Source organism: Petroclostridium xylanilyticum, assembly GCF_002252565.1.
GTDB lineage: Bacteria > Bacillota > Clostridia > SK-Y3 > SK-Y3 > Petroclostridium > Petroclostridium xylanilyticum.
The window spans coordinates 173,015-230,685 of sequence record NZ_NPML01000007.1 but is presented as its reverse complement, the minus strand read 5'-3'; the positions used below and the strand labels follow the sequence as shown (position 1 = coordinate 230,685).

57 protein-coding genes, 1 other RNA gene and 2 other annotated features (2 of these 60 running past the window's edge) are annotated in these 57,671 nt (G+C 37.9%); of the genes, 52 read left to right on the top strand and 6 right to left on the bottom strand.

Annotation, left to right across the window (positions count from 1 at the left end; all coding sequences use genetic code 11):
* From CIB29_RS04370 to CIB29_RS04325, 10 genes are all read left to right on the top strand, one after another.
* A protein-coding gene (locus CIB29_RS04370) for a sensor histidine kinase (RefSeq protein ID WP_094547165.1) crosses the window boundary here: on the top strand, positions 1-587 show its end. 610 nt of this gene lie to the left of the window's left edge; 587 of the gene's 1,197 nt are visible here — the last part of the coding sequence; its start codon lies off the left edge, out of view; its stop codon occupies positions 585-587.
* Positions 559-1,212 (top strand): response regulator, encoded by a 654-nt coding sequence (locus CIB29_RS04365; protein ID WP_094547163.1) that lies wholly within the window; start codon positions 559-561, stop codon positions 1,210-1,212. The genes CIB29_RS04370 and CIB29_RS04365 overlap by 29 nt, the downstream gene beginning before the upstream one ends.
* Positions 1,213-1,316: 104 nt before the next feature.
* Entirely contained in the window at positions 1,317-3,128 is a 1,812-nt protein-coding gene (typA, locus tag CIB29_RS04360; RefSeq protein ID WP_094547161.1) for a translational GTPase TypA, read from the top strand.
* Between the two features lie 12 nt (positions 3,129-3,140).
* Positions 3,141-4,235 (top strand): endolytic transglycosylase MltG, encoded by a 1,095-nt coding sequence (gene mltG, locus CIB29_RS04355; protein WP_094547160.1) that lies wholly within the window; start codon positions 3,141-3,143, stop codon positions 4,233-4,235.
* Between the two features lie 209 nt (positions 4,236-4,444).
* Positions 4,445-5,107: an O-methyltransferase gene (locus CIB29_RS04350; protein ID WP_094547158.1), complete on the top strand. Its 663-nt coding sequence runs from the start codon at positions 4,445-4,447 to the stop codon at positions 5,105-5,107.
* 123 nt (positions 5,108-5,230) lie between these two features.
* Positions 5,231-6,481 carry a peptidase U32 family protein gene (locus tag CIB29_RS04345; RefSeq protein ID WP_094547156.1) on the top strand — a complete coding sequence of 417 codons (1,251 nt, stop codon included), beginning with the start codon at positions 5,231-5,233 and terminating at the stop codon, positions 6,479-6,481.
* A 70-nt stretch (positions 6,482-6,551) separates the two neighbouring features.
* Positions 6,552-8,210 carry a peptidoglycan D,D-transpeptidase FtsI family protein gene (locus CIB29_RS04340; protein ID WP_094547154.1) on the top strand — a complete coding sequence of 553 codons (1,659 nt, stop codon included), beginning with the start codon at positions 6,552-6,554 and terminating at the stop codon, positions 8,208-8,210.
* A 291-nt stretch (positions 8,211-8,501) separates the two neighbouring features.
* Complete coding sequence (gene proB / locus CIB29_RS04335) at positions 8,502-9,335, top strand: glutamate 5-kinase (RefSeq protein ID WP_094547152.1); 834 nt, start codon at positions 8,502-8,504, stop codon at positions 9,333-9,335.
* A 14-nt stretch (positions 9,336-9,349) separates the two neighbouring features.
* On the top strand, positions 9,350-10,594 hold the full coding sequence (locus CIB29_RS04330; protein WP_094547150.1) for a glutamate-5-semialdehyde dehydrogenase: 1,245 nt from the start codon (positions 9,350-9,352) through the stop codon (positions 10,592-10,594).
* Positions 10,595-10,693: 99 nt separating this feature from the next.
* A complete protein-coding gene (locus tag CIB29_RS04325; protein WP_094547148.1) occupies positions 10,694-11,269 on the top strand; it encodes a Uma2 family endonuclease in 576 nt (191 codons plus the stop codon).
* Positions 11,270-11,337: 68 nt separating this feature from the next.
* Here CIB29_RS04325 and CIB29_RS04320 read toward each other — a convergent pair whose 3' ends face one another.
* From CIB29_RS04320 to CIB29_RS04305, 4 genes are all read right to left on the bottom strand, one after another.
* Entirely contained in the window at positions 11,338-11,520 is a 183-nt protein-coding gene (locus CIB29_RS04320) for a hypothetical protein (RefSeq protein WP_094547146.1), read from the bottom strand.
* A gap of 162 nt (positions 11,521-11,682) precedes the next feature.
* Positions 11,683-12,066: an adenine nucleotide alpha hydrolase family protein gene (locus tag CIB29_RS04315; RefSeq protein WP_242965051.1), complete on the bottom strand. Its 384-nt coding sequence runs from the start codon at positions 12,064-12,066 to the stop codon at positions 11,683-11,685.
* A 150-nt stretch (positions 12,067-12,216) separates the two neighbouring features.
* Entirely contained in the window at positions 12,217-13,605 is a 1,389-nt protein-coding gene (argH, locus tag CIB29_RS04310; RefSeq protein WP_094547142.1) for an argininosuccinate lyase, read from the bottom strand.
* An 86-nt stretch (positions 13,606-13,691) separates the two neighbouring features.
* On the bottom strand, positions 13,692-14,903 hold the full coding sequence (locus CIB29_RS04305; RefSeq protein ID WP_094547140.1) for an argininosuccinate synthase: 1,212 nt from the start codon (positions 14,901-14,903) through the stop codon (positions 13,692-13,694).
* A 253-nt stretch (positions 14,904-15,156) separates the two neighbouring features.
* Here CIB29_RS04305 and ruvC point away from each other — a divergent pair, with 253 nt between their 5' ends.
* The 22 genes from ruvC to CIB29_RS04195 all read left to right on the top strand — a co-directional run bounded on the left by ruvC (position 15,157) and on the right by CIB29_RS04195 (position 36,112).
* The gene (ruvC, locus tag CIB29_RS04300) at positions 15,157-15,657 is read left to right on the top strand and encodes a crossover junction endodeoxyribonuclease RuvC (RefSeq protein WP_094547138.1); all 501 of its coding nucleotides are present in this window, start codon (positions 15,157-15,159) and stop codon (positions 15,655-15,657) included.
* Between the two features lie 150 nt (positions 15,658-15,807).
* Positions 15,808-16,404 (top strand): Holliday junction branch migration protein RuvA, encoded by a 597-nt coding sequence (ruvA, locus tag CIB29_RS04295; protein WP_094547136.1) that lies wholly within the window; start codon positions 15,808-15,810, stop codon positions 16,402-16,404.
* A 63-nt stretch (positions 16,405-16,467) separates the two neighbouring features.
* Complete coding sequence (ruvB, locus tag CIB29_RS04290) at positions 16,468-17,472, top strand: Holliday junction branch migration DNA helicase RuvB (RefSeq protein WP_423241284.1); 1,005 nt, start codon at positions 16,468-16,470, stop codon at positions 17,470-17,472.
* Between the two features lie 40 nt (positions 17,473-17,512).
* Positions 17,513-17,740, top strand: coding sequence for a DUF2905 domain-containing protein (locus tag CIB29_RS04285; RefSeq protein ID WP_094547134.1), 228 nt, complete (start codon positions 17,513-17,515; stop codon positions 17,738-17,740).
* Between the two features lie 59 nt (positions 17,741-17,799).
* The gene (locus tag CIB29_RS04280; protein ID WP_198543747.1) at positions 17,800-18,126 is read left to right on the top strand and encodes a hypothetical protein; all 327 of its coding nucleotides are present in this window, start codon (positions 17,800-17,802) and stop codon (positions 18,124-18,126) included.
* Positions 18,127-18,292: 166 nt separating this feature from the next.
* A complete protein-coding gene (locus tag CIB29_RS04275) occupies positions 18,293-20,410 on the top strand; it encodes an N-acetylmuramoyl-L-alanine amidase family protein (RefSeq protein WP_094547097.1) in 2,118 nt (705 codons plus the stop codon).
* A gap of 59 nt (positions 20,411-20,469) precedes the next feature.
* Positions 20,470-20,714, top strand: a binding site (T-box leader).
* Between the two features lie 65 nt (positions 20,715-20,779).
* Positions 20,780-21,799 (top strand): phenylalanine--tRNA ligase subunit alpha, encoded by a 1,020-nt coding sequence (pheS, locus tag CIB29_RS04270; protein WP_094547095.1) that lies wholly within the window; start codon positions 20,780-20,782, stop codon positions 21,797-21,799.
* 21 nt (positions 21,800-21,820) lie between these two features.
* Positions 21,821-24,208 (top strand): phenylalanine--tRNA ligase subunit beta, encoded by a 2,388-nt coding sequence (pheT, locus tag CIB29_RS04265; RefSeq protein WP_094547093.1) that lies wholly within the window; start codon positions 21,821-21,823, stop codon positions 24,206-24,208.
* Between the two features lie 141 nt (positions 24,209-24,349).
* Positions 24,350-24,607 (top strand): IreB family regulatory phosphoprotein, encoded by a 258-nt coding sequence (locus CIB29_RS04260; protein WP_094547091.1) that lies wholly within the window; start codon positions 24,350-24,352, stop codon positions 24,605-24,607.
* On the top strand, positions 24,555-26,708 hold the full coding sequence (locus CIB29_RS04255) for an alkaline phosphatase family protein (protein WP_198543746.1): 2,154 nt from the start codon (positions 24,555-24,557) through the stop codon (positions 26,706-26,708). Before CIB29_RS04260 ends, CIB29_RS04255 begins: the two co-directional genes overlap by 53 nt.
* Positions 26,674-27,621, top strand: a complete 948-nt coding sequence (locus CIB29_RS04250; RefSeq protein WP_094547087.1) for an aldo/keto reductase — start codon at positions 26,674-26,676, stop codon at positions 27,619-27,621. The genes CIB29_RS04255 and CIB29_RS04250 overlap by 35 nt, the downstream gene beginning before the upstream one ends.
* A gap of 41 nt (positions 27,622-27,662) precedes the next feature.
* Entirely contained in the window at positions 27,663-28,085 is a 423-nt protein-coding gene (gene ruvX, locus CIB29_RS04245) for a Holliday junction resolvase RuvX (RefSeq protein ID WP_094547085.1), read from the top strand.
* A gap of 113 nt (positions 28,086-28,198) precedes the next feature.
* Positions 28,199-28,504: a DUF1292 domain-containing protein gene (locus tag CIB29_RS04240; protein ID WP_094547083.1), complete on the top strand. Its 306-nt coding sequence runs from the start codon at positions 28,199-28,201 to the stop codon at positions 28,502-28,504.
* 128 nt (positions 28,505-28,632) lie between these two features.
* A complete protein-coding gene (locus CIB29_RS04235; protein WP_094547081.1) occupies positions 28,633-29,619 on the top strand; it encodes an acyl-CoA dehydratase activase-related protein in 987 nt (328 codons plus the stop codon).
* The gene (locus tag CIB29_RS04230) at positions 29,591-30,706 is read left to right on the top strand and encodes a 2-hydroxyacyl-CoA dehydratase (RefSeq protein WP_094547079.1); all 1,116 of its coding nucleotides are present in this window, start codon (positions 29,591-29,593) and stop codon (positions 30,704-30,706) included. Before CIB29_RS04235 ends, CIB29_RS04230 begins: the two co-directional genes overlap by 29 nt.
* Entirely contained in the window at positions 30,681-31,664 is a 984-nt protein-coding gene (locus CIB29_RS04225) for an acyl-CoA dehydratase activase (RefSeq protein WP_094547077.1), read from the top strand. The genes CIB29_RS04230 and CIB29_RS04225 overlap by 26 nt, the downstream gene beginning before the upstream one ends.
* A gap of 66 nt (positions 31,665-31,730) precedes the next feature.
* A non-coding RNA gene (gene ssrS, locus CIB29_RS04220) (6S RNA) lies at positions 31,731-31,916 on the top strand.
* Positions 31,917-32,029: 113 nt separating this feature from the next.
* Positions 32,030-32,779, top strand: coding sequence for a tRNA threonylcarbamoyladenosine dehydratase (locus CIB29_RS04215; RefSeq protein ID WP_094547075.1), 750 nt, complete (start codon positions 32,030-32,032; stop codon positions 32,777-32,779).
* 217 nt (positions 32,780-32,996) lie between these two features.
* Complete coding sequence (locus CIB29_RS04210) at positions 32,997-33,359, top strand: sulfite exporter TauE/SafE family protein (protein ID WP_242965050.1); 363 nt, start codon at positions 32,997-32,999, stop codon at positions 33,357-33,359.
* 1 nt (position 33,360) lies between these two features.
* The gene (locus CIB29_RS04205) at positions 33,361-33,729 is read left to right on the top strand and encodes a sulfite exporter TauE/SafE family protein (RefSeq protein WP_463208503.1); all 369 of its coding nucleotides are present in this window, start codon (positions 33,361-33,363) and stop codon (positions 33,727-33,729) included.
* 120 nt (positions 33,730-33,849) lie between these two features.
* Complete coding sequence (serC, locus tag CIB29_RS04200; RefSeq protein WP_094547071.1) at positions 33,850-34,932, top strand: 3-phosphoserine/phosphohydroxythreonine transaminase; 1,083 nt, start codon at positions 33,850-33,852, stop codon at positions 34,930-34,932.
* 16 nt (positions 34,933-34,948) lie between these two features.
* Positions 34,949-36,112: a phosphoglycerate dehydrogenase gene (locus CIB29_RS04195; protein WP_094547069.1), complete on the top strand. Its 1,164-nt coding sequence runs from the start codon at positions 34,949-34,951 to the stop codon at positions 36,110-36,112.
* 50 nt (positions 36,113-36,162) lie between these two features.
* Here the strand turns inward: CIB29_RS04195 and CIB29_RS04190 are convergent, their stop codons facing one another.
* Entirely contained in the window at positions 36,163-37,485 is a 1,323-nt protein-coding gene (locus tag CIB29_RS04190) for a DUF1015 domain-containing protein (protein ID WP_094547067.1), read from the bottom strand.
* 498 nt (positions 37,486-37,983) lie between these two features.
* On the opposite strand from CIB29_RS04190, the gene CIB29_RS04185 reads away from it, so the two are divergent.
* The 7 genes from CIB29_RS04185 (at position 37,984) to CIB29_RS04160 (ending at position 44,769) form a co-directional block, all read left to right on the top strand.
* Positions 37,984-38,541: a PRC-barrel domain-containing protein gene (locus CIB29_RS04185; RefSeq protein ID WP_094547065.1), complete on the top strand. Its 558-nt coding sequence runs from the start codon at positions 37,984-37,986 to the stop codon at positions 38,539-38,541.
* The gene (locus CIB29_RS18360) at positions 38,528-38,704 is read left to right on the top strand and encodes a YtxH domain-containing protein (RefSeq protein ID WP_117434597.1); all 177 of its coding nucleotides are present in this window, start codon (positions 38,528-38,530) and stop codon (positions 38,702-38,704) included. Before CIB29_RS04185 ends, CIB29_RS18360 begins: the two co-directional genes overlap by 14 nt.
* A 432-nt stretch (positions 38,705-39,136) precedes the next feature.
* Positions 39,137-40,180, top strand: coding sequence for an AI-2E family transporter (locus CIB29_RS04180; protein ID WP_094547063.1), 1,044 nt, complete (start codon positions 39,137-39,139; stop codon positions 40,178-40,180).
* 276 nt (positions 40,181-40,456) lie between these two features.
* Positions 40,457-40,683 (top strand) — a binding site (T-box leader).
* Between the two features lie 112 nt (positions 40,684-40,795).
* Complete coding sequence (alaS, locus tag CIB29_RS04175; protein WP_094547061.1) at positions 40,796-43,435, top strand: alanine--tRNA ligase; 2,640 nt, start codon at positions 40,796-40,798, stop codon at positions 43,433-43,435.
* Positions 43,436-43,581: 146 nt separating this feature from the next.
* Positions 43,582-43,926, top strand: coding sequence for a histidine triad nucleotide-binding protein (locus tag CIB29_RS04170; RefSeq protein WP_094547059.1), 345 nt, complete (start codon positions 43,582-43,584; stop codon positions 43,924-43,926).
* 178 nt (positions 43,927-44,104) lie between these two features.
* The gene (gene rpsU / locus CIB29_RS04165) at positions 44,105-44,281 is read left to right on the top strand and encodes a 30S ribosomal protein S21 (RefSeq protein ID WP_094547057.1); all 177 of its coding nucleotides are present in this window, start codon (positions 44,105-44,107) and stop codon (positions 44,279-44,281) included.
* Between the two features lie 44 nt (positions 44,282-44,325).
* A complete protein-coding gene (locus CIB29_RS04160; protein WP_094547055.1) occupies positions 44,326-44,769 on the top strand; it encodes a GatB/YqeY domain-containing protein in 444 nt (147 codons plus the stop codon).
* Positions 44,770-44,806: 37 nt separating this feature from the next.
* Here CIB29_RS04160 and CIB29_RS04155 read toward each other — a convergent pair whose 3' ends face one another.
* On the bottom strand, positions 44,807-46,093 hold the full coding sequence (locus tag CIB29_RS04155; protein ID WP_094547053.1) for a glycoside hydrolase family 18 protein: 1,287 nt from the start codon (positions 46,091-46,093) through the stop codon (positions 44,807-44,809).
* Between the two features lie 377 nt (positions 46,094-46,470).
* Between CIB29_RS04155 and CIB29_RS04150 the strand changes: the two genes are divergently transcribed.
* The 13 genes from CIB29_RS04150 to CIB29_RS04090 all read left to right on the top strand — a co-directional run.
* Positions 46,471-46,989, top strand: a complete 519-nt coding sequence (locus CIB29_RS04150) for a YqeG family HAD IIIA-type phosphatase (RefSeq protein WP_094547051.1) — start codon at positions 46,471-46,473, stop codon at positions 46,987-46,989.
* A gap of 46 nt (positions 46,990-47,035) precedes the next feature.
* A complete protein-coding gene (gene aroE / locus CIB29_RS04145) occupies positions 47,036-47,899 on the top strand; it encodes a shikimate dehydrogenase (protein ID WP_094547049.1) in 864 nt (287 codons plus the stop codon).
* Between the two features lie 198 nt (positions 47,900-48,097).
* A complete protein-coding gene (locus CIB29_RS04140) occupies positions 48,098-49,789 on the top strand; it encodes a GspE/PulE family protein (protein ID WP_094547047.1) in 1,692 nt (563 codons plus the stop codon).
* Between the two features lie 21 nt (positions 49,790-49,810).
* Complete coding sequence (locus tag CIB29_RS04135) at positions 49,811-50,866, top strand: type IV pilus twitching motility protein PilT (protein WP_094547045.1); 1,056 nt, start codon at positions 49,811-49,813, stop codon at positions 50,864-50,866.
* 43 nt (positions 50,867-50,909) lie between these two features.
* Positions 50,910-52,121: a type II secretion system F family protein gene (locus CIB29_RS04130; protein WP_094547043.1), complete on the top strand. Its 1,212-nt coding sequence runs from the start codon at positions 50,910-50,912 to the stop codon at positions 52,119-52,121.
* 114 nt (positions 52,122-52,235) lie between these two features.
* The gene (locus CIB29_RS04125; RefSeq protein ID WP_094547041.1) at positions 52,236-52,697 is read left to right on the top strand and encodes a type II secretion system protein; all 462 of its coding nucleotides are present in this window, start codon (positions 52,236-52,238) and stop codon (positions 52,695-52,697) included.
* Between the two features lie 107 nt (positions 52,698-52,804).
* The gene (locus CIB29_RS04120) at positions 52,805-53,557 is read left to right on the top strand and encodes a prepilin peptidase (RefSeq protein ID WP_198543744.1); all 753 of its coding nucleotides are present in this window, start codon (positions 52,805-52,807) and stop codon (positions 53,555-53,557) included.
* A gap of 145 nt (positions 53,558-53,702) precedes the next feature.
* Entirely contained in the window at positions 53,703-54,155 is a 453-nt protein-coding gene (locus CIB29_RS04115) for a pilus assembly FimT family protein (RefSeq protein WP_094547037.1), read from the top strand.
* 33 nt (positions 54,156-54,188) lie between these two features.
* Positions 54,189-54,716 (top strand): PilW family protein, encoded by a 528-nt coding sequence (locus CIB29_RS04110; protein WP_157910202.1) that lies wholly within the window; start codon positions 54,189-54,191, stop codon positions 54,714-54,716.
* A gap of 14 nt (positions 54,717-54,730) precedes the next feature.
* Entirely contained in the window at positions 54,731-55,840 is a 1,110-nt protein-coding gene (gene pilM / locus CIB29_RS04105) for a type IV pilus assembly protein PilM (RefSeq protein ID WP_094547033.1), read from the top strand.
* 19 nt (positions 55,841-55,859) lie between these two features.
* Positions 55,860-56,426, top strand: coding sequence for a PilN domain-containing protein (locus tag CIB29_RS04100; protein WP_157910201.1), 567 nt, complete (start codon positions 55,860-55,862; stop codon positions 56,424-56,426).
* Between the two features lie 147 nt (positions 56,427-56,573).
* Positions 56,574-57,629, top strand: a complete 1,056-nt coding sequence (locus CIB29_RS04095) for a hypothetical protein (RefSeq protein WP_198543743.1) — start codon at positions 56,574-56,576, stop codon at positions 57,627-57,629.
* Positions 57,630-57,642: 13 nt separating this feature from the next.
* Positions 57,643-57,671, top strand: the start of a protein-coding gene (locus tag CIB29_RS04090) for a type IV pilus modification PilV family protein (protein WP_198543742.1). It continues 715 nt past the right edge of the window; 29 of the gene's 744 nt are visible here — the first part of the coding sequence; the start codon lies at positions 57,643-57,645; its stop codon lies off the right edge, out of view.

The window sequence follows — 57,671 nt, the reverse complement described above, 5'->3', positions numbered from 1 at the left end:
AAATATGTGAAAAATTAATAGATGTAGATGTACAAAAAGCAAAAAATGAATTAAGAGAACTGAAAATGGTGGTAAGGGGCTGCCTGCAGGATGTGCGGAGAATCATTTATGACTTAAGACCCATGTCCCTTGATGATTTAGGGCTGATACCCACCATCCAAAGATATGTGTCGAATTATCAGGCGGAAACGAATATTGAGACCAGGTTTAGAACGAATGGTAATTGTGAGGATATTAGTCCGGTTATTTCTCTCACTACTTTCAGGATTATACAAGAAGCTTTAAATAATGTTAAAAAGCACGCTCAGGCACAAAGTGTAACCGTTAATATATCTTTTACTGAAAGTATTTTGTCTTTACATATATTTGATGATGGTAAAGGTTTTAATTTAGATGAAGTTGCTAAAAAAAGCTGCGACCAAAGTGGAGGATTTGGGCTTTACAGCATGAAAGAGAGAGTAGAGTTGTTAAATGGGACTTTTGAAATTCAATCAGAGATTGGCAAAGGCACAAAGTTGAACATAGAAATACCGCTAAAATCAAAAGAGGGGGTTCAAGATGAGAAAAATAAGAATACTAATAGCTGATGACCACTCCATGGTAAGACAGGGGTTAAAGCAGATTGTTGAATTGGAAGAAGATATGGAAGTAGTAGCTCAAGCGTCTAATGGAGAAGAAGCAGTAAATTTAGCAATGGAGGTTCAGCCTGACGTAATATTAATGGATATCAATATGCCCAAGGTGAACGGCATTCAGGCGATAGCCCAATTAAAAGAGAAAGGATGCTCCTCTAAAATTATTATGTTGACTATTCATGCTGACCGTGAGTATCTTGTAAAAACAGTTCAGCTTGGAGCTGCCGGATACGTGTTGAAAGATGCTGATTCGGATGTCTTAATCAAAGCGATTCAAAGTGTATATAAAGGTCAATCCTATATTCAACCTACAATGACTACTGAACTTATTAAAGAATTTACCAAAGGTGTATCCGAGGAGCACAGTAATAAAAATCAAAATCTGCTTACACAAAGAGAAATTGAAGTTTTGGAACTTATTGCAGAAGGAATGTTGAATAAAGAAATTGCGGCAAAACTATATATTAGTGAAAAGACAGTTAAAAATCATGTATCCAACATATTTAAAAAGTTAAATGTGTCCGATAGGACGCAGGCTGCAATTTACGCGTTTAAACATAATATAAAGAAAGATTGATGCCCTCTAAGCAAGGGCTTTTTATTTTAATTGACACTTTCTTTTGGTTAGGCTAAAATGGAAGAGTTAATATATACTAATCATTTAAGGGTGAAAAGTAATCAATGCAAATAAGAGAAGATGTAAGAAATATAGCCATTATTGCACATGTTGACCATGGAAAAACTACTTTAGTGGATGGATTATTAAAGCAAAGCGGTATTTTCAGGGCAAATGAACAGGTACAGGAAAGAGTTATGGACTCCAATGATTTGGAAAGGGAAAGGGGAATTACCATACTTTCCAAAAACACTTCGGTGATGTATAAAGGAATAAAAATCAACATTGTAGACACTCCGGGGCACGCTGACTTTGGAGGCGAAGTAGAACGTGTCCTTAAAATGGTGGACGGAGTACTCTTATTGGTAGATGCCTTTGAAGGATGCATGCCGCAAACCAGATTTGTTCTTAGAAAGGCGTTAAGCCTCAACCTTAAGCCAATTGTAGTAGTAAACAAGATCGACCGTCCCGGGGCAAGACCTTACGAAGTAGTGGATGAAATACTTGAGCTTTTCATTGAATTGGGTGCGGATGAAGATCAGTTGGAATTTCCGGTGGTGTATGCATCTGCCCGTGATGGCTATGCTGTGGTGGAACCGGAGGCAAAAGGGGAAAACCTGCTGCCTCTATTTGAAATGATTGTTAACCATGTTCCAGCTCCTAAAGGTGAAATGGAACAGCCTCTGCAGATACTTGTTTCCAATATTGAATATGATGAATATATCGGCAGGATAGCGGTAGGAAGAGTAGAACGGGGAAGTGCACAATATGGCCAACAAGCTGTATTATGCAAAAAAGATGGAAGCAATGTCAATGTGAAAATAACCAGGTTGTACCAGTTTGAAGGGTTAAAAAGAGTAGAAGTAGAAAGTGCAAAACTGGGGGATATTATTGCTGTATCGGGGATTAGTGACATTAATATTGGAGAGACCATTTGTGATGCAGGTCATCCGGAACCCCTGCCATTTGTTCAAATTGATGAGCCAACCATATCTATGACATTTAGTGTCAACAATAGTCCCTTTGCAGGCAAAGAAGGAATTTTTGTAACATCAAGACATTTAAGGGAAAGGTTGTTTAAAGAGACTGAAACCAATGTGAGCTTGAAAGTAGAAGAAACCGATTCTGCGGATTCTTTTAAGGTTTCGGGGAGAGGTGAACTTCATCTCTCAATTTTGATTGAAACGATGAGAAGGCAGGGTTATGAATTCCAAGTATCAAAGCCGGTAGTAATCAATAAGGAAGTCAATGGTGAAATTCATGAGCCAATTGAATTGTTAATCATAGATGTGCCCGAAGAATATATGGGAGTAGTTATGGAAAAAATAGGGATGAGAAAAGCTGAGATGATTAATATGACATCCGCTAATTCGGGGTATATGCGATTGGAATTTAAAATTCCTGCAAGAGGATTAATTGGTTACAGGTCTGAGTTTATGACGGATACAAAAGGTAATGGGATAATGAATCATATTTTTTATGGCTATGAACCCTATAAGGGTGATATACAGGGAAGACAGCGGGGTTCACTCATTGCTTTTGAAACAGGAGAAGCTACCACCTATGGATTATATAATGCTCAAGAAAGAGGGACATTATTTATTACCCCCGGTACTAAAGTATATGAGGGGATGGTAGTAGGGGAAAATTCCCGTCTGGAGGATATTACGGTCAATGTATGCAAGAAAAAGCACGTTACCAATATGAGAGCGGCCGGTTCTGAAGAGGCACTCAGGTTAACGCCGGCGACAGTTTTAAGTTTGGAACAGTCATTGGAGTTTATTGCTGATGATGAATTGGTTGAAGTTACTCCTAAGAATATCAGACTGAGGAAAAAAATTCTCAACCATGAAATGAGAGCTAAAAGCAAAAGATAAGGAGGTGTGGTGATGGACTTATCTCCTGAACCAACAAGGAAGACCGGAAATGTAAACAAGTTTTTCAGCTTTTTCATCAAATTCACCTTAATGTGCATTATTATCGTTTCATGTGTAATTGCAGGGAAGTATGCCTTCAAAATAGGCTACCAGTATGTTAAAGACCCTGATAGCTTTAACCAAAAGAGAGATGTGGAAAACAGGACAGTAGAGGTAGAAATTCCTAAAGGTGCTACTACTCAGGATATTGCAATGATTTTAAAAGAGAAGGGTCTAATTAAATATCCAATCCTTTTTAGAGTGGTATCTAGAGTAAAACGTTATGATGGTAAGTATCAGCAGGGGATTCATCGTTTGAACACATCAATGGACTATGAGGCTATTATGTCAGAGCTGCAAAAAAATGTGGCAAAAAAAGAAACTAAAAAGTTTACCATTCCGGAAGGTTATGAGTTTAAGCAAATTGTAGAAAAGCTAGCTAACGAGAAGTTGATCGATAAGGAAAAATTTATACAATTAGCGGAAAATGGCGAATTTGACTATCCTTTCTTAAAAGATTTGCCTGAAAGAAAAAATAGATTGGAAGGGTATCTTTTTCCCGATACTTATGAGGTATATGCTGATGCCACTGAAGAAGATATAATAAGAAAAATGCTTGAACAGTTCGAAAAAGAATTTAAACAGCAGTATTATGAAAGAGCAAAAGAGCTGGGGATGACAGTGGACCAGGTGGTGATACTGGCTTCAATGATAGAAAGAGAAGCAAAATTGGATAAGGAAAGACCTCTCGTATCCGCAGTTTTTCATAACCGTTTAAAAAGTAAGGACTATCCATTCCTTCAATCTTGTGCAACAGTCCAGTATATTTTAGGGGAACGAAAAGAAATACTATCGGTAGAAGATACAAAAATACCGTCACCATATAATACCTATATCAATCCCGGGTTGCCGCCGGGACCAATTGCTTCCCCCGGCAGGGAGTCCATACGTGCTGCATTGTATCCGGCAGATGTTGACTATATGTTTTTTGTAGCAAATAGTGATGGAAGCCATATTTACTCAAAAACTTACAACGAGCATTTAAAAGCGATGAAAAGGGTAAAATAACGTTCTTTCCATCATATTTAAACTATATAGTTCACAGTTAACAGTTCTCAGTTAACAGTTCTCAGGCCACAGTAGTAAACGATTTAATAGCTTTTACCGTGAACTGTGAACCGTGAACCGTGAACCGTGAACTTATTAACCTTTTATCTGTCATGTAAAATCATTAGCAGTAAATATATAGTATAGCATATTAAAATAGGAGCGGTTTAATGATAGAAGACAATATAAATTACGATTATATTACACGATATATACGGGAAACCATCCCGCAAAATCAGGGGATACTTAAAGAGATGGAAGAATATGCCCATGAGAATCATGTGCCTATTGTCCATCCTGAAGTTGCAAGATTAATCTTTGTGATAGCAAAGATAATAAATCCGGTTAATATTCTTGAAATTGGTACGGCAATAGGATACTCTGCCATCCTTCTCTCAAAGGCATTAAAACCGGGCGGCAAAATAGTAACAATTGAACGGTATGAAAAAATGATAAAAGTTGCCCGGGAAAATATTAAAAAAGCTGATTTGGAGAATACTATAACTGTTTTGGAAGGAGATGCAGAACAAATACTCCCCGGGCTGGCAGGACAATACGATTATATTTTCATTGATGCAGCCAAAGGGCAATACCTAGAATTTTTACCCCATTGTATGAGACTGTTAAAATCAAGTGGCGTACTTGTGTCTGATAATGTACTCTATAAGGGTATGATTGCTACAGACAAACTGGTGGTAAGGAGAAAAAAAACCATCGTAAAAAGATTAAGAAACTATCTTACGACTATTTGTAATCATCCGCAATTAGAAAGTACAATTATTCCTATAGGAGATGGAGTGGCAATATCTTATAAAGTGGGGTGTGGGGAGTGAAAAGCTGGGAGAATTTTTAATAACAATGAAAATAGCCTGTATAGTGGTTTTACTCTACACTATCCACTCTCCACTGACCACTATGTTTATATAATAAAAAAGAGGAAACATCGAGGTGATGTTATGAAAAAACCTGAGTTATTGGCCCCAGCAGGCAATTTAGAAAAATTAAAGATGGCAGTTATCTACGGTGCCGATGCAGTTTATCTTGGAGGAGAAGAATTTGGGCTAAGGGCAGCAGCGGATAACTTTAATACGGAGGAAATGAAAGAGGGCGTTGAATTTGCCCATAGCAGGGGAAAAAAAGTATATGTTACAGCCAATATTATTCCTCACAATGAAGATTTGCAAGGGCTTCCGGAATATATACGGGAGGTATCGGAAATAGGTGTTGATGCACTGATTGTCTCAGATCTTGGCGTATTTGCAATAGCAAAAGAAGTAGCGCCAGACCTTGAGATTCACATTAGTACTCAAGCAAATAATACCAACTGGAAGAGTGCGGAATTTTGGCACAAGCTTGGGGCAAAAAGAATCATTCTTGCGAGGGAACTTTCGTTACAGGAAATCAAGGAGATAAGAGAAAAAGTTCCTGCTGATGTTGAATTGGAATGTTTTGTGCATGGCGCCATGTGTATATCCTATTCCGGACGCTGCCTGTTAAGCAACTATATGGCAAACAGGGATGCAAACCGTGGTGCTTGCGCACACCCATGCCGGTGGAAATATTATTTGATGGAGGAAAAAAGACCGGGAGAATACATGCCGGTTGTTGAAAATGAAAGGGGCACGTTTATTTATAACTCTAAAGACCTGTGTATGATTGGACATATTCCTGAACTGTTGAAGAGTGGGATATCAAGTTTGAAAATAGAAGGTCGTGTAAAGAGTGCTTACTATGTAGCAACTGTAGTAAAAGCCTATAGGCAGGCAATAGATGCATATATGGATAATCCGGGAAAATATGTATTTGATCCGGCATTACTTGATGAATTAAAGAAAGTCAGCCATAGAGAGTACACAACAGGGTTTTATTTTGGGAAACCCTCTGGAAAGGAGCAAATTTATCATACCAGTTCCTATATAAGAGAATATGATATTGTAGGACTGGTAAAGGAGTATGATCCGGTTACTGGGATTGCAATCATTGAACAAAAAAACAGGTTTTTTGTTGGAGATGAGGTTGAAGTTGTGCAGCCGGATAAGCCTTTTTTCTTCACGCAGATTATAGAAGAAATGAGAAATGAGGAAGGCCAGGCAATCAATGTTGCCCCCCATCCTCAGATGGTTTTGAAAATACCAATGAAAGTTCCTGTTGTACCCTATTCCATGCTGCGTAAGAAGGGCGAAGAAAAAGATCTAAGTGGCCGGTAGTATTGTATAGTGCACCCTATGTCTGGGAAAAATGTAGTATGAACTATTTTCCTGACTTGGAGGTGCACTTTTGATTTATCACAACAGATTAAGGTTTATCACAGTTTTTTTTACAATATTATTCTTATGCATGTTTGTGAGACTTTTATATTTCCAGGTAATACAGAAAGATTTTTTAACCCAACAAGCAGCCCGGCAAAGAGCTATCGATACGACATTGAAAGTTGCCAGGGGTAATATTTATGATAGAAATATGATACCTTTCACCGATAGGGAAGATAAATATTATGTGGTCGTTATTCCCAACCTTTTTAAAGATTTTGTCCAGGTATCCCAGGACCTGTCAAAATATACGGGATATAGTACACAACAAATAAAAGAGATATTAGGTGAAAAAAAACCCGTAACTTTTATCATAGATAATTATTCTGAGGAAGAGATTACTGAAAAATTAAATTATCCCGGAGTTAAAATTATAAGCTTAAGCAAGAGATATGGCAATTCTTCATTGGCAAGACATGTTATAGGATATATAAATGACGTTGACCAGTCGGGATATTCCGGAATTGAAAAGGCATTCAATCAATACCTCGCCACTCAAAAATCTCAGAGCATAGGGATGGTTGGAGATGCTTTCAAACGTTCCATACCCGGCCTGGGCTACAGGGTTGTAAATTGTTTTGGCAGTAACGACAATACCGGAGTGCGTCTTACTTTGGATTATCATATACAAAGCATAGTGGAGAAAGTAGCGGACTCACAAATGAAAAGCGGCGCCGTTGTTGTGACCGACGTACAAACGGGTGATATTCTGGCGTTAGCCAGCAGGCCTAATTATTTGCAGGATGATATTAAGCAGTATATAGAGAGCCAGGAAAGTGAGCTGGTTAATAAAGCATTTTCCGCATATGATGCAGGTTCTATATTTAAAATTGTTGTTGCTGCAGCTGCCCTGGAACAGCAGACTATTGAGATGGAGACGCCTTTTACATGCACTGGACGTATCGATGTGGATGGAAAAGAATTTAAGTGCTATAAAGAAGATGGTCATGGTGAAATTAATTTTATAAAGGGGTTTGCCTATTCCTGCAATCCTCTATTTATAGACACAGGATTAAAGTTAGGGTATAAATCCATTATAGATATGGCAAAGAGATTTGGATTTGGAAGCCCTATACATCTTTTTGACGGACTGGAGCAGCAGTCAGGAAATGTTCCAGATAAGAAGTATGTTTCTCCTAGAGAGATTGCCAATATCTCTATAGGACAGGGAGAAATACTTGTAACGCCCATCCAGGTGGCGGATATGGTAACAACTATAGCGAATAATGGGATAAGAAAGAAATTAAATATTGTAGATGCGATTGTAACAGATGATGGAAATGTAGTAAAACAGTTACGACGTGAAGATGATACACCAGTTATCAGCGCTGACATTGCCAAAAAGATTCAGAAGATGATGGAAGAAGTAACAGCTTCAGGAACAGGAACAAATGCCAGGATTGAAGAATACGGAGGTGCAGCAGGAAAAACCGGCAGTGCCGAAACAGGGTGGAAAACAGAAGACGGACAAACAAAAGTCCATGCCTGGTTCACAGGATATTTTCCTATTACCAAGCCCAAGTATGCAATGGTAGTATTTGTAGAAAACGGAAGGCAGGGGGGAAAGGCCGCAGCACCAATTTTTAAAGAAATTGCAGAAGAAATTTTAAAGTTGAATTATAAGTAGTGCGACAGGGGACGGTTCTCGCTTGTCGCATTTTGCATTTTAAGGGATAATAGTGCGACAGGGGACGGTTCTCGCTTGTCGCATTTTGCATTTTAAGGGATAATAGTGCGACAGGGGACGGTTCTCGCTTGTCGCATTTTGCATTTTAAGGGATAATGAGTTAGCCTTGTAGATTAGTGATTACAATAATATTCATTAACTAAAAAATATATCCCTTATAGAAATTTTTACTTGAAATAAATAATATTGTTGGTAAAATATAATTATTAATAACATGAAAGAAGGATAAAAATGGACCAGATATTAAAAGAAATTCAGACTTCTCAACGAATAATTGTAAAAGTGGGTACATCCACTTTAACGTATGATACAGGAAAATTAAATTTAAAAAGAATTGAATGCCTTGTAAGGGTATTGTCAGACTTGAAAAATGAGGGCAGGCAGATCATACTTGTCACCTCCGGTGCAATTGGTGTGGGTGTTGGAAAGCTTGGACTCCGGCAAAGGCCAAAAACAACCCAGGAAAAGCAAGCTGTTGCCGCTGTAGGACAATGTGAGCTTATGCATCTTTATGATAAACTGTTTTCTGAATATGGTCATATTGTAGCACAAGTTCTGTTAACAAAAGATGTTGTAGAAGAAGCACACCGTAAAAGAAATGCCATAAACACTTTTAACACTTTGTTGGAATTAGGAATTATTCCTATAGTGAATGAAAATGATACGGTTGCAGTTGAAGAAATTGAATTTGGGGATAATGATACTTTATCGGCAGTGGTGGGTGCGCTGGTAAATGCTGACCTTTTAGTGATTCTTTCTGATATAGACGGCTTATACAATGCAGACCCCAGAATTGATTCAAGTGCAAAAATTATTCCTGTTGTAGAAGAAATTACCGAGGAAATTAAGAAATTGGCGGGTGGTGCCGGAAGTAACAGAGGGACCGGAGGCATGGCTACCAAAATTTCTGCAGCTGAAATTGCATGCAAAGCCGGAGTTAATATGATTATTGCCAACGGAGAAGATCCTAGAATATTATATGAGATTTTTGAAGGTAAACAGGTAGGTACTTTATTTTTGAAAGAAGGCCAGCATATTGTGCGGCAGTTAAAAGAGATTGTATAAGGGGGTTTCACAAAATGAGCGAATTGATTTTAAAAGGTGAAAAAGCTAAAAAAGCATCTTATCAATTATCAAACATTTCAACCATCATTAAAGACAATGCATTACAGGCAATTGCTGATGAGTTAATAAAAAATGAAGATAAAATCCTTGAAGCCAACAACAAGGATTTAACAAATGCAAAAGAAAAAGGGATTTCAGGAGCCCTGCTGGATAGATTAACTTTAAATAATAAAAGGATTTTATCAATGGCAGAAGGTGTTTTGCAGATTAAGAGCCTGCCGGACCCCATAGGTGAAGTAATCTCCATGTGGAAACGTCCAAACAATCTTACTATCGGACAGAAGAGAGTCCCCCTTGGGGTTATAGGAATCATATATGAAGCCCGGCCCAATGTAACAGTTGATGCCGCAGCCCTGTGCTTAAAGGCAGGAAATGCAGTTATACTGCGTGGCGGCAGTGAAGCAATCCACTCCAATAGGACAATCGTTGAAATCATGAATGAAGCTATAATAAAAGCAGGTTTACCGGAAGGAAGCATACAGCTTATTGAAGATACCCGCAGGGAAACTGCTGTAGAAATGATGAAGCTGAATAAATACATCGATGTACTTATTCCGCGCGGAGGGGCAGGGCTTATTCAGACAGTGGTAAATAATTCTACCGTTCCCGTTATTGAGACCGGTGTCGGCAACTGCCATGTGTATGTGGATGACGAATGTGACCAGGAAATGGCTGAAAAGATCGTCATCAATGCAAAGACCAGCCGCCCGGGAGTGTGCAATGCCGCAGAAACTCTTCTTGTCAGCAGAAAAATAGCACAGGAATTCCTGCCAAAAGTTTTAAGCAGCCTGAGGAAATTGAATGTAGAAATCAGAGGATGTGAAGAGGTCCAAAAAATATTTCCGGATGTTGTTCCGGCTACTGAAGAAGATTGGTATAAAGAATATCTTGACTACATCATTGCAGTAAAGGTAGTGGATGATATTGACCACGCTATTGAACATATCAATAAATATGGGACCAGGCATTCCGAGGCTATTGTTACTACTAACTATAATAAATCACAGCAATTCCTGCAGGAAGTTGATGCTGCAGCGGTATATGTAAATGCATCTACCCGGTTCACCGACGGTTTTGAATTCGGTTTTGGCTCAGAAATAGGAATCAGTACCCAGAAGCTGCACGCCCGGGGACCAATGGGATTAAAGGAATTGACCACAATTAAATATATTATATTTGGAAGCGGGCAGGTTCGGTGAAAGTATCATTTTTACCCAAATGAAAAATATAGTTTGAAAGCAGACATAAAACCAGCACAAATAAATACAATTTTATTGTTAAATGAAAGGAGTGGTTTTGTGCCATTGCCTCAAGAAAACAAAAAATACACTTATGCTGATTATTTAACCTGGCCGGAAGAAGAAAGATGGGAGATTATTGACGGGGTGCCCTATATGCAAGCTTCCCCGACCTGGCAGCATCAGGCGTTATCAAGAGAGTTGTTGACACAGTTTAGCAACTATCTCAAAGATAAACCCTGTCAAGTATTTGCTGCACCTTTCGATTTGAGAATCCCTTGTGGAAACGAGAAAGATGAACATACCACCAATGTCTTTCAGCCTGATATTCTTGTTGTTTGTGATAAAAAAGGATTAAAAGGTACCGGATATTATGGTGTACCATCTCTCATTATCGAAATATCTTCACCGTCAACTGCACGGAGAGACCGGGTATTGAAATTTAATAGATATGAAAATGCAGGAGTAAAGGAATATTGGATAGTTGAACCTGAAGGCAATTTTGTAAATGTCTTTATTCTTCAGGACAATAAAAGGTATGGCAGGCCGGAGGCTTATACCGAAGAAAATAAAGTCAAGGTATCTATTTTTCCTGACCTTATCATTGATTTAGCTCCTGTATTTGGTTCGATTTGACTGAATACGAAGCTGCATGTGGCAGTTTTATAATAAGACTATAAAAAGTTTGTAAGTAGTAAAACTTTTTATAGTCTTATTTGTTTGGAGAGTTCATTTAATTTTTTCAGCTCTTCATCAATCTTTTTTGAATTTTCATAGATTAAAATTTTTAATTTGTCCAAATCAATGTTTAGTAAATCGTTATTACTGCTAAAATTTTTTATATGTATCGGATAGTTTGTAAAAAAATTATCATAAAATAGACTCATAACTTCTATACCTCCCTGAGCATAAATAATCATTACCTTTATTTATAAATTATAATAAAATTTCTATGTTATAGAATTTTATATTTTATGTAAAAAGTTTGTAAAAAGACAAAAAAACCTTCATTCTCATGAAGGCTTTTTAATGTATTAAACCAAATTACTTTATGCAGAGACTATTCTGATTTCAACGGTGGGTAAAAGATGTTCCAACTGTCGTATAATATTAGTATTGTTGTGGGAATAGGGTGATTCTCCTAAAATAATTGTAGAAATCATATTCTTATTTGCAAACTCTGCCAGGGTATTTACTACATTATTGGAACGCAGAACAGTCATATCTGCACCTGCATTCTTGGAAATCTGAAACAAATATTCCAAGGCTTCACCCTCATGAGGGTTATCTAAAAAGTTTGAACCTTCTTTGGCTACATGGACGACAAAAACGTCTGCACCAACCTCAAGAGCAGTTTTTTTCCCAATTTTTATCAATCGTTCACAAGTTTTTTGTCGTGTTACGCACACCATAATTCTGGGAACCTTTTTCACATTTAAACCGCCTTTACACATATATAATTTTATCTATTTTTTTATAATAAGCTTAACAGCTTTAACGAGTATATTATACCACTGTTTGGTCACCCAGTAAACAAATGCAGTTAGCAACTATTTGCAATAGAATAAAAGTAAATAAAAGTATTAGAATATTTCTTTCATTTTCGAAATAAATTGCTTTCCATGTTCGATAGAATCCAAAACGGCTTTTTTGGCCGGGCCGCCGGGCAGAGATCTATCTTCAACGCAATGTTTAAGACTAATAGCCTGGTATATGTCTTCCTCGAAGAGCGGGGAGCAGTTTTTGTATTCATCTAATGATAAATCATCCAGATTTTTATTATTACGAATGCAGTACAATACCATTTTTCCAACTACTTCATGAGCTTCCCTGAAAGGCAGTCCTTTTTTGACCAGGTAATCGGCTACATCAGTGGCATTGGTAAAACCACCCTGTGCGCCTTTATACATGTTGGCCTTATTGGGTTTCATTGTCTCAATCATTTTAATAAATACAGGCAGACAAAGCTTTACGGTATCAATGGCGTCAAAAATTGCTTCTTTATCTTCCTGCATGTCCTTATTATAAGCAAGAGGCAAAGATTTCATGACTGTTAATAGCGCCATGAGGTCTCCATAAACCCTTCCTGTCTTTCCTCTGATTAGTTCTGCAACGTCCGGATTTTTTTTCTGCGGCATGATGCTGCTTCCGGTACTATAGGCATCATCCATTTCAATAAAAGAAAACTCATGGGTAGACCATAAAATCAACTCTTCACAGAAACGGCTCAAATGCATCATAACAATAGAGAGGCAGGAGGCCAATTCTATGGCAAAGTCTCTATCGCTTACCCCGTCAAGGCTATTTTGGGTAATTTCATCAAAGCCCAGCTGCCTGGCAACCAGGTGGCGGTTGAGGTTATAGGTTGTGCCTGCTAAAGCACCCGAGCCCAAGGGCATTACATTTATTCTTTTATAACAATCCATTAACCTCTCAATATCCCGTTTAAACATCTGGAAATAAGCCATTAAATGATGGGCAAAGGTTATGGGTTGAGCTTTTTGCAGATGTGTATAGCCGGGCATAATGGTTTCCAGATGGTTTTGACTTAATGATATAAGTACCTGTTCCAATTCAATAAGTATTGAACACAATTGGACAACTTCATCCTTCAGATACATCCGTATATCAAGCGCTACTTGGTCATTGCGGCTTCTGCCTGTGTGTAGTTTTTTTCCTACATCGCCAATTCTCGAAATAAGAATTTTTTCTATATTCATATGAATATCTTCTGCATCAATTTCAAATTCAATTTTGCCTGCTTCAATATCTGCCAATATTTCATGGAGAGTTTTCTGGATAAGTTGGGAATCTTCTTTAGAGATGATTCCACATTCTCCAAGCATATTTGCATGGGCAATGCTGCCCAAAATGTCCTGGCGGTACATCCGTTGGTCAAACCTTATAGATGAGTTGAAATCATCCACCATATGATCTGTGGCTTTTTGAAATCTGCCACCCCACAGCTTCATACATTATCACATCCTTTATCAATAATAGTTCGTGGCCTGTAGTTATAACAAAATATTTCTACCAGCCACGAACCTCTAACTGCGAATTATTTATTTTTTTCCATCATCATAGCTCTAACTTTTAACGGTAAACCGAACAAGTTAATAAAGCCTTCAGCATCCTTTTGGTTATAAACTTCATCTCTGCCGAAAGTTGCAATTGCTTCATTATACAGAGAGAATTCAGACTTTGCTCCTGCAGGCATACAGTTACCCTTATAAAGTTTGAGTCTTACAGTGCCTGTCACTGTTCTTTGAGTGCTGTCCACAAATGCTGATAAAGCTTCTCTCAAAGGCGTATACCAGTTTCCATCATAAACCAGCTCTGCAAATTTGATTGCAATCATTTCCTTGTAATGAAGGGTTTGTCTGTCTAATGTCAGGTATTCCAGTTCCCTATGTGCGGTGTAAAGGATTGTTCCTCCCGGTGTTTCATATACACCGCGGGATTTCATTCCAACAAGCCTGTTTTCCACAATATCCGCAATACCTATGCCATTTTCTCCTCCTATTTTATTCAATTCCTGGATCAACTCAACGGGGCCATATTCTTTGCCGTTAATTTTTTTAGGAATCCCCTGTTCAAAATAAATTTCCACATAAGTTGGTTGTTCTGGAGCTTTTTCAGGGGTTGTCATCAATTTAAGCAATTTATCGTACTGTGGTTCATTCCACGGGTCTTCAAGGTCAGAACCTTCATGGCTGAGATGCCACAAATTCCTATCCATGCTGTAATTGTCTTTCTTGGTAACAGGAATGGGTATATTTCTTGCCTGGGCGTAGTCAATGGCGTCTTCCCTGGACTTAATATCCCATATTCTCCACGGAGCTATGATCTTCAGATGAGGTGCCAATGCTTTCACTGTAAGCTCAAACCTAACCTGGTCATTACCTTTTCCGGTTGCTCCATGGCATATGGCAACAGCACCTTCTTTTTTGGCTATTTCCACAAGCCTTTTTGCAATACAGGGCCTTGCAAAGGAGGTACCTAATAAATATTTGCCTTCATATACGGCACCGGCTTTTAGTGTAGGAAATATAAAGTCGGTAACAAATTCTTCCTTAAGATCTTCTATATAAATTTTACTTGCACCGGTCTTGATTGCTTTTTCCCTTAAAGGAGCCAGTTCTTCTCCTTGTCCTACGTCTGCAGCCATGGCAATTACTTCATAGTCGTAATTTTCTTTCAACCATGGTATAATAATGGAAGTATCTAAACCGCCCGAATAGGCTAATACTACTTTTTCTTTACTACTCATATGCAAAATCCTCCTTGTTATGATAAAATATGCTTTGGAAAAGTTCTGTGTATATTATATATGATGATGTATAAATATTCAATAGTAAAATGAAAAGATATTAATATAAAAATAAAGGAGAGAGGACAGTTGGGAGTTTGGAATTAAGAATTTACAATTAATGGAAGGTTGTAACGATGAATACGGAATGAAATATTATGCATAAAAAAGTATAAATATAAATAAAATTACTTATAGATGAGAGGCAAGGAACATGGTAATATTGGGAATTGACCCGGGTATTGCAATTGTCGGCTATGGTATAATAAAATATGAAGGAAACAAGTTTACTGTCATAGATTACGGAGCTGTTACTACTGCTCCGTCCATGAGCTTACCCGAAAGACTTAAAGTGATATACCGGGAGACTGAAGGTTTAATTGATACTTACCATCCTGATGTGGTTACTGTGGAGGAATTGTTTTTTAATAAAAATGTAAAAACAGCTCTTACTGTTGGACATGGCAGAGGTGTGGCAATTCTTGCAGCAGCCAACAAAGGATTGAATATTTATGAATATACTCCACTGCAGGTGAAGCAGTCAGTAGTGGGTTATGGGAGGGCAGAAAAGGCGCAGGTACAGCAGATGGTGAAAGTAATATTATCGCTAACTGCAGTTCCCAAGCCTGATGATGTTGCCGATGCCTTGGCTGTAGCAGTTTGTCACGCCCATTCGGCCAATATGAATAACAGGTTGAGGCATGGGTACATTTAATTTAATTGATGAATATTATGGAAAGGACGTTGTGAAAAGCCTTAGAGCCTGTTAAATAATATTCATCAACTAAAAAATATGCACACATTGAGGAATTTTAAGATTGGAAACTAAAAACCATCAACTATTTTTGAAAGGTTGTGTATTATTTTGTTTGCATACTTAAGAGGAAATATAGAGTATGTCAAAGATAACCATATTATTGTTGATGTGAATGGGGTAGGATATAAGGTTCATACTTCAGCTTCTACTATAGAAAGATTGCCTCCATTACATCAGCAAGTCAAGGTGTATACTTATTTATACATAAAAGAAGATGCAATGGACCTGTATGGCTTTGTAGATGAAGAAGAATTATCTATGTTTGAGCTGTTGATCTCTGTTTCTGGTGTTGGTCCAAAAGCAGCCCTTGCAATTTTATCTACTACATCCCCGTCCAAATTTGCTTTAGCAGTGGTTGGTTCAGATGTTAAAACCATTACTAGGGCTCCCGGAATTGGAAATAAACTTGCTCAGCGAATAATATTGGAACTTAAGGATAAAATCAAGTCAGAGGACTTAATAAGTTTAAAAGGAGAAGAAGAAACCTTTACAGGGCAGCCTAATTATTCATCTGAAGCGGTCCATGCACTGGTTGTCCTGGGATATTCCTTTGCAGAAGCTACCCGGGCAGTCCAATCGGTGAAAGGTGAAGGGTTGGAAGTGGAAGAGATTGTTAAACAAGCATTGAAAAACTCACTAAAGTGACATAATATGAAAATAGTGGGGAGTGTGTGACGGCTAGTATGTTAATTAAAACAGGGGGTAATTATGGATATTGATAATCGTATTATTACTACGCAGCTGGTTGAAGAAGATTTTGATATTGAAACCAGTCTCAGACCTAAGACACTGGACGAATATATAGGACAGGGCAAGGTAAAAGAAAACCTTATGGTATTTATAGAAGCTGCAAAACGAAGAAAAGAGGCTTTGGATCACGTTTTGCTGTATGGTCCGCCCGGATTAGGGAAAACTACTCTTGCAAATATCATCGCAAATGAAATGGGGGTAAGCATCCGTATAACGTCCGGACCTGCCATTGAAAAGGCTGGAGACCTTGCTGCCATCCTTACAAATTTGGGCCACCATGACATTTTATTTATTGACGAGATTCACCGGTTAAATAGAAGTGTTGAAGAAATACTTTATCCCGCAATGGAAGACTATGCTTTGGATATTATCATTGGAAAAGGCCCTAGTGCACGCTCCATCCGGCTGGATTTGCCAAAGTTTACTTTGATAGGTGCTACTACCAGGGCAGGTTTGTTAACCTCGCCGTTAAGGGATAGGTTTGGGGTAATAAGCAGATTAGAGTTATACAGTCCACAAGAATTAAAGAATATTGTCGTGCGCTCAGCCAGTATATTGGGAATAGAAATTGATGCTGCAGGAGCAGAAGAAATTGCAAAGCGCTCCCGGGGAACTCCCAGAATAGCCAACCGTCTTCTAAAACGGGTAAGAGACTTTGCTCAAGTTAAGGCAAATGGCAGGATCACAAAAGAAGTAGCTGATTTTGCTTTGAACGCACTTGAGATAGATAATATTGGCCTGGATATGGTAGATAGGAGAATGATACTTGCAATTATAAAAAAATTTGGCGGCGGTCCTGTGGGACTGGAAACTCTTGCTGCTTCCATCGGGGAAGAAAGTACTACTATTGAAGATGTATATGAGCCTTATCTTTTGCAGTTAGGGTTTATCAATCGAACGCCCCGGGGAAGGACAGTAACCAAGCTGGCGTATGAGCATTTTGGAATTGAATATCAGGAATGAGGCTGAGGTCTAGAAATTAAATCGATAGGAGGGATCAACAATGTTTGATATTTCTTCATCTATTGGTAAAATGCTTATAACCTTCGGAGTTATTATGATTGCGGTTGGAATTATTTTTATATTTGGCAGTAAGATAGGAATAGGCAGATTGCCGGGAGATATTGCAATAAGAAAAGGAAATTTTGCATTCTATTTCCCAATTGTTACGTCTATTCTTTTAAGTGTAATTTTAACAATTGTTCTAAATATCATAAAAAGATTTTTTTAGATGTAAAAATAATTTAACTCCTTTTTTGACAAAATAATTTTAAAGGAGTTGATTTTATTATGTTAAATAGCGTTGTGGAAACAAGAAGTGTCAATGATGGTCTTCACAGAATTATGCTGGAAATTCCGGAAAAGGAATACGAAGCAATATATGATCAATATACTAATGAAATAGCTTCTGAATTTTTGACATATTACCTGGAAAATAGAAATGATGACGGCAAGCCGTCAGATATTCAAATCCAGCATGATAAAAATGCTCATGTCGTACGAATAGCAGCAAATCTTCATTATCTTGAAAATGAGCATACATCCTATAGCAGACACTATGGCAATTATTTTGAAGATATAGAAGGTAATAAGTATGATATAAACAAAACCCATTAAAAAAGAGTCTACACTTGTTTTACCAGGTGTAGACTCTTTTTAGCCATTTTGTTACAAAAGTTTTACAATTATTTTACAATTGGCCTTTTCGGCTGGTTTTTTGAAGGAAAAAAAGGTTTTGTGTCGAATTGTATTTAATGGCAAATTTTTTGTGAGGTGCAATATAATGAAAAGGCTAATTGTTTTGTTCGTATGTTTTATGCTTTTACTAATCAACATCCCGGTATACGCACAAGTGAACACATCAAGCGCAACTAAATATTATTACGATGGACAGTGGCATGATTATAATATTCCGCCTACCTATCTTCAGGTAAATGGTGAAATGCTGCAAACGGATATGCCGCCAATCATATTCGATGACCGTTCCGTAGTACCTGCCAGGGCAGTATTTGAAAAGCTTGGCGCAAAAGTATCATGGGACGAAGCTAAATCCCAGGTAGCAGTTTCTATGAACAATACCAACATATTGCTTACTATTAATGATAAGATTGCTATTGTAAATGATAAAAAATATGAGATGGAAATCCCATCTAAAATTATTAACTCAAGGACCATGATCCCAACCCGTTTTGTGGCAGAAATGCTTGGTATGAAAGTAGATTGGAAAGCTGCCCAACGGTTGATTACAATAGACTACACACCGTCTGATGTAGTTTTTAACCCTGATAGTCCTCCGGAAAAAAACGAAAAGGCTGCAGATGTGAAGATCAATAAAATTGAATATACAACCAAAGATAATAAATCAAGGATAATAGTTAGTTCTGATTCAGCCATTGACCAATACTCAACTTTTGAGCTGGAGGATCATCCGAGACTTGTTATAGACGTAAAAAATGCTGTTTTAGATGTTGAAAAAAAAGAATTTGAAATTAATTATAATAATATTTCTAAAATAAGGTCTGCACAGTATGAGATCAATCCGAATGTTACCCGTGTTGTTGTGGACTTAAAAATGTGGACAAGCTATAAAATAGAATTATCCCGGGACAAAAAGCAGCTTTATATTGATTTTAATAACGCGATTGCTAATGTTACGAATGTGAAATTTACTCAATCCGGCAGCATAAATACAGTCGACATCAGCATGGACTATTTACAAAAACCTAGTATGTCCCGATACAGTAATCCGGATAGAATAGTTTTAGATATTCCATTAGCTAAATTAGATGCTGCTGAAAAAGTTATTAAGGCTAATGGAAATATTGTAAAGTCAGTTAGATATGCACAATATGATCCCAATACTGTTAGAATCGTGGTGGATGTAGAAGGGCAGCCACAATTTGAAGTTAAAGAGACAACAAACGGATTGAAGTTGGAAATTACGACTCCATCCTATAAAAATGTTTACTATAGTAATATGGATAAACCTCAACTTATTATTTACGGCAGTAATACGATCTCTGATTATACTGAAAAGAGTGACCCCTACAGCAATAAACATACTATTTCCGTTCCTTATTCCTGGTTGGATTTAGGGACTGGAAGGATACATATTAATGATGTGTATTTTGATTATATAGATATTACTAAGAATACTCAAACCGCAACTACCGATATCGTTTTTTATGCAAAGAAGCCATATAAATATTTAGTGAATGCCCAGACAACCGGTGGAAAAACAATTATTGATGTTGTAGAAGATAAAAGCAATGTCCCGGATTCTTCAAATATACCTGCTAATTTGGAGCTAAATCCCGGAGCCAAGAATAAGGTGGTAGTAATAGACCCAGGACATGGAGGGAAAGACCCTGGAGCTGTCTATAAAGATGAGATTAAAGAGAAAGATGCCAATTTGGATATATCTCTAAGGTTATATAAGATGCTTAAGAATGCCGGCGTAAAAGTATACATTACCAGAAAAGATGATGCTTTCGTTGAATTGGCTGAAAGGGCGGAGCTTGCAAACAGGCTGGATGCAACACTATTTATAAGTGTACATAATAATGCAATACAAGATCCCGATTATGATGGCACAATGACATTGTATTATCCGTCATCTTCTGACTATTATTCTGCTTACGGTATTACCGGACGCAGGTTAGCTCAAATTGTCCAGGAAGAGATGGTAAAACATCTGGGCACTACAGACAGGGGATTAAGAGAAAGACCTAAACTTGTAGTCTTGAATAAGACCAAAATGCCTGCAGTTATTGCCGAAGTAGCTTTTCTCACCAATGAGTCGGATAGACAGAAATTAAAAACTGATTCCTTCCTGCAAAAAGCGGCAGACGCATTATATGTTGCAACAATAAGGGCGTTAAATGAAAGTGTGTCAAAATAATCTTAATGCCCCTTGATATGTTGAATTGAGTGTGTTATAATACTGCACAAATTAAAAGTTGAAAAGTAATGAAGGAGAAGAGTAGGTTAAAACTGGCCATCAGAGAGAAAGTGTCACCGGCTGAAAACACTTTTTGGAAAAGTTTAACTGAAGTTCGCTCTGGAACTGTATTACTGAAAAGTTAACCGTGTAGTAAGTAATACCGGTGGGAACCGTTACATGACAATGAGCGCTTGTTGGCACTTTTTTTAGTGCACGCAAGAAGCAGGGTGGTACCGCGGAAAAATATGCCTTCGTCCCTATTACGGGGACAAAGGCATTTATTTTTTTGTATATTTTGTATATATTATGAAAGGAGTATTTGATACAATGAAAGAGCAGCTTAACAGTATCAGGTTTAATGCTGAAAAAGAACTGGAGAATATTTCGTCAATACAGGAATTAGAAAACGTAAGAATAAAGTATCTGGGAAAAAAAGGTGAGCTAACCTCGGTACTTAGGGGTATGGGTGCCTTATCTGCAGAAGAAAGACCGGTCATTGGTCAACTGGCAAATGAAATTAGAGGTTATTTGGAAGAAAAAATCGATAATGTAAAACAGGTATTGGTAAAGAAAGAGAAGCAGGAGAAGCTTCAACAGGAAGTGATAGATGTAACCATGCCTGGGAAAAGGAGAAGTTTAGGTAAAAAACATCCTCTTAGTATTGTATTGGATGAAATAAAAGATATTTTTATAGGGATGGGTTTCGAAATTGCTGAAGGTCCTGAAGTAGAACTGGATTACTATAATTTTGAAGCCTTAAATATTCCAAAAAACCATCCGGCAAGAGATACACAGGATACTTTTTACATTAATGAAAATATCGTTTTAAGAACGCAAACTTCTCCAGTCCAAATTAGGACAATGGAAAACAAGAAACCTCCTATCCGGGTTATTTCACCCGGGAGAGTTTACCGCTCTGATGCCGTGGATGCAACTCACTCTCCTGTATTCCATCAGATTGAGGGTTTGGTGGTAGATAAAAATGTTACAATGGGAGATTTAAAAGGGACACTGGAAGTATTTGCAAAGAGGTTGTATGGAGAAGATGCAAAAGTACGGTTCAGGCCGCACCATTTTCCATTTACTGAGCCTAGTGCCGAGATGGATGTATCCTGTTTTGTATGTGGTGGTTCAGGATGCAGAGTATGTAAGGGGGAAGGCTGGATTGAAATCCTTGGTTCAGGAATGGTGCACCCCAAGGTGTTAAAAATTTGCGGCATTGACCCGGAAGAATATAGCGGTTTTGCTTTTGGCATGGGTCTGGAAAGAATCGTTATGAGGAGATTTGATATTGATGATTTAAGATTGTTCTTTGAGAATGATATGAGGTTCTTAAAACAATTTTGATTTAGAAAGGAGTTATATTTTATGAAAATTCCCATGAGTTGGCTGAAAGATTATGTTGATATAGAAGTAACACCTGAAGAATACGCTTCAGCAATGACCATGTCCGGGTCCAAGGTGGAGGGGATAGAAAAAACCGGAGAAGATATTCAAAATGTAGTTGTAGGAAAAATATTAACGGTAGAAAAACATCCTGATGCGGATAAACTGCAAGTATCCCAGGTAGATTTAGGTGATGAAGTTGTGCAGATTGTGACAGGAGCAACTAACATTTATGCCGGGGCCTGTATTCCTGTTGCCAGACATGGAGCAAAGCTGCCTGGAGGTGTTACAATCAAGAAGGGTAAATTAAGGGGCGTGGAATCCAATGGAATGATGTGTTCTATTGAAGAGTTGGGTTTAACCAAAGAAGATTATCCAAACGCTCCTGATCATGGAATTTTAATTTTAGATGGTGAATATGCGTTAGGTAAAGATATAAAAGAGGTATTAGGATTAAATGAGAATGTCATTGAGTTTGAAATTACATCAAACCGTCCCGATTGTCTAAGTGTAATTGGTTTGGCGAGGGAAACCGCAGTTACACTTGATAAAGTGTTTAAAAGGCCGCTGGTAAAGGTAAAAGAAGCAGGAGAAGATGTAAGTGCTTATGCTTCGATAGAGGTTTTGGCCCCTGATTTGTGTCCGCGGTATGCGGCCAGGGTGATAAAAAATGTAAAAATAGAACCTTCACCCAAGTGGATGCGTGACAGGCTGAGGGCATGCGGTGTAAGATCTATTAATAATATTGTAGATATCACAAACTATGTAATGCTCGAATTCGGCCAGCCAATGCATGCTTTTGATTTGAAAAACCTTAGTGGAAACAAGATTGTTGTCCGAAGGGCAGAGGATGAGGAAATCATACAAACCCTTGACGGACAGGAACGAAAACTTGATAGCAGCATGTTGGTCATTGCAGATGCAGAAAAGCCGGTTGCTGTAGCAGGGGTAATGGGTGGCGCAAACTCTGAAGTTACGCAAGATACGAAAACCATCTTATTTGAATCTGCTAATTTCCTGGGAAGTTCTATAAGACTGACGGCCAAAAAGCTGGGTATGAGAACAGAGGCATCCGCGCGGTTTGAAAAAGGATTAGACGTAAACAATGTTGTAAGAGCACTTGATAGGGCGTGCCAGCTTATCACTGAACTGGGCGCAGGGGAAGTTGTGAACGGAATCATAGACGTAAACAACAGCAGTGTAACACCTGTACAACTAAAATTGCGTCCTGATAAGATTAATGCTTTCTTAGGAACAAATATCAGCAAAGAATATATGGTAGATATTCTTCGAAAGCTTGAATTTGAAGTAGATGAAGAAAAAATGCTTGTCACTGTTCCGACATTTAGGTCCGACGTGGAATCAGAAGCGGACCTTGCTGAGGAAATAGCAAGAATATATGGCTATGATAAAATAGAATCTACACTTTTGTCCGGAAAAACGACGCAGGGAAGAAAGAACCGCAAGCAGCTGCTTGAGGATAAAATTAAAAATTGTTTAATTGCCCAAGGACTTTCCGAGATTATTACCTATTCCTTCACCAGTCCTAAAATATTCGATTATTTGAATATACCACAAGACAGCGAATTGAGAAAGGTGGTTACTATTTCCAACCCTCTGGGAGAAGAAAACAGTATCATGAGAACGACTACTTTATCCGGAATGCTTGAAGTCATGGCAAGAAACTATAACCATAGGGTGGAACAGGTGAAGTTATTTGAATTAGGAAGCATTTATATACCTAAAGCTTTGCCGGTGCAGGAACTGCCTGAAGAAAAACTGGTTGTCACACTGGGAATGTATGGGGAAAGTGATTTTTATCTGCTTAAAGGAGTTGTAGAAGAATTATTATATATTTTAGGTATTCAGGAATATGAAATTATTCCTGAAAAAAACAATCCATCTTTCCATCCAGGCAGAACGGCAAAGGTTTACATCAACCAAAAAGAATTAGGAATTATGGGTGAGGTCCATCCTGATGTGCTGGAAAATTATGAACTTGCTGTTCGTTCCTATGTGGCAATGTTAGATTTTAACACTCTTTTGGAAAATGCAAACATGGTAGCACAATACAAGCCTCTGCCAAAATATCCTGCCGTAACAAGGGATATTGCCATGCTGGTGAAGGATGAAATTATGGTAAAACAAATAGAAGATATTATCAAGCAGTGCTCAGGCAAGCTTCTTGAAGATGTGAAACTATTTGATGTCTATAAAGGAAAGCAAATTCCGGAAGGAATGAAAAGTGTAGCCTACTCCATTACCTTTAGGGCCAGCGACAGGACACTCACCGATGAAGATATCAATAAAGTATTTAATAAGATTATTAACGGTTTAAAAACTAATTTGGATGCACAGTTAAGAGAATAAAAAATTGTTAATTGTTCACGGTTCACGGGTAAATATATAATGATTTCTGTGAACCGTGAACTAATTTATTTTTTTATATTGCATAAATAATTGGTGTATATTATTCTAATAATATAAATACAATAAGGAAGGTGAGTAGGTATGAGCATGAATGAGACAGTAAAATTCAAGGTGGAAAACGAAAAAGAAAATGAGGTAAGACAGATACTTCAAAATGTATATGAAGCTCTTAATGAGAAAGGTTACAACCCAATCAACCAGATTGTGGGTTATATTCTTTCAGGAGACCCTACTTACATAACGAGTCACAACAATGCACGAAGTATGATAAGAAGGTTAGAAAGAGATGAACTGTTGGAGGAATTGGTTCGGTGCTATCTTAAAGAAAAGCAGGCATAATATTCTATTGGCAATCATAGTTGTTTTTTGCAGCTTTTCTACTGCGTATGCCAGTCAGCATGAGCATAGAAAAGCTGTTATTGTAACTATTAATTTTACAAACCTCGAAGAGTTTATCAGTATGCAAAATGTTAAAAAGTTAATGGAGCATGGTGCAGTTGGATTGATGAATACCCGGGGGGGCAGTAAAACAGATAGCATAAGGGCGTTTGCCACATTGGGGTGGGGTACCCGGGCTGATGCTGTTCCAAACCATTGCTTGGTTGAACGTAAAGGTACTTTCCTATATGTTAAAAATATCGATGACATTATAGCATCCAATGACAGTAATACCTACAATGTCAGCGTTGGCTCTTTGGGAGATTTTTTTCATCAAAAAGGGTTAAAGACGGCACTGATAGGAAATCAGGATAACAATGATATACAATACTCTCCTGCCGCATTGATTGCTATGGATAGCCGTGGAATGATTGATGATGGCGAGATAGGAGAAAATATAATGCTGCCTGGTAACGAATTGCCAGGGTATGCGACTGATTATCAATTGCTCTACGAAGTTTTTAGGAAAAAATATTCTGTCAATGACTTCATCGTAGTTGATACCGGTGATACGTCAAGACTGGAATACTATCATAACAACGGTATGGCACTTTATGCGGATAAAAATAAGATACTCAAAGATATTGATGTTTTTCTGGGGAAGCTTGCAGCTGCGGTAGATAGGGACAATACATTATTAATTTTACTTTCACCCCATTATAGCTCGGGTGATGCAAGGTTTGGGAGAAAGCTTTCACCTGTGGTTCTATATGGAAAAGACATAAGCAAAGGACTGCTTATATCTGATACAACGCGAAGAGCAGGTATCATAGGGAACATAGATATTGCGCCTACTATTGCTGCATTTTTTGGAGGAACTTTAGACCAGGCAGTAGGTGAAGCTGTAAAAGTTAAAACGACAGCCAATCATCTCACAAAAGCACTCAGCTTATATTACCTGACGGCTTTTAATGCAAAAAACAGGGCCATTATATTGAAAACTTACGTTAGCTTTCAGATTGTACTTTTAATTTTAACGCTTATTTTCATTTTATTAAAAAATAAAACCAGCAAAAAATTTGGAATTGTCCTGCGTACCCTTATACTTTTTACCCTTACCTGTCCGCTGACTTTATTTTTAATGCCTTTGCTAAGGGTATATAATCTATTTCTCTTTTCCTTATTGCTAATAGGAATAAACGGAATACTTGCTTATACTATACATATAATTTCTGAAAATGTAGAGACAAACATTATTTATATATCCTGGTGCACACTGATTTTAATTTTAGCGGATCTGGTATTTAAAGGACCTTTAAATAGGACGTCACTTTTGGGTTATGATGCCGTAATTGGAGCAAGATATTACGGGCTGGGTAACGAATATATGGGAGTATTTATTGCAACAACCCTGATAGGAGTTATACCGCTGGTTTATAAGAAAGTGTTTCCTAAATGGGTTGCCGTAGCTGTCTTTGTGCTGATAACTCCTGTCATAGGACTATCCATGTTTGGTGCCAACGTCGGAGGCACTATTACGGCTTCCATTGCCTTTGGTTTTGCCATTTTAAATATATATGATAAAAAGATAACCGTAAAAAAAATCATAAGCCTTTTTATTGTCATGACCTTGATAGTCAGTGCTTTTGCGGCATACGATATCTATTTTGCGCAGCACAAATCACACCTGGCTAAAGCGATATTGGAATTCCGTTCCGGGGGGATAGGCACTGTGCTTGATATTATACGCCGTAAATTAGAGATGAATTTAAAGTTGTTGAGATGGACAATATGGAGCGAGGTATTACTGGTATCGGTAATTGTCATGGCAGTTCTGTTTTTAAAGCCGCGTGGTGCGCTGCATAGGTTGTTTAATAAATATAAAAGTTTTTCAATAGCATGGTATTCTATACTTGTTGCAAGTATAACAGGAATGTTGGTAAATGACTCCGGGGTTGTCGTGGCAGCAACAAGCAATATTTTTTTGATATTTAGTTTGCTATATTTTTTACTGGGGGAAGAAGAAGGTGGAATACAGAGAATTAGGGAAGACAGGGCTTAAGGTCTCGAGATTGTGTTTTGGAGGACTTACCGTTGGACCTCTGCAGGCAAACCTGCCTGTTGAACAAGGCGCAGAAGTGATATCAGAAGCGTTTAACCGGGGAATTAATTTTATTGATACTGCAGAACTGTATAGAACGTATCCGTATATAGCAGTGGCGGTAAAAAAAGCCAAAAAAGATGTGATTATAGCTTCAAAAACCTATGCCTATGATAGGGATGGAGCGATGCGAAGTGTGGAAAAAGCAAGAAGAGAGTTGGAGAGAGATGTTATTGACATTTTTATGCTGCATGAGCAGGAAAGTGAATTAACACTCAAGGGACATTGGGAGGCTTTAGAGTATTTTTTCGACTGTAAAGCAAGAGGTATTATAAAAGCTGTAGGTATTTCAACCCATCATGTTGCAGCAGTGGAAGCAGCATGCGGGATGAATGTCATAGACGTTATACATCCTATTGTCAACTATAAAGGCATTGGTATTGTGGATGGTTCCATTGAAGATATGCTTGCAGCTATCAGGAAAGCTTATGATAAAGGAATAGGAATATATGCAATGAAGCCCCTTGGAGGCGGGAATTTAATTCAACATGTAGAAAGGTGTTTGGACTATGTATTATCTATTCCTTATATCCATTCCATTGCTTTAGGAATGCAGTCAATAGAAGAAGTAATCGCGAATATAAGCTACTTTGAAGGCAGGAAAGTTGATCGGGAAGTTCTGGAAAGATTAAAAAGTAAAAAAAGATATTTACATGTGGAAGAATGGTGTGAAGGCTGCGGCCAATGCCTGTCTGCATGCGCCCATCAGGCAATTTATATCCAAAACAACAGGCTTCAGGTAAAACCGGAAAAATGTGTGCTATGCGGCTATTGTGGAAGCCGCTGCAAAAATTTTGCAATTAAGATCGTGTAGTTATCGATATTTTACCAATGTTAAAAGGGCAGGTGAATGAGATGCGGATTATGGGAATAGATTATGGAGACAGCAGAGTCGGGATAGCGGTCAGTGACCCTATGGGCTGGACGGCACAGGGATTGGAGACCATAACTGAAAAAAAGCAGGAAAAGGTTTTTGAACGCCTGCTGGAATTAATAAAACTATATAACGTAGAAAAAATTGTTGTAGGTTTTCCGAAAAATATGAACGGAACCATTGGACCCAGGGGTGAATTAACCCATAAGTTCGTTGAAAATCTCAGGCAAAAGACCGATATAGAAATTGTTCTATGGGATGAAAGGCTGACAACGGTAGCAGCCCATAGAATGCTCAATGAAACGAATGTCAGGGGTAAAAAACGAAAGCAGGTAGTAGATACTGTGGCAGCAGGGTATATTTTACAGGGGTATCTGGATAGTTTGAAATTAAATAGAGATTGATTAACGAATAACTTGAATAAAAGTATTTATTAAGAATAAAATATTACAGAACAATTGACAGCAGTTTGCTAATATTATACAATAAATTGGAATCTAATAATGAGGTGAATGGTATGACAGAAGAAAGAGAAGACATTGTTGTATTAGTTGATGAGAACGGTGAGGAAGTGGAGTTTGAGCATCTTGATACGATTGAGATGAATGACAGCAAGTATGTAGTATTGCTTCCCCTGGAAGAAGAAGGGGAAGAAGATGAGGTTGTCATTTTGAAAGTGGCGGAAGATGAAAATGGTGAGGATTCATTAATAGCGGTTGAAGATGAAGATGAACTCAATGAGGTTTTTGAAGAATTCAAATTACGAATGGAAGATGAATTTGATTTTGTGGATGATGAAGATTACGAGGACGAGGAAGAATAATTTGCTCCATAAAAATACACCTAACGGTAAATGTTAGGTGTATTTTTTTATGTTTTAAAAATTTTTGTTATAAAAATTTGAGTAAATAGCAATAATACATGAGGACAAAAAATGTATGAGGTGAAAAGATGGCAGTCAAAGTTGGAATACCCAGGGCATTGTTGTATTATGAATACTTTCCTATGTGGAAGACCTTTTTTGAAGAATTAAAGGTTGAAATAATCCTGTCTGAAAAGACTACTAAAGCAATATTAAATGACGGTGTAAAACATTGTGTCGACGAAGCATGTTTGCCGGTCAAGTTATTTCACGGACATATATTAAATTTAAAGGATAAGGTGGATTACCTGTTCGTACCAAGATTAAAAAGTGTAGCACAAGGTGAATATATATGTCCCAAATTTTGTGGTCTCCCGGAGATGGTAAAATTCTCCATAAGAGGACTACCACCTGTTATTGACACTGAGATAAATTTAAGGAGTCCGAAATCAAATTTATATCATACATTCAATGAAATTGGGAAATTATTTTCCAGTGATACATATGCGATTAAAACAGCTTATGATAAAGCATTAAAACAACAAGCTGAGTTTATGAAAAAAATAAGACAGGGAAGATATCCCGTTGAAATACTTGAAAATAAAAAAGTATCGGACAATACTGAAGGAGATTTATGTATTGCTTTGATAGGACATGTCTATAATATATATGACCAGTATATCAGTATGGATATTCTATCAAAATTACATCAACAAGGTATAAGAGTTATTACTCCTGAACTTTTGGATGATGACATTATACAATATAAGGCTGATTTGCTGCCAAAAAAAATGTTTTGGAGTTTTGGCAAACGGCTGCTGGGGTCTGCATTACATTTATTGGACATGGACCGTATAGATGGAATCATTTATATGATGTCTTTTGGATGCGGGATAGATGCTTTCGTATCCGATTTGTGTGAAAGAAAGATAAGGCGGAAAAAAAATATACCATTTTTTCTGCTAACATTAGATGAACATTCTGGAGAAGCGGGTGTTAATACGCGTCTCGAGGCATTTATTGATATGATTAGATGGAGGAAAAGAAATGAAGGTAACATTTCCGCACATGGGTAATACATGTATTGTAGTAAAAGCACTTTTTGAATACCTGGACATAGATTTTATTACCCCCCCTGTATGCAGTAAGCGTACACTCGAACTGGGTACAAAATATGCCCCCGAGTTGGCATGTTTACCTTTGAAAATAAATATCGGAAATTTTATCGAGAGCATAGAAAAAGGGGCAGATACCATTGTAATGGCAGGAGGATGCGGTCCGTGCCGATTCGGATATTATGCCGAAGTCCAAAGAGAAATCCTGAAAGATTTAGGTTATAATGTGGATTTGTTTGTATTGGAATTACCTAACGGTGATATTCAAGAGTTTTTAAGAAGAGTGAGGAAGCTCATTGGAAGGCAAAGTCTGTGGAAGGCACTTATAGCCATCAAAAAAGCTACAAAAGTATCCATTGAATTAGATCAGTTGGATAAATTGTCTTTTCAGGTAAGGCCTCGTGAGAAAGTAAAAGGGAAGACCGACTGGATTATGAGAAAATTTCAGCACCAGGTTTCTAAAGTGAAGGGACCCGAAAACATTATCAGGTTAATCAATGAAACCAGGAAAGAGCTGGAAGCAATTGAGACAGATCCGTCAATAGCTCCATTAAAGATTGGTATTGTGGGAGAGATTTATACTGTTATTGAACCTTTTACAAATTTTAAAATTGAGCAGCTGCTGGGCAGTATGGGCATTGAAGTAGACCGCTCACTAAATGTAAGCCACTGGATTGTAGAACATATGATCAAGCAGGCATTGCACCTTAGAAAACACAGGCCTTACGAAGAAGCTGCACAGCCATATTTGAGTACAATGATAGGCGGACATGCCCAGGATACGATTGGGAATAGTGTATTATATGCCCGGCAGGGATATGATGGAGTGATACAGCTATATCCTTTTACCTGTATGCCGGAAATTGTTGCTGAAAGTATTTTGCCTGCAGTGAGCAATGATTTAGATATACCTATACTAACGCTGATTATTGATGAATTAACCGGAGAAGCAGGTTATAAGACCAGGATTGAAGCATTTGTTGATATGCTTGCCAGAAGAAAGGAGAGAAAATTGAGAAATAATGAATACGTTTTATCTGGGAATTGATGTAGGCTCCGTAAGTACTAATTTGGTACTGTTAGATGAACAGTCAAGAGTTTATAGAAAATTATATATAAGAACACAGGGACAGCCAATTAAGGCATTGAAAGATGGATTAACGGCACTAAAGCAGAGCGTGAAAGAAGAGTTTAGAATTGCAGGAGTAGGTACGACAGGAAGTGGCAGACAGCTTGCAGCAGTAATAGTAGGAGCTGATATTATAAAGAATGAAATAACCGCCCATGCTGTAGCTGCACTGGACTATTGTCCGGAAGTGCGGACAATACTGGAAATCGGAGGGCAGGATTCAAAAATCATTATTATAAGAGATGGAATCGTATATGATTTTGCCATGAATACCGTATGTGCAGCCGGAACAGGTTCATTTCTTGACCGTCAGGCTTCGCGGTTGAATATTCCGATTCAGGAATTTGGAAAGTATGCATTAAAGTCCACAACTCCTGTAAGAATTGCAGGAAGGTGTGCAGTTTTTGCAGAATCGGATATGATTCATAAACAGCAGACGGGGCAAAATATAGAAGATATTATTAACGGGTTATGTGAAGCTTTGGTAAGGAACTATTTAAACAACCTGGGAAAAGGGAAGGAAATTTTGGACCCTATTTTATTTCAAGGTGGTGTAGCTGCAAATATAGGTATTGTTGCAGCTTTTGAAAGGGAACTGGGTAAAAAGATTATTATTCCGGAGCACTTTGATGTAATGGGTGCAGTTGGAGCAGCCATCCTGGCAAAAGAAGAAATACGAAGGACAGGGACTACCAGTTTTTATGGTTTTGATCTGGTGGATAGAGAGTATAAGGCAAGAAGCTTTGAATGTCACGATTGTTCCAATATGTGTGAAGTGGTAGAAATTATGTCCGATGGTCAGCCGGTAGCCCGGTGGGGAGATAAGTGCGGAAAATGGGGTGTGTTGATAAACCAGAAAGCTGAAACATCTGCATAACGACAGGTAAGCTAAACTTTGGTACTTGAAAACCTAAATTTTTTATGCTATTATAAAACCATGAAGCGTACCCTGCTGTGTGCGTGATTAAGGTGCGATTTTGAACCAACACAAATGATATGGGAGCCCGTGCTCTGAATGTGGCATATAGGCCCCCCATTATGGCCAGGGGAAATATAAAGCAGTCAGGAGGGCACCCACCTGCGAGAGCGGGTTTAAAATGCGCCTATAGCACGGCGCGGTGGGGTTTATATAAGTGTGAAAGTTAAGTTGCCAAATATATATTTGGCAACTTTTTAGTTTACCAAGAAAATATTTTGCGCAAAAGCTGTGAACACTAATTTATTATTTATGGAGGCTAAAGTATGTTGCATTCTTTTTCAAGAACTGAATTGTTACTAGGCACTGAGGCGCTAAAAAAGCTGAATCAATCTAAAGTCTCAATATTTGGTATAGGCGGTGTAGGTACTTTCGCTGTTGAAGGTTTGGCGAGGTCCGGGGTAGGTAAATTTGTGCTGGTAGACGATGATACAGTATGTCTTACCAATATAAACCGTCAACTACATGCAACACGAAAAACTGTAGGAAAACCTAAAGTTGCATTAATGAAAGACAGGATATTGGAAATCAATCCAAAAGCAGAAGTTACAATATACCAGGAGTTCTACACTGCCAAAACAGCCCAGCAGCTTATCCATAGCGATTCAAATTATATAATTGATGCTATAGACACTGTATCAGCAAAGATAGATCTGATTGTCAGGGCAAAAGAGCTGGGCATTCCGGTAATAAGCAGTATGGGAGCAGGAAATAAGCTGGATCCTACAAAATTTGAAGTATCGGATATATATAAAACAACCATTGACCCTCTGGCTAAAGTAATGAGAAGGGAATTGCGGAAGAGGGGTATAGAATCGCTAAAAGTGGTTTATTCAAAAGAGGAACCGCTGACACCATTGGAATTAGAGAATACGTGTAAAACAGAGTGCATTTGCAGCAATAAAGACCGTACATGTACCGTGCGCAGGCAAATACCAGGAAGCGTTGCGTGGGTTCCATCGGTGGCAGGGTTAATAATAGCCGGGGAAGTGGTCAAGGATTTAATTCAATTTTAACTATATATTTACTGATAATGATTTTACATGGAAGATAAAGTAAATAAGTTCACGGTTCACGGTTCACAGTAAAAGCTATTAAATCGTTTATTACTGTGAACTGAGAGCTGTTAACTGTGAACCGTGAACCGTGAACTATATAACTATAAAATAAAGGAATATTAAATGGCATTTTCTCAAAACATATTAAAGAGTTTTTGTAAAGGAAGTGCGATTATTGAGGAAGGTTAAAAAATTCTTTAAATATTCTATAATTGGCGTTGTTACCGGTTTGTGCAATGGCCTGTTTGGGTCAGGAGGAGGTACTATCGCGGTACCGTCCATGGAAATTATTCTGGATGTAGAAGAACATAAAGCCCATGCTACTGCTATAGCCATTATTCTTCCATTAACTTTGGTCAGTGTGTTTTCTTACATTAAAAACGATTTTGTAGATTGGAACCTAACGTGGCAGGTATCTATCGGCGGTATTATAGGAGGATATATAGGGGCTCGTATATTAAAAATAATACCTTCAAATATTCTTAGAAAGGTATTTGGCATATTTATGATTATTGCTGCAGTAAGGATGGTGTTATAACTTGATTATTCCGATTTTAGCCGGACTTGCCTCAGGTATCATAAGCGGGATGGGGATAGGGGGAGGTACAATCCTCATTCCTGTTTTGGTTTTTATATTAAACGTAGATCAACATATTGCACAAAGTATCAATCTTTTATACTTTGTACCTACAGCAAGTATTGCCCTTTTTGTTCATATAAAAAATAAAAGAATTGATATGAAGCTTGCGCTCATAATAGTAGCATTTGGGGTGGCAGGAGCAATCCTCGGTTCATATTTTGCAGTATCTGTCCCGTCAGTTATGTTAAAAAAAATGTTTGGAATATTTTTATTTGCCATGGGAATATATGAAACTTTCAGGAAAGCACCTGCAAAAAAAGAAGGATAAGAATATTTTATGGGTTATGTCTTGTGAAAAGATTGACGAAGCTGACATTTTGATATATAATCTGTTATAAATATTTCCCAAAAGTTCATTTTTAACTGATTTTCAAGTAGGAGGGGTAGTATGGAGAGGGTTTATAATTTTTCCGCAGGTCCGTCAATGCTTCCGGAGCCTGTTTTAAGAAAAGCGCAACAGGAAATGCTGGGATACGGCAAATCAGGCATGTCGGTAATGGAAATGAGCCACCGGTCCAGTCATTTTCAGGAAATTATAGATGAAACAGAAAAATTGCTTCGAGAATTAATGAAAATTCCAGACAATTACAAAGTCCTATTTTTGCAGGGAGGCGCCTCCAGCCAGTTTGCCATGATTCCCATGAATTTATTTAGAAACAGCAAAAAAGCTGACTTTGTAATTACGGGATTATGGGCAAAAAAGGCTTATCAGGAAGCAAGCCGCTATGGAAAAACAAATATAGTTGCATCATCAGCAGATACAACTTTTAATTATATTCCAGAATTAGACCCAAGTAAATTTGATCCAGAAGCCGATTATTTTTATATTACAACCAATAACACCATTTATGGGACCAGGTTTACGACTTTGCCTGACACTGGAAATGTTCCTCTGGTTGCCGATATGTCTTCTAATATACTGTCACAGGAATATGATGTATCAAAATTTGGATTAATTTTTGCCGGTGCTCAGAAGAACATGGGGCCTGCAGGCCTGACCGTTGTCATTATCCGTCAAGACTTGATTGGCCATGCAATGGATATTACACCAACCATGTTTAATTATAAAATCCACGCGGATGAAGGTTCAATGTACAATACGCCGCCAACCTACAGTATTTATATATGCAAACTTGTCCTTGAATGGTTGAAGGAATTGGGTGGAATATCCGTAATGGAAAAAATCAATATTGAAAAAGCAAAAATTTTATATGATTTCCTGGATGAATCCAGTATGTTCAAAGGAACAGTTGTAAAAAAAGACCGTTCTTTGATGAATATACCTTTTATATGTCCGACAGAAGAATTGAATGCTAAATTTATCAAAGAAGCAACTGCGAAAGGTTTTGTCAATTTAAAGGGACACCGTACGGTAGGCGGAATGCGTGCCAGCATTTATAACGCGATGCCGGTTGAAGGCGTGCAGAAATTAGTGGAATTTATGAAGCAGTTTGAAGTAGAAAACAAATAAAAGGGGAGTTTATATAATGTACAATATCCAGACGTTAAACAAAATATCTCCTTTAGGACTGGAGCTTTTTAAAGAAGGCAGCTATAACATATCCGATAAAATTGACAACCCCGATGCCATACTGGTACGAAGCTATGTCATGCATGATATGGAACTGCCAAAAAGTTTAAAAGCAATTGCGAGGGCAGGCGCAGGAGTTAATAATATCCCTATTGATAAATGTTCGGAAAAAGGAATTGTTGTTTTTAATACACCTGGTGCCAATGCAAATGCGGTAAAGGAATTAACTGTCGCAGCTTTGCTGCTTTCATCGCGTAAAATTATCGAAGGTATTCAATGGGCAAAATCATTGGCCGGAGAAGGTGCCAATGTTCCCAAGCTTGTGGAAAAAGGAAAGGCTGACTTCACCGGACCGGAAATATTGGGCAAAAAATTAGGAGTAATTGGCCTGGGTGCTATTGGTGTTATGGTTGCCAATGCAGCAAATTCACTGGGAATGGAAGTGACGGGGTTTGACCCTTATATTTCTGTTGATGCGGCATGGGGGCTTTCGAGAAATGTAAAGAAGGCACCGGATTTCCGGTCTCTTCTGGAAAATTCTGATTATATCACCCTTCATGTTCCCTTAACCGGGGAAACAAAAGACTTGATCAATTACGATAAATTCTCCCTTATGAAAAAAGGGGTACGATTGTTGAATTTTTCAAGAGCCGAACTGGTAAATAATGAGGATTTAAAGCGGGCAATTCAGGAAGGAATTGTAGACACATATGTTACAGACTTCCCGAGTGAAGAGCTCTTAAACATGGAGCATGTTATTGCTATTCCACATTTGGGCGCATCAACACCGGAATCGGAAGATAATTGTGCTGTTATGGCAGCAAATCAGCTCCGGGACTTTTTGGAAAATGGGAATATTACTAATTCCGTTAATTTTCCTTCATGTGAGTTGAACCGGTCTTCAGATTTCCGGGTTACGGTAGCGCATAAAAATATCCCTAACATGGTAGGGCAGATTTCTACCATACTGGCAAAGGAACAAATCAATATCCTCAATATGATCAACAGGAGCAAAGGGAACCTGGCATATACCATTATTGATGCCGAAGAGAATATTCCCGAAGATGTTGTTTGCCGGTTGCAAAATATTGAAGGTGTCCTTAGCGTGAGAATAATATAAAGCAATAATAAAAAAATTGCAGTAGCTGTAAGAAGCTACTGCAATTTTTTTTATTTAAATTTATTCATGACTAACCCGGTTATCACCTTTGGATAGAAATATGTGGATTTCTGGGGCATTTTTTCTTTTGCCAGAGAAACGTCCTTTATTTCATGAACTTTTGTTGCATTGAGCAGGAAGGAACATTGAAAACCTCCGCTTCTAACCCATTCGACAGCTTCCAGTGAATCTCTTGTATAGGTCAAGTTTTTCTGGTTTGCCATATTTTCTGCATCAATGCCTAAAATCCTGTCAAGGATCAAGGTATGCAGGATACTAACGTCTAAATTTCTATAAGCTGCAGACTTGTTAGGCAGCATTTCTGCCATTACATCAATATTTTTAAGAGTGAGTATATAATAGTAATCCTTGCCTGTGTAAAGCCCGAAAACCTTATCATTACTTCTGGCGTTTAATTCTTCCTCAATGAGTATATTTAATTCTTTTGTGCCGTGATCTTGTGCAATTCTTTCAACATCAAAATTTTCTTTTAACTGATCGATAAGAACTTGTTCATCAAACTTTTCAAGGTCTTTTACGACACGATGTGTGGGAAATACCACCAGGCCAGGGTCATCCATTTCCACAAGCATCATCATAACGTAGTTAAATAAGTCATCCTTGGAGTATTGAGGATTTTCTTCTCTTAACTTGTTTCTAAAGTTTAGAGCTGTTTCGTAACGGTGATGACCATCAGCAATAAATAGCTGTTTATCCTTAAAATACTCTTGAATTTCAGCAATGACAGATTCATTCGTTATGATCCAGAGATTTTGAATAATATTGTCAGCAGACTTAAAGCTGATATGGGGAGGTTCTTCAGATAACCTGTTTATCAAACCGGTAACTTTTTTCTCAGCATCCATATAAAGAGAAAATATCTGGCTAAAATTGCTGTAAGTAGTTGACATTAAATTGAACCTATCAGTTTTTGCTTTAGACAGGGTCTCTTCATGGGGAAGAATAACGCCCTTTGAAAATTCTTCAAGTTCAACTAAAGCTACAATGCCTTTGCAGGATTTTATAACTCCATTTTTTAATGTAAATACCTGTTCATAAAGATATAAAGCCGGGCTTGCTTCAAAAGTCAATATTCCGCTGGCTATCCATTCATTGAGATAAGAAGCGGCCCTGGTATACTTGTTGTTGTCCTGGCCATCGCCGGCATATTCTTTTCCTAATTCCAGTCGAATAACGTTATTGGGATGCATGTTATAATAGTTTTCCTGGGCAGAAGGAGAAATAACATCATAAGGAGGAGTAGTAACCAAACTTAGATCTTTAATCATTTCATTATTATAACGCAGCCCTTTAAAAGGAATAATATGTGCCATTTTGTCACCCCACAATTAATTTCTTTACCACAGCTAAACTAACGTGTTGTGCTAGCTTAAATATGATTCCAAGAACAAAGCTACAAAGCTTAGAGCCTGTAAACTCATTCCGGGTCGCATCAAACTTGCTATCGCTCAAACGGGTGATGCGACTTTTCCTCCACTTCGTTAACAGGCTCTACAGCCTTTTCGCAACGTTCTTTCCACCATATTTAAGCTAGCACAATGAGTTAAATTAAGTTAATATTATTAATTACTTTATTGCTGCGATTTCATACTTTACTACATTAATAAAATAAAATTAAATTTTTCAATGCAAAGTATATAATAGATTTCCGATATAGTCAAGCATATAAATTGCTTGCGAATTTTTTTAAAATTTAGTGAGATAATATATTGTAGAATTAGTTAGAATGAAAATGGTTTATAGTTCTTAGTTCGTGGTAAAAACCTTCATTCTATGAGCCATGAACTTAAGGGATTTATGGAGTGGGTATTATGCTAAAATTTAGTGAGATCATCGGCCTGCCGGTGATAAGCATATCTACAGGCAATAGAATAGGTGTGGTAAAAGACATAATATTCATTTCCACTACAAAAAAAATCTTAGCCCTTATTATTAACAATAAAAAAATTATGTCAAATACAAAAGCGATAAAAGTAGAAGATATAGTAAAAGCTGGCAGGAGTGCCATCTTAGTGAAGGATGAGAAATGTGTGATATCTTTAGATCAACTTCCTCAATTACCAAATATGAAAAAATACCGAGATGAAATAGTGGATTTGCAGGTCTATACTGATAGTGGAGTTAATCTTGGCACGGTTCAAGATGCTTCCTTTGATTTTGAAATTGGAATGCTGGAAGAAATTGAAATATCCGACGGTATTGTGCAGGACCTGATTGAAGGAAGAAAATTTATTCCCGCTACTGAATCAATACAATTAGAAAAGGGAATAGTAATTGTAGAAAGTGAAAAAGTACATCAGCTTAAAACTAACGGTAAAGGAATAAAAAAATATTTATTGAAAGGAAGTAGTAAAAATGAGAAGAAATAATTTTACCAGAGGGCTAATTACCGGAACAATCATTGGTGCTACTCTCAGTATGATGGTAAATCCTATGGATAGAAGAGATAAAAAGATAATGCGAAGAAAAACTAATAACTTTATGAGGACAGTTGGAGATATTATTGAAGATATTATTGATATGAGAGGTTAACAACCAGGGACTGAACCTCCTGTCTTGTGTGGTTTTTACAAGACAGAGGACCTGTCCGAAACTGCTGAAAAAGTGCTTGATTGCTCAGGGCTTCGACATGGGGACGGTTCCTCAGTCGCATGAAAAGCGCATTCGACAGATGAACCGTCCCCAAGTCGCAGCCCTTCTTCCTGCTGAACCGAACTTTTTCAGTGGTTTCGGACAGGTCCCCGTGTGTTGCCACTGACTGTTGAGGCACTTTTTCAGTGATTTTGAACTATCTTCATGTCGCGTTCCTGACCGTATATGTAATATATTTAGTGCGTTCTATATAACAACTATGAACCACGAACTACGAACAATTTTTATTGTCATTTATGGTTTTTTGAAGAAGGTCATGGAGGTTAAGGAAAAATAAGAACATTGCTATAAAGTAAAGCGGGAGATATCGGGATGTATCAGATAGCACTTAAGAAATATATCTTGTATGCTATAATTATTATATTAATTTTCCTATTAATTTATTTTATATACTCTATTCGGAAGCCATTGTTGGAGATATTAAGTCCGGTTTTTATCGCGTTGTTATTAACATATCTAATCAATCCTCTGGTAAATATTCTTGAAGATAAAAAAATCCCCAGGAGCTTAGGTATTATCATAATCTATTTTTTTGTAATTGCAGCTGTCGGAGTTGCGTTGGGTTTTTTAGTTCCTGAATTGATCAGGAGTATAAGAGAATTAACCCAGACAATCCCGGTTTATCTTGAAAGATATAATATATTGTTTTATGAGTTTGTAATAAGGTATAGACATAGCGAACTACCTATTAGAATTAAAGAATTATTGGATCAAAATATATACAATATACAGCAATCATTAATGAATACTTTACAAACCATGGTTGGAGTAATTACAGGAGCCTTTTCTCTTTTTTTCGATATTATCCTGGCTGTTGTGATAGCGTTTTACATGATGAAAGATATAGAAAAATTTAAAAAAGTACTTGTTTCTTTTGTCCCAAGAAAAGGACGCGAATGGATTTTTGTCCTGGTGAGGGATATTGATGTTGTTCTATCAGGATTTATAAGGGGACAATTGTTTGTAGCCATGATTATGAGTCTTTTAACAGCTGCTGGTCTATGGATACTGGGGATAAAATATTCCTTAATATTAGGCATCATCGCTGGGCTGCTGGATGTTATCCCCTATTTCGGCCCGTTTTTAGGAGTTGTTCCGGCAGTAATCGTTGCATTTATTGATAACCCTGTCAAAATTATATGGGTTTTACTACTGTACTTTTTGGTTCAACAGCTGGAAGGAGCTGTTTTATCGCCTAAAATTATAGGAAACAAGGTGGGACTGCATCCTGTTGTAATTATTATTGCGGTTTTAGCAGGAGGGAAGTTCTTTGGATTAATAGGCATGCTGTTGGCAGTCCCTATTGCAGGTATTTTAAAGGTACTTGGTCATAGGATTATTCAAAGTATAGTATGAAAATAGTGGAGAGTGAACAGTGGGGAGTGGGGAGTAAAACCGAAACCACAGAAAAAGTCCGGTTTAGCAGGAAGAAGGGCTGCGACATGGGGACGGTTCATCTGTCGAATGCGCTTTTCATGCGACTGAGGAACCGTCCCCATGTCGCAGCCCTGAGCAATCAAGCATATTTTCATCATTATTTGTGCCGGGTGCGCCCGGCGTGGCAGTTAGTATGAAAAAGTTGTTATTGACAGAATTTTAGCATTTATATATAATTTCACATAGAATAATATTGAAAGTACAATGACGGAGAATAGTATATCAATATAGTGTATCCAGAGAGAGAGTCCCCGGCTGAAAGACTCTTTGCATAAGTTGATAGAAGCAGCTCCCGAGTTCTGATGGTGAAGGTAGATAAGTATCCATCGGCGTTGGTTGCGTTAAGACTGCAGAGTGGTTGAGGAACGTATCTGTTCTTCATCAACTAGGGTGGTACCGCGTGAATGACTCTCGTCCCTAAGATTTATACTTAATTAGGACGAGAGTTTTTGTTTTGGATAGTGGGGAATTGATTTCCCAATTTTTTTATCTGTTAACTGTGAACTATGGACTAATACATGAAAGGAAGATAATATGCAAAAGTTAGGTTTAAATGAAATCAGAGAAAGATACTTAAGCTTTTTTGAGAGTAAAGGTCACTTGAGATTGCCAAGCTTTCCGCTGGTACCTCAAAATGACCCGAGTATTTTGTTAATTAACGCAGGTATGACTCCTTTAAAGCCTTATTTTACCGGGAAAGAAGTACCGCCCAGAAAAAGAATAACTACCTGTCAGAAGTGTATCCGGACTCCTGATATTGAACGTGTGGGTAAGACGGCACGACATGGTACATTTTTTGAAATGCTGGGCAATTTTTCTTTCGGAGATTATTTTAAGAGGGAAGCTACTGCCTGGGCGTGGGAATTTGTAACCCAGGACTTAAAATTACCCGTTGACAGGTTATGGGTCAGCATCTATAAAGAAGATGACGAAGCTTTTGAAATATGGACCAAAGAAGTTGGCGTTGCCCCTGATAGAATTGTAAGAATGGGTAAGGAGGACAATTTCTGGGAACATGGCACAGGTCCCTGCGGGCCATGCTCAGAAATATACTTTGACAGGGGTGAAGAGGCTGGCTGCGGTGACCCAAATTGTGCGGTAGGCTGTGATTGTGACAGGTTTGTAGAATTCTGGAACCTTGTATTTACGCAGTTTGATAAGGATGAGCAGGGAAATTATAACCGTTTGCCCAATCCAAACATTGATACGGGAATGGGATTGGAAAGACTGGCTGCCATCATGCAGGGGGTTAATTCCCTATTTGAGGTAGACACTGTTAAAAACATAATGGAGCACGTAAGTAAAGTTGCTGGGGTAAAATACAAAGAAGACCCCAAAAAGGATATTTCTTTAAGAGTAATTACCGACCATATCCGAAGCACTACTTTTATGGTTTCGGATGGAATACTTCCATCTAATGAAGGAAGAGGGTATGTATTAAGAAGGCTGTTAAGAAGGGCAGCCCGCCATGGTAAATTGTTAGGAATTGAAAAGCCGTTCCTTTATGAGGTTGCCGAAACAGTAATAAATGAATCAAAAGAGGCTTACCCTGAACTGGAGGAGAAAAGAGAATATATTAAAAAAGTAATTAAAGTTGAAGAAGAAAGATTTGATGAAACCATAGACCAGGGTTTAAATATATTGAACCAATATATCGCTGAATTAAAAGAAGCTAACCAGAAGATACTTAGCGGAGATAAAGCATTCAGATTATACGATACTTATGGTTTTCCCATTGACTTGACGAGAGAAATCCTGGCTGAACAGGGTATGGGAATAGATGAAGAAGGTTTTAATCATGAAATGAATGAACAAAGGGAAAGAGCGAGAGCTGCCCGCCAGGAAGCTGATTCTGCAGCTTGGGGCAACGATGTATTTTCAAAAATGGATAGAAATATCAGTACGCAGTTTACCGGGTACTTCCAGTTTGCGTCCATATCCCGCGTTTTAGCTATTATCAAAGGTAATACAGAAGTTGATAAGGCTTCCAAAGGAGAACAGGTTACAATTCTCCTGGACCAAACACCGTTTTATGGTGAAAGCGGCGGTCAGGTTGGCGATACCGGGGTACTTGAAAGCAATAATGTAAAAATCAGGGTGCTGGATTGTAAAAAACAGGGTGAGGGAAGATTCCTTCATATTTGTGAAATAGAATCCGGTGAGGTATCCAAAAATGATGAAGTTAAAGCAGTGATTGATTTAGAGAGAAGAAAAGCGATATCCAGAAATCATACTGCAACCCACCTATTACAAAAAGCCCTAAGAAATGTATTGGGAGACCATGTTGCACAGTCCGGTTCACAGGTTGCACCTGACAGGTTGAGATTTGACTTTTCCCATTATTCCGCCATGACTAAAGAAGAAATAGATAAAGTGGAGAGGGAAGTAAACAGGGTAGTACTGGACAGCCTTCCAATTGAAGCTAAAGAAATGCCGATTGAAGAAGCTAAAAAAATGGGAGCAACTGCACTGTTTGGAGAAAAATACGGCAGTATTGTAAGACTTGTAAAAATGGGCGACTACAGCCTTGAATTATGTGGAGGGTCGCATTTAACATCCACCAGCCAAGTTGGGGCATTTAAGATTATAAGTGAAGGAGGAGTAGCTGCAGGGGTTAGAAGAATTGAAGCAGTTACAGGACTGGAAGCCTTAGATTATTTTGCAAACAAAGAGAAAGCCTTAGAAGAAGTGGCGGTTATTCTCAAAAGCAGTTCTTCTGATATAGTTAAAAAAGCAGAAGCATTGGTAAATGAATTAAAAACCAGCCAGAAAGAAGTTGAAAATTTAAGAAATAAACTTGTCCGTAGCTCAGCAGACGATATTCTTTCAAAGGCTGTGCATGTTAAAGGTATCAAGGTTGTCACTGCAAGAATGGACGAATTGGATATGGACGGTTTGAGAAATATGGGGGATACTCTGCGGAATAAACTGGGTTCCGGGGTAGTAGCTCTTGCCACAGGAAATGAAGGCAAGGTAAATTTTGTGGTCATGGCGACAAAAGATGTAGTTGCTAAAGGAATTCATGCCGGCAATATCATAAAAGAAGTGGCCAAGACTGCCGGCGGCGGTGGCGGCGGAAGACCTGATATGGCACAGGCCGGTGGGAAGGATGTTTCTAAGATTGATGAGGCACTGAACAAGGTCATAGGTTTGATTGAGCAGCAAATTAAATGAAGATATAAGAAGCCCTGAGCAATCAAGCACTTTTTCAGCAGTTTCGAGCGTGCTCGGCGAAACCCTGATCAATCAAACATATTTTCATAGGTATTTGTGACTTGTTAAGGCAGGTCGTAGTAGTTGATAGGAAAGGAGAGATTAGAATGTCTGATTGTATTTTCTGTAAAATAGCAGCAAAAGAAATTCCTTCTTCAATTGTTTACGAAGATGACCGGATTCTGGCTTTTAAGGACATAAATCCTGCGGCGCCGGTACATATCTTGGTTATACCCAGGCAGCACATATCTTCTGCAATGGAAATTGATGAAAGCAATGCTGATATCGTCAGTCATATCTTCAAGATCTGTAAAAAAATTGCCGGGGATATGGGAATTGCAGAAACAGGATTTAGAATTGTAAACAATTGCGGCCATGACGGTGGGCAGACGGTAGGACACATACATTTTCATCTTCTTGGCGGCAGGGCACTTTCCTGGCCTCCGGGTTGATAATATTAGTTAATAATTATTTTGTTAAAATTATGGGAATTATGCATATTGACATGGTTTAAGAGTTTAATGTATAATTATTTTGTGTTGTAGTTTTGTTTTGTTCCCATTAATTTACAAAGCAAGTTTTACAGCTTATACCGCGCACAATTGATAGTAGCGGAGGGAGGGAAATATAATGTCAGAGATTAGAGTAAAAGATAATGAGTCATTAGACAGTGCACTTCGCCGATTTAAACGTCAATGTGCTAAAGCTGGTGTTTTATCTGAAATCAGAAAGAGAGAACACTATGAAAAGCCAAGTGTAAAACGTAAAAAGAAATCCGAAGCCGCAAGAAAGAGAAAGTTTAAGTAAAAAAGACGCACGTTTGACTCTAGGAAAAAGGAGGGGTGGTAAAAGTGTCCCTCAAAGACAGATTATTGGAAGATATGAAGGCTGCTATGAAGGATAAGGACTTGATCAGAAAGAATACTGTTCAGATGGCAAGAGCAGCAATCCTTCAGGTTGAAAAAGATAATAAGGTAACTCTCGACGATGAAGGAGTTATTGAAGTAATTTCTAAAGAAGTTAAGAAACGAAAAGATGTACTCCCTGAATATGAAAAGAGTGGCCGACAGGATTTAATAGATAATTTAAATAAAGAAATCGAAGTTTTGATGGGCTACCTGCCTGAGCAGCTGTCTGAAGAGCAACTGGATGAAATAGTGAAGATAACAATCCAAGAAGTTGGTGCTTCCAGTATGAAGGACATGGGAAAGGTAATGGCAGCCATCATGCCAAAGACCAAAGGTCGGGCGGATGGAAAAACAATCAATGCCCTTGTAAAGAAATACTTAGCATAAAAAATGAGTAGGTTTTATCACCTACTCATTTTTTATGCTATACTACCTTCTTAATTTTAAATAAATCCTCCAAAACAATCCAATTCTGGGGAAACGGCCTGCCAAGTACCCAATAGCTTACTCCCCGTACTCCCAGACGGCTTACAAGCTCATATTTAGCTTTTACACTCCGCGCATCTTCAAACCACACAATATGTTCCTTACCTGCCGTATCAAAGTAAGTATAATAAGGCGACTGTGAAACATTATCATACTGTATTGCGGTCCTGTACTTCTGTGCCAGCCCAACGGCCGCTTTAGGACTGAGCGTTACTGCATATGGCCCGCCGCGGACATAGGGCAGTGTCCAGTCATAGCCATATAGGGGGATGCCCATCATGATTTTGTTTGCCGGTATAACTGATAAGGCATAATCAAGCACTCTTTTTACCTGGTTCAGCGGAGCTACAGGCATAGGAGGGCCTCCTGACCAGCCCCATTCATAGGTCATCAGTACGGTAAAATCCACAATGCTTCCATGAGCAGGATAATCATGGGCGGTATACCAGGGGCCTGTAACCTCGGCGGAATATTTTGGAGCAAGAGCAGTAGTAAAAATAAAACCTTCATTATTCAAACGGGTTTTAAATTTTCTTAAAAATTGGTTATAAAGTTCACGGTCATCAGGAAAAACTCTTTCAAAATCTACATTAACTCCGGAATACCTTTTGCTTTTTAAAATTCGGACTACATTACTGATAAGGGCACTTTGGATGTTTTCATTTGCAAGTAAAGCATGGACTAATTCTGAACTGAATGTTCCTCCGGCAAAATTGGTAATGACCATTAAGGGAGCAACATTATTTTGACGGGCGGTATTAATAATTTCTGTATCATTTACCGGTATGAGAGTGCCGTCGGTTCTAACCCGGTAACTGAATATGCTGATGTAAGTGAGATAAGATGCTATTTGACGTACAATTTGAGCTTCATCCTCCCTTCCGCTTGGTTCGATATAAGCATTTACCTCAATTGTGTCCAGCCGGTCAGATTCGGCCGGAATCATCAAACATTGTCCCGGATAAATAAGTGCGGGATTTTGAATATTATTTGCCTCCACAATCGCACTTACAGTAGTACCGTACTGTTGTGCAATTAGCCATAAACTATCTCCGGGACGTATGATGTGTATTAATGTGGCAGCAGGTATTACAAGGCTTTGTCCGGGAATTATAAGTGCAGGATTATCTATTTCATTCGCCCGGATAATACGTTCCAAAGGGACACCGTACTGCCTGGAAATATTCCATAAATTATCTCCGGGTTTTACCGCATGAATAACCATTCTTCCACCTCATCTATAAAAAATAATGTATTATAATTGACCAACTTTAAAATTAAATATTGTGAGTTTAAAGTTGGTCAATTTCATCGATAACTACATTAATTTATTTTTAACTCTAATATTAAGTTATCGATATTATTAGTATATTTTAGTAAAAGGCGACAGATGCGCACTTTTTTAATAGCAGGGGGTGAGGAATAGAAAATAATAATAAGTACAAAAATTAATAAAGGCTAATAAAATGTTGAAAAAATAAGTGTAATAGCTTAGAATACATTTATGAAAGTATAAGCTTTCCCAGAAAAGCATAACATAAAATAAATTAATTTTGAAATGAACTAGCACAACAAGGATAAATTAGACATTGGAGGTGACTTATGTTAGAAATTCTTTTTCCGAGTTTAGTGGTAGACGGTATAGAAGATATTGACTTAAAAACATTGCAAAAAAATAATATAAAGGGACTTATTATTGATATAGATAATACATTGGTTGCATGGGATATCAAAGAAGCAGATGAAAAATCAATGCGGTGGATTGGATATTTAAAAAGCCAGGGAATTAAAATCTGTCTTGTTTCCAACAATACCGAAGATAGAGTGGTCAAATTTAATGAAAATCTAAAGCTCTATGCCATACATCGTGCAAACAAACCCCGCAGAGCGCCTTTCTTGAAAGCATTAGAATACCTTAAGACAAAACCGGAAGAAACGGCTGTCATCGGTGATCAGATTTTCACCGATGTATTGGGCGGCAATCGCTTAAACATGTTTACAATACTGGTAACTCCCATCAGCCAAAAAGAATTTCCGCTTATCAAGTTTAAAAGGTTTTTTGAAAAAATGGTAATGAAGAATTATGAGAAGAAGTTAGAGAGAAAGTTGGAGAAACGGTAAAGACATAGATAGAGGTATAATTATCAATTTATAAAGGGTGGTTTTAATGGAAGTTCAGATCAATGGGCATACAAAAATTCTAGGTGTCATAGGGGATCCTATAGAGCACAGCCTGTCACCTCGTATTCATAATACTCTTTGCAAGCATTTAGACCTTAATTATGTTTATGTTCCCTTCAGGGTTGCACCTGACCATCTTCAAGACGCAGTAAAAGGCTTTAAGGCTGTAGGAATCACAGGTTTTAATGTTACCATTCCCCATAAGAAAAATATTATCAGATATCTGGATGAAGTATCAAAAGAGGCCTTATTAATGGGAGCTGTTAATACAGTAAAAAATATTGATGGCAGGCTGTATGGATATAATACCGACGGAGACGGGTTTGTAAAATCTCTTAAAAGCCAGGGGGTATATATAAAAGATAAAAACATTGTGATGATAGGTGCAGGAGGTTCGGCGAGAGGTATTGCGGTTAAACTTGCCATGGAGGGAGCCAGAAGCATTATCATTTTAAACAGGACCCTGGAAAAGGCCCAGGATATAAGCAGCATGATCAATAACAATATTCATAATATTTCTCAAAGTGATTTGTTTACCAACCATAACCTGATCTGCTATGCGGAATCCTGTGACATTCTTATTAATACAACTCCTATCGGCATGTACCCTGACACAAATGCCTGCCCGGTAGAGGATTTAAGTTTTCTTAATCCCGGCACTGTAGCATGTGATTTGATCTATAATCCCGAAAAAACAGTTTTTCTGTCAAAGGCAGAAGAAGCAGGCTGTAAAACTGTCAATGGATGGGGAATGCTGATTTTTCAGGCAGTCAGTGCCTTTGAAATTTGGACAGGTGTAAAAGTTAGCGGAGATTTAATAAAAATTTTACATGAATTATGCATAAACTAGAAGGAATTTTTGATATTATATAGAATATATTTAATTGCGTGGGTCGTAGGACTATAGTCCTAATATTTTTGTCGTTTTATAGTTCTTAAGTCCTGCGTTTTTTTACAAAATACACATTTGTCAGTTGAAATATTATTACTGATGTGGTAAATTTAAGATATAAAGTCTATCTACAAAATAAACTGGTGGGGGAAATCAATGTTTAGAGAAAAAAGAAAGAGGCTGGGAGACCTGCTGGTAGAAGCAGGGATGATTACTGCTGAACAACTGAAGGAGGCCCTTTCTATTCAGAAACAGACAGGAAAAAAACTCGGTGAGGTGTTAATAAGCCAGCACTTCGTAACCCAGGAACACATTATTCAGGTTTTGGAGTTTCAATTAGGCATACCTCATGTTTCTCTTGACAAATATGACGTTGACCCGGAAGCGACAAAAAAAATAAGTGAGAATCTTGCAAAACGTCATGAACTTATTCCTATAAAAATAGATAATAACAAATTGGTTGTAGCCATGAGTGACCCTTTAAATATTTTTGCCATTGACGATGTCAGGATTTTTTCAGGTATGGAAGTACAACCGGTTATTGCTACCTCATCGGATATCTCCCGGGCCATAGATATCTATTATGGAAAGCAGGAAGCCTTGAAGGCTGCAGAAGAATATAAAAGGGAATACGGTATCGCAGCCCCGGTGGAAAAGATAGACGGCAATATTGAAGATGTGGTTAACAGTGCCCCTATTGTCAAGCTGGTCAACTCCATTATTGAGCAAGCTGTGAGGACAAAAGCAAGTGATATACACATAGAACCTTCGAATAAGCACATACGTATTCGATACAGGATAGACGGGCAATTGCAGGAAATCATGAAGCATGATATCCAGCTTCTTCCTGCTATTGTCACCAGAATTAAAATTACCGGCGAAATGAATATTGCAGAAAAAAGAAAGCCTCAAGACGGCAGGACTACCATGGTGGTGGATGGTAATGAATATGACCTTAGAGTTTCCATACTGCCTACTGTTTATGGCGAAAAAACAGTGATAAGAATTGCCGACAAGCAGGGGCTGTTAAAGACAAAAGAACAATTAGGCCTTTATTCCAGTGACCTGGAAAAATTCAATCAAATTTTGAGGAACCCCCATGGTATGATTTTGATAACAGGGCCAACAGGTAGTGGTAAATCTACAACCTTATATACGGCTATCAGGGAGTTAAATAAGGAAAATCTTAATATTATTACCGTTGAAGACCCGGTGGAAGCAACCATTGAAGGGATAAACCAGGTTCAGGTAAATCCAAAGGCCGGTCTGGATTTTGCGGTAGCATTGCGTTCTATTTTAAGGCAAGACCCTGATATTATTATGATTGGGGAAATCAGGGACAGGGAAACAGCCGAAATTGCAGTAAGGGCTGCAGTTACCGGGCATTTGGTAGTAAGCACGCTGCATACGAATGATGCGCCCAGTACCATTACTCGGTTAATGGATATGAATATAGAACCTTTTTTAATTAGTACTTCACTGGTTGGTATCATTTCACAGAGGCTGGTAAGGAAAATCTGTCCCAGATGCAAGGAGAAATATATCCCTTTACAAAGTGAATTGGAGATTTTAGATATACCGGAGGCCGAAAATATTACTTTATTCCGTGGAAAAGGTTGTAACGCCTGTCATAATTCCGGCTACCAGGGCAGAATCGGGGTGTATGAAATTATCTCAATATCCCACCATATCAGGCAGTTAATTAACCAAAGGGCCGATGCCGATAAGATCCGGGAACAGGCTGTTAAAGAGGGAATGAATACATTAAAGGCAGGCTGCAGCCGACTTGTGCTGGAAGGCATCACTACCATTGAGGAGTTAATCAGGGTAGCATATTCCCTTGAGTAGATTATAATCTTATGGAGGAATATCATGACCATAGATGAACTTTTAAAACATACCGTTGAAAAGGGTGCTTCGGATTTACATATAACCGTGGGTATTCCCCCTATTATGAGGCTTCACGGGAAGCTCATTCCTATAGGTGAACATAAATTGATGCCTGAGGATACTGAAAGATATATCCGGCAAATACTTAATGAATCTCAATTAAAGGCATTCCAAGAAAAAGGTGAAATGGACCTATCCTTTTCACTGGCAGGGATTGGACGCTTCAGGGTGAATGTTTTCAAGCAGAGAGGTACTATGGCTGCCGCTATCCGGTTGGTGGCATCAAAAATACCCAACCCTGAAGATCTTGGACTTCCTTCTTCTGTTATTGAATTATCCAAAAAGACGAGGGGGTTGATTCTGGTTACCGGCCCGACCGGCAGCGGTAAATCCACTACCCTTGCATCTTTAATCAATTTGATCAACCACGAGAGGGCAGATCATATTCTTACGCTGGAAGATCCAATTGAATACCTGCACAGGCATCATAAAAGCATTGTAAACCAGAGGGAAATAGGCCATGATTCCCAGAGTTATGCGAATGCATTGAGGGCTGCTTTAAGGCAGGACCCCGATGTTATACTTGTAGGTGAGATGAGAGACCTGGAAACCATCTCTATTGCCATTACTGCGGCGGAAACCGGTCATCTTGTGTTGTCCACCTTGCATACCGTCGGAGCTGCAAAAACCATAGACAGAATCATTGACGTATTTCCGCCTTCCCAGCAACAGCAAATCAGAATACAAATGTCTACCGTGCTCCAGGCGGTTATATCCCAGCAGCTGCTGCCGCGTAGAGATAAAAGTGGAAGGGTGGCTGCGATAGAGGTAATGATCGCCAATCCCGCTATCAGGAACCTGATTAGGGAAGGAAAAACGCATCAAATTACTTCGAGCATCCAAACAGGCTTGAAGTTCGGCATGCAAACCATGGACGGTGCTCTGGCAGATTTATATAGAAAAGGTATCATCACACGGGAGGACGCAATGACTTACGCCGTTGACCAGGAAATGTTAAGTAAATTGCTTTTATAGGGAAAACTGTGAACCGTGAACGAATAAAAGGGGTGGCAGGTTGATGCCGGTTTATATGTATAAAGCAAAGACAATAGATGGAATGAATGTCAAAGGTACGCTGGAGGCAAACGATCCGGCTACCGTATTTTCCATGTTAAAGGAAAAAGGATATTATCCCATACAGGTTGCTGAGCAGAGTATACTTCAAAAAGATATTTCCTTTGACTTTATGGAAAAGGTCAAATTGAAAGATATGGCAGTTTTCTGCCGGCAGTTTGCCACCATTATCAACGCCGGAATTTCAGTCCTTGGTTGTCTGGATATTCTAAGGCAGCAGACAGAAAATAAAAAATTAAAAAACACCGTTGAAAAAATATATGAATCAGTACAAAAAGGCAATACCCTTTCAAGTTCCATGAAAGAACATAAGGTTTTTCCATCCATCCTGTTAAGCATGGTGGAAGCAGGAGAAGTAAGCGGAAGCCTTGATGTTGCCCTGGAAAGAATGGCAGTGCACTTTGAAAAGGAAAACAAAATCAACCAAAAGGTAAAGGGAGCCATGACCTATCCCATCATTGTTGCCATCATAGCAACCATCGTTATTGCCATACTTATTACTTTTGTAGTGCCAAACTTCGTAGGAATGTTTGCCGGTATGGGGATGGAACTGCCGGCCACAACAAAAGCATTGCTGGCAATAAGCAATTTTGTTAAAAAGTTTTGGTATGTTATTATTGGTGTCATTATTGGACTTGCAATTCTTTTCAGGTATTTTGCATCCACAACTGCCGGCAAAAATATCATTGACGGTATAAAATTAAAGCTGCCCGTCTTCGGGCCGGTAAATCAAAAGGTGGTATCCTCACGATTTACCAGGACATTGAGCACTTTACTGGCCTCCGGATTACCGCTTTTAACTTCCTTAGAAATCGTTGAAAAGGTGGTAGATAATGATGTAGTGGCAAAAGGATTAGAGAAAGCAAAGCAGGAGGTCAGCAGAGGGGTCAGTCTTGCACAGCCCATTGCACAAATAGGGATATTCCCCCCCATGGTGATTCATATGTTAAAAATCGGAGAAAATACAGGAGCTTTAGAGAGTATTCTGGCAAAGACAGCAGACTTTTACGATGATGAGGTGGAGACGGCCATCACACAGATGACCACCATGCTGGAACCGTTGATTATAGTAATCATGGCCATAGTGGTCGGGTTTATTATATTATCGGTGGTGCAGCCCATGTTTGGGATGTTCCAAGGATTGGGGAGCATGTAAAAATCATCTTATTATTCAACAATATCAACAAAAAATTGATTAATTTTTGTTAATATTGCCAAATATGGTGGTATTATAATAAAGAACATAAAAATAAGAAAGGGGATCAATAAAATGGTTAAGAAGGTAAAAAAAGTATTAAAAAACAACAGGGGTTTTTCTTTAATCGAGTTGATTGTAGTTATTGCAATACTAGGAGTATTAGCAGGAGTAGCTGCACCTAATATTGTTGATTACGTTAACGATGCAAGAGAAAAAGCAGATATTGCTAATGGAGCTATAATTGCAAATGCATATTTGAGAGCAATTGCAGAAGGTTATACGCTTGCTGCTACTACCGATACAAAGATATCTGAAGTTGATAATGATGGTAACTTAACAGCTGGTGGTAATGGAGGAAGTAAAACTTTAGTACCTGATTTTATTCAAACGCTACCCATTCCTAAACAAAGTGGCTTTAAAAAATTTTATTACTCTTATAAAGACAACACATTAATAATATATAAAGGTCCTGATAATGCTACTGCTACGGGCACTGGAGTAGTTCAAGTATATCCTTATACCCAATTAGATTAAGAATATCATAAAGAAAGTTGTGGTAGGCTCTTACTTATTGAGATAATTCCATTGTTGAAACATGTATATGTCAGTAAACTAATTATTTGTTTAGAATGTGATTGTTTATGATAAATTTATTAATATTTATTTTAGGTTTTCTCATAGGCAGTTTCCTCAATGTTTGCATCCACCGTATTCCGCTGGGCCAGACGGTGGTGACCACCCCTTCCCACTGTCCTGAGTGTAATAAACGGATAAGGTGGTACGATCTGATTCCTGTAATCAGTTATATATTATTGAGGGGGAAATGCCGGTTTTGCAAACAGAAAATTTCAATCAGGTATCCACTGGTAGAGCTGCTCAATGGAGCAGTCTGCCTGTGGATTTATAGTATTTATGGCATGTCAGTACAGTTTGCCGGACTGGCTTTTTTGGCTTCTGCACTCATTGTGATTGCATTTATTGACTATGCCCATAGGATTATTCCTAACCGCATTGTTATCGTAATGCTGGCAGCCGGAATTGTCTATGTATATTTTAACCCTTATATTACTTATGGGGATGCCATCTTGGGCTTTTTTGCCGCCAGCCTGCCTCTGTTAATTCTTGCCGTTTTATCCAATGGCGGCATGGGCGGCGGCGATATCAAGCTGATGGCAGCAGCAGGTGTTTTTTTGGGGTGGAAACTTATTCTGCTTTCTCTTGTATTTGCTTCTATTATTGGTTCTTTCATTGGAATTATATTGATTTTATTAAAGATTATAAAGCGAGAAGACCCAATCCCCTTTGGGCCGTTTTTATCAGCAGGAATATTTATATCAATACTGTATGGTCAAAAAATAATAGAATGGTATTTAAGATTCTATAAATTAAGTTGAAAATAGTAAAATTTTAAAATAAAACAGAATAAAATGTAGATTGTGCAGATTAATAATAAAATATTTTGAATGTATGGAACGATTTTAAACCGTTTCAGTCGATTTTTTTACTGTGAACTGTGAACTATTAAAGGAATGACCTCGAATGAAAAAGCTTCTGAATGACAAAGGGTACACTTTCATTGAAATGATAGTGGTAGCTGCTGTTATGGGTGTTCTTTTATCGCTTTCTATTGTTAATGCACAAATGGATCAGGATGTCTTGTTAAAGAAGTGTGCCAATAAATTGGTGCAGGATATTAGATATATACAAATGAAGACAATTTACGAGAAAAATCCCGGTTATAAGATATATGCAAATTACGGTGACAATCGTTATCGATATAAAATCTTCCGGCCGGGGAAGCCTGAAGAGATTATCGTATTTGATAAAGGCATTTCTTTTGTCAGTACCATTGCAGGCAGTTTTGTTGAATTCGAAATTACCGGGGAACCAGTCCAACCTGGCAGCTTTATATTGAAAAATACCAGGGGTACCCAGATTAGGATAGCTATAGAGTTTACCACAGGCAGGATCAGGGTAAGCAATATAAATTAGATGCCAAATAAAGATATGTTGGTGTATTTATTTATGAAAAAAACATGGAAATATTTAAAGAATTGTTCTGCATATACGCTGGTTGAAATGTTGGTGGTGGTAGCAATTATAGGATTAATAAGCATTCCTGCAACCTTGTTTTTTATCTCAAATTATACCACCTATTTCAAAGAAACCAATAAGATGGATGTGCAGCAGTTGGCCCGTGCCGGTATGGATTTTATTGTAACTAAAATGCGGCAGGCACAGCAGTCTTCCATACAGGTCTATAGTAATACTATCGGTGGTAATACCACATATGAACTGGAATTAATCATAGAAGGTACTCCCAATAAGAGATATACGTACTACCTGGATGGGACAAATTTACTGCAAAGAGAAGAAGAGCAGTTTCAATCCGGCAGTTGGGGGAATGCGGCATCAAACCAGTTGATATATAATGTTACAGAATTTATGGCAGTTAAAAACGGTAATCTGGTAACAGTTACGGTTAGAGTTAAGATTGATGGTATTAACGGATATGAGATGGAATTAAAAAATTCACATAAAATAAGAAACTAACGGGGTGGATAAATTTGCTTTTTCCAAAATTCATTGCACTGGATATAGGAACCTGCAATACTAAAATGATACAGGCCATGGTAATTGGCAGCAAGATAAATGTAGATAAGTTTGCCATGTTTCCTACTCCCCAATATTCTATTGATGATGGACGCATCATGGATGCAGACATGCTGGCTGAACAAATAAAAAAGCATCTGGAATCTAACAGGATGCGGGCAAAGAATGCAATTATAACTATTTCAGGGACTTCCATCATTACTCGGGAGATTATACTGCCAAGGGCTAACGGGCGGGAATTTAAAGCAATGGTTGATATGGAGGCCCCGCAATATTTTCCGGTGGATATGGATAATTACATATTAGACTATAAAGTGTTAGAAGAGATTAAGAACGGAAAAGGGGCGCAGTACAGGACCATATTGGTAGCAGTGCCTGCCAATATTATACAGGGTTATATCCAATTAATGGAAAAATGCGGTTTGCATATTTACGCCATTGATTTTGTAGGAAATAGTATTGTAAAGCTGATGAGAAATGAAATGATGCAAAGATGCAATAAGAAAAGTAAAGAGGGAAAGAATTCAGATATTAAAGAACTTGCAAATACAGAAGATACCGTAGCTGTGGTAGATATAGGCTGCAAGACTACGACGGTTACTATTCTTTCTAAGGGGATTTTAAAGTTTAACAGAATACTCCTTTATGGCAGCGAAAATTTTAGCACACTGATTGCCAATAACCTTGGGATTACTTTTGAAGAGGCTGAAAGAAAAAAGCAACGGAAAGGAAGGATTATCCTTTCTGATGAACAGCAGCAGGATGCCGAAATGGTTGCCATCAGTGAGGGGATACGATCGGTACTGCTTGGCTTTATTGATGACATCGGGCACTTTTTTGACTTTTACAATTCACGGAATACAGGCAACAGGATAGATAAGATATATCTTACCGGTGGTGGTTCTATGGTAAGAGATATATCAGAATATTTGGAAAATGCGTTGAATATTAAAACCGAAAGAATCATTGAATTTGAGAATGTGAATTATCCAAGGCAAGATGGAACCTTTCAAGAGATTCAAGTTTACTTTGCCAATTGTTTAGGGGCAGTACTTAATAAGTAAAGTAGTGAGGATGGTAATTTTGTTAACAAAAGATATAAATTTATTGCCGCCAGAGATTATTAATGATAGAAAAAGCCGCGAACGTACTAATTTAATCATTTTACTTTCTATATTGATTACCGTGACTGCTTTTTCTCTGCTGCTCATCCCCTATAATCAACTGCTTCGGTTAGAAGGGAAAAAAAGGCACTTGAAGGAAAGTATCTCGAGACTATCAAATATTACGGCGGTTGAAAAAAAATTAGAGGAGGAAAAAGGTAAGCTGGTTTTTCGCAAAAAAGTATTGTCAATGATTGAAACAGAAGAATATGACATACTGCTTGTACTTGAGAAGATAGAAAAACTTATACCGGAGGATATATTTTTTCTATCTTTAACTACTTCCGGAAATAAGCTTACAATCAGCGGAGCAGCCAAAAATAAAGAAGCAGTGGCGGATTTGATTTATAGCATGAAAGAGCTTAATATTTTTGAAGATGTATTTGTTCCCAGTATTATAGGAGTACAAACAGGCGTTGAAGAAGACCAAGCCGGAATAAAGAATTTTACAATGAACTGTACGATAAAAACTGGAAAGGGAAACTAGTCTATGAGGCTATCGGATAAAGATAAAAAATTATTAATATTTTTACTATTAATAGGTATACTTGCTTTTATTTATTTTTTTATTTATTCTCCATTTGCCAATAAATTAGCTTTATTAAAACAGGAAGTAAAAAAATTACAAACGGACATGGATCAGCTTCAAGCAAAAGCTGTTAAAAAAGATCAACTTTCGAGTGAAATTAAATTTATCCGCTATGAATTGGAAAAAATAAATAACATTCTTCCCCCGAATATACTTCAGGAGAGAGTTATACTTATCCTGAAAGACCTTGAAAATATTACAGGTATCAAGCTTAATAACTTAGCCTTTACAGCTGCAGTTCCTTTAAATGCAGAAATTCCGGAAAAGAAACAAGAAAACGACAAGCAGCAAAATTTGCAAAATCAAATGACTACTCAACATACCAATCAAGGAGGCAATAAGACACCTGATAATACAGGGATTAAGATGCAGGTAAAAGCAAACTATACTGCTACTTATGCTCAGATAAAGAGTTTCTTGGAACAAGTAATGAATTTTACGAATAAGATAGTCATTACAGATATAAGTTTTAGTTCAGAAAAAGGCAATTACCTAACCGGCAGCGTGACGTTGAATTTTTATGGAATAAAAGACAGTACTCAAAAAATTCCTGAGTGGAATTTGGATTTAGAAAAAGGGAAAGACAATATTTTTCAGCCCTTTGAAGGCTATATTGTGCCACAAGCCGGAATACCTGTTTTTACAAGTAATTCTGCCGCCGGTGCACAGAAAAAATCTTACAGCGTAAAACCTTTTGATTTTTATATGGTACTTAATCCCATTACCGATGATGCACCCACTGTAATTTTAGGCAAGCATAAAAAAATTGGTTCCGAAATTTATGCAGACGGTAATAAAAATTCAAATGTGGAAATTCACATCAATGAACAAGATGGGAAATTTTATTACAGCTACAAAACAGAATATGGAAGATATCCTTCAGATAATAAAAATGAGGAGGAATTCATTCCTGTTTACCATGATCATATTGTTTTAAACATTATTTCAAGAAAGCGTCTTAATGAAAAAGACAATGCAGGGGCCGATATCAAGATATATAATAATACCAGTAAGAAAATAATAGTAAGAATTAACAAAGAGGAATGGAAATCAAGAGCCAATATTTCTTTTGAAGGTGATGGGGCTATTGAAAGGGAATAGTGTATTATTGAATTTGAGGAGAATTTTAGTTGTTGACAGGGG

Excerpts from the sequence above, each read along its gene's own strand:
- proB (WP_094547152.1), top strand. The coding sequence starts at position 8,502 with ATGGACCAGATATTAAAAGAAATTCAGACTTCTCAACGAATAATTGTA.
- CIB29_RS04130 (WP_094547043.1), top strand. The coding sequence starts at position 50,910 with ATGCCGGTTTATATGTATAAAGCAAAGACAATAGATGGAATGAATGTC.
- CIB29_RS04125 (WP_094547041.1), top strand. The coding sequence starts at position 52,236 with ATGGTTAAGAAGGTAAAAAAAGTATTAAAAAACAACAGGGGTTTTTCT.
- CIB29_RS04255 (WP_198543746.1), top strand. The coding sequence starts at position 24,555 with ATGAACTGTTGGAGGAATTGGTTCGGTGCTATCTTAAAGAAAAGCAGG.
- CIB29_RS04115 (WP_094547037.1), top strand. The coding sequence starts at position 53,703 with ATGAAAAAGCTTCTGAATGACAAAGGGTACACTTTCATTGAAATGATA.
- pheS (WP_094547095.1), top strand. The coding sequence starts at position 20,780 with ATGAAAGAGCAGCTTAACAGTATCAGGTTTAATGCTGAAAAAGAACTG.
- CIB29_RS04120 (WP_198543744.1), top strand. The coding sequence starts at position 52,805 with ATGATAAATTTATTAATATTTATTTTAGGTTTTCTCATAGGCAGTTTC.
- CIB29_RS04365 (WP_094547163.1), top strand. The coding sequence starts at position 559 with ATGAGAAAAATAAGAATACTAATAGCTGATGACCACTCCATGGTAAGA.
- CIB29_RS04235 (WP_094547081.1), top strand. The coding sequence starts at position 28,633 with ATGGCAGTCAAAGTTGGAATACCCAGGGCATTGTTGTATTATGAATAC.
- rpsU (WP_094547057.1), top strand. The coding sequence starts at position 44,105 with ATGTCAGAGATTAGAGTAAAAGATAATGAGTCATTAGACAGTGCACTT.
- CIB29_RS04280 (WP_198543747.1), top strand. The coding sequence starts at position 17,800 with ATGTTAAATAGCGTTGTGGAAACAAGAAGTGTCAATGATGGTCTTCAC.
- CIB29_RS04195 (WP_094547069.1), top strand. The coding sequence starts at position 34,949 with ATGTACAATATCCAGACGTTAAACAAAATATCTCCTTTAGGACTGGAG.
- CIB29_RS04320 (WP_094547146.1), bottom strand. The coding sequence starts at position 11,520 with ATGAGTCTATTTTATGATAATTTTTTTACAAACTATCCGATACATATA.
- CIB29_RS18360 (WP_117434597.1), top strand. The coding sequence starts at position 38,528 with ATGAGAAGAAATAATTTTACCAGAGGGCTAATTACCGGAACAATCATT.
- CIB29_RS04305 (WP_094547140.1), bottom strand. The coding sequence starts at position 14,903 with ATGAGTAGTAAAGAAAAAGTAGTATTAGCCTATTCGGGCGGTTTAGAT.
- CIB29_RS04275 (WP_094547097.1), top strand. The coding sequence starts at position 18,293 with ATGAAAAGGCTAATTGTTTTGTTCGTATGTTTTATGCTTTTACTAATC.
- CIB29_RS04260 (WP_094547091.1), top strand. The coding sequence starts at position 24,350 with ATGAGCATGAATGAGACAGTAAAATTCAAGGTGGAAAACGAAAAAGAA.
- CIB29_RS04345 (WP_094547156.1), top strand. The coding sequence starts at position 5,231 with ATGAAAAAACCTGAGTTATTGGCCCCAGCAGGCAATTTAGAAAAATTA.
- CIB29_RS04330 (WP_094547150.1), top strand. The coding sequence starts at position 9,350 with ATGAGCGAATTGATTTTAAAAGGTGAAAAAGCTAAAAAAGCATCTTAT.
- CIB29_RS04155 (WP_094547053.1), bottom strand. The coding sequence starts at position 46,093 with ATGGTTATTCATGCGGTAAAACCCGGAGATAATTTATGGAATATTTCC.
- typA (WP_094547161.1), top strand. The coding sequence starts at position 1,317 with ATGCAAATAAGAGAAGATGTAAGAAATATAGCCATTATTGCACATGTT.
- CIB29_RS04170 (WP_094547059.1), top strand. The coding sequence starts at position 43,582 with ATGTCTGATTGTATTTTCTGTAAAATAGCAGCAAAAGAAATTCCTTCT.
- mltG (WP_094547160.1), top strand. The coding sequence starts at position 3,141 with ATGGACTTATCTCCTGAACCAACAAGGAAGACCGGAAATGTAAACAAG.
- CIB29_RS04240 (WP_094547083.1), top strand. The coding sequence starts at position 28,199 with ATGACAGAAGAAAGAGAAGACATTGTTGTATTAGTTGATGAGAACGGT.
- CIB29_RS04285 (WP_094547134.1), top strand. The coding sequence starts at position 17,513 with ATGTTTGATATTTCTTCATCTATTGGTAAAATGCTTATAACCTTCGGA.
- argH (WP_094547142.1), bottom strand. The coding sequence starts at position 13,605 with ATGAAGCTGTGGGGTGGCAGATTTCAAAAAGCCACAGATCATATGGTG.
- CIB29_RS04140 (WP_094547047.1), top strand. The coding sequence starts at position 48,098 with ATGTTTAGAGAAAAAAGAAAGAGGCTGGGAGACCTGCTGGTAGAAGCA.
- CIB29_RS04190 (WP_094547067.1), bottom strand. The coding sequence starts at position 37,485 with ATGGCACATATTATTCCTTTTAAAGGGCTGCGTTATAATAATGAAATG.
- CIB29_RS04230 (WP_094547079.1), top strand. The coding sequence starts at position 29,591 with ATGAAGGTAACATTTCCGCACATGGGTAATACATGTATTGTAGTAAAA.
- ruvB (WP_423241284.1), top strand. The coding sequence starts at position 16,468 with ATGGATATTGATAATCGTATTATTACTACGCAGCTGGTTGAAGAAGAT.
- serC (WP_094547071.1), top strand. The coding sequence starts at position 33,850 with ATGGAGAGGGTTTATAATTTTTCCGCAGGTCCGTCAATGCTTCCGGAG.
- CIB29_RS04215 (WP_094547075.1), top strand. The coding sequence starts at position 32,030 with ATGTTGCATTCTTTTTCAAGAACTGAATTGTTACTAGGCACTGAGGCG.
- aroE (WP_094547049.1), top strand. The coding sequence starts at position 47,036 with ATGGAAGTTCAGATCAATGGGCATACAAAAATTCTAGGTGTCATAGGG.
- CIB29_RS04180 (WP_094547063.1), top strand. The coding sequence starts at position 39,137 with ATGTATCAGATAGCACTTAAGAAATATATCTTGTATGCTATAATTATT.
- CIB29_RS04225 (WP_094547077.1), top strand. The coding sequence starts at position 30,681 with ATGAATACGTTTTATCTGGGAATTGATGTAGGCTCCGTAAGTACTAAT.
- CIB29_RS04185 (WP_094547065.1), top strand. The coding sequence starts at position 37,984 with ATGCTAAAATTTAGTGAGATCATCGGCCTGCCGGTGATAAGCATATCT.
- CIB29_RS04110 (WP_157910202.1), top strand. The coding sequence starts at position 54,189 with ATGAAAAAAACATGGAAATATTTAAAGAATTGTTCTGCATATACGCTG.
- CIB29_RS04350 (WP_094547158.1), top strand. The coding sequence starts at position 4,445 with ATGATAGAAGACAATATAAATTACGATTATATTACACGATATATACGG.
- alaS (WP_094547061.1), top strand. The coding sequence starts at position 40,796 with ATGCAAAAGTTAGGTTTAAATGAAATCAGAGAAAGATACTTAAGCTTT.
- CIB29_RS04150 (WP_094547051.1), top strand. The coding sequence starts at position 46,471 with ATGTTAGAAATTCTTTTTCCGAGTTTAGTGGTAGACGGTATAGAAGAT.
- CIB29_RS04095 (WP_198543743.1), top strand. The coding sequence starts at position 56,574 with ATGGATCAGCTTCAAGCAAAAGCTGTTAAAAAAGATCAACTTTCGAGT.
- pheT (WP_094547093.1), top strand. The coding sequence starts at position 21,821 with ATGAAAATTCCCATGAGTTGGCTGAAAGATTATGTTGATATAGAAGTA.
- ruvX (WP_094547085.1), top strand. The coding sequence starts at position 27,663 with ATGCGGATTATGGGAATAGATTATGGAGACAGCAGAGTCGGGATAGCG.
- ruvC (WP_094547138.1), top strand. The coding sequence starts at position 15,157 with ATGGTAATATTGGGAATTGACCCGGGTATTGCAATTGTCGGCTATGGT.